The sequence below is a fragment of the Paenibacillus hunanensis genome, assembly GCF_034055775.1.
Lineage (GTDB): Bacteria > Bacillota > Bacilli > Paenibacillales > Paenibacillaceae > Saccharibacillus > Saccharibacillus hunanensis.
In genome coordinates, this window is the sequence record NZ_CP139194.1 from 711,714 (window position 1) to 769,384 (window position 57,671).

The 57,671-nt window shown below is 49.1% G+C and carries 48 protein-coding genes (1 of these 48 only partly in view); 38 read left to right on the top strand and 10 right to left on the bottom strand.

Annotated features, from left to right (window positions below; genetic code table 11):
- The 14 genes from SK066_RS02795 to SK066_RS02860 form a co-directional block, all read left to right on the top strand.
- Positions 1 to 38 carry the 3' end of a phage tail sheath family protein gene (locus SK066_RS02795; protein WP_320543564.1) on the top strand. 1,732 nt of this gene lie to the left of the window's left edge, so the window shows 38 of its 1,770 coding nt (coding positions 1,733-1,770); its start codon lies beyond the left edge, outside the window; it ends in the stop codon at positions 36 to 38.
- Between the two features lie 61 nt (positions 39 to 99).
- On the top strand, positions 100 to 531 hold the full coding sequence (locus tag SK066_RS02800) for a phage tail protein (RefSeq protein WP_250344477.1): 432 nt from the start codon (positions 100 to 102) through the stop codon (positions 529 to 531).
- 241 nt (positions 532 to 772) lie between these two features.
- Entirely contained in the window at positions 773 to 1,144 is a 372-nt protein-coding gene (locus SK066_RS02805) for a phage tail assembly protein (protein ID WP_250344478.1), read from the top strand.
- A gap of 14 nt (positions 1,145 to 1,158) precedes the next feature.
- Positions 1,159 to 1,347, top strand: coding sequence for a DUF6760 family protein (locus SK066_RS02810; RefSeq protein ID WP_250344479.1), 189 nt, complete (start codon positions 1,159 to 1,161; stop codon positions 1,345 to 1,347).
- Positions 1,344 to 1,826 carry a phage tail protein gene (locus tag SK066_RS02815; protein WP_250344480.1) on the top strand — a complete coding sequence of 161 codons (483 nt, stop codon included), beginning with the start codon at positions 1,344 to 1,346 and terminating at the stop codon, positions 1,824 to 1,826. Before SK066_RS02810 ends, SK066_RS02815 begins: the two co-directional genes overlap by 4 nt.
- Before the next feature lie 40 nt (positions 1,827 to 1,866).
- Complete coding sequence (locus SK066_RS02820) at positions 1,867 to 4,407, top strand: hypothetical protein (RefSeq protein ID WP_320543565.1); 2,541 nt, start codon at positions 1,867 to 1,869, stop codon at positions 4,405 to 4,407.
- Between the two features lie 42 nt (positions 4,408 to 4,449).
- Entirely contained in the window at positions 4,450 to 5,070 is a 621-nt protein-coding gene (locus tag SK066_RS02825) for a CIS tube protein (protein WP_250344482.1), read from the top strand.
- 7 nt (positions 5,071 to 5,077) lie between these two features.
- Positions 5,078 to 6,172: a phage late control D family protein gene (locus SK066_RS02830; protein ID WP_320543566.1), complete on the top strand. Its 1,095-nt coding sequence runs from the start codon at positions 5,078 to 5,080 to the stop codon at positions 6,170 to 6,172.
- Positions 6,169 to 6,888 carry a phage baseplate assembly protein V gene (locus tag SK066_RS02835; protein ID WP_320543567.1) on the top strand — a complete coding sequence of 240 codons (720 nt, stop codon included), beginning with the start codon at positions 6,169 to 6,171 and terminating at the stop codon, positions 6,886 to 6,888. Before SK066_RS02830 ends, SK066_RS02835 begins: the two co-directional genes overlap by 4 nt.
- A 162-nt stretch (positions 6,889 to 7,050) precedes the next feature.
- A complete protein-coding gene (locus SK066_RS02840; protein WP_320543568.1) occupies positions 7,051 to 7,449 on the top strand; it encodes a GPW/gp25 family protein in 399 nt (132 codons plus the stop codon).
- 43 nt (positions 7,450 to 7,492) lie between these two features.
- The gene (locus SK066_RS02845; protein ID WP_320543569.1) at positions 7,493 to 10,795 is read left to right on the top strand and encodes a putative baseplate assembly protein; all 3,303 of its coding nucleotides are present in this window, start codon (positions 7,493 to 7,495) and stop codon (positions 10,793 to 10,795) included.
- Positions 10,796 to 10,840: 45 nt separating this feature from the next.
- On the top strand, positions 10,841 to 13,051 hold the full coding sequence (locus SK066_RS02850) for a putative baseplate assembly protein (protein WP_320543570.1): 2,211 nt from the start codon (positions 10,841 to 10,843) through the stop codon (positions 13,049 to 13,051).
- Positions 13,052 to 13,141: 90 nt separating this feature from the next.
- Entirely contained in the window at positions 13,142 to 15,250 is a 2,109-nt protein-coding gene (locus tag SK066_RS02855; RefSeq protein WP_320543571.1) for a phage tail protein, read from the top strand.
- A gap of 60 nt (positions 15,251 to 15,310) precedes the next feature.
- Positions 15,311 to 16,852: a hypothetical protein gene (locus tag SK066_RS02860; protein ID WP_320543572.1), complete on the top strand. Its 1,542-nt coding sequence runs from the start codon at positions 15,311 to 15,313 to the stop codon at positions 16,850 to 16,852.
- Between the two features lie 75 nt (positions 16,853 to 16,927).
- On the opposite strand, the gene SK066_RS02865 is transcribed toward SK066_RS02860, so the two are convergent.
- Positions 16,928 to 18,577 (bottom strand): MORN repeat-containing protein, encoded by a 1,650-nt coding sequence (locus SK066_RS02865; protein ID WP_320543573.1) that lies wholly within the window; start codon positions 18,575 to 18,577, stop codon positions 16,928 to 16,930.
- A gap of 15 nt (positions 18,578 to 18,592) precedes the next feature.
- Positions 18,593 to 18,982, bottom strand: coding sequence for a DUF4280 domain-containing protein (locus SK066_RS02870; protein WP_250344491.1), 390 nt, complete (start codon positions 18,980 to 18,982; stop codon positions 18,593 to 18,595).
- Between the two features lie 218 nt (positions 18,983 to 19,200).
- Here SK066_RS02870 and SK066_RS02875 point away from each other — a divergent pair, with 218 nt between their 5' ends.
- The 11 genes from SK066_RS02875 to SK066_RS02925 all read left to right on the top strand — a co-directional run bounded on the left by SK066_RS02875 (position 19,201) and on the right by SK066_RS02925 (position 33,471).
- A complete protein-coding gene (locus SK066_RS02875; protein ID WP_320543574.1) occupies positions 19,201 to 22,023 on the top strand; it encodes a HAMP domain-containing protein in 2,823 nt (940 codons plus the stop codon).
- A gap of 106 nt (positions 22,024 to 22,129) precedes the next feature.
- The gene (locus SK066_RS02880) at positions 22,130 to 23,434 is read left to right on the top strand and encodes an eCIS core domain-containing protein (protein WP_320543575.1); all 1,305 of its coding nucleotides are present in this window, start codon (positions 22,130 to 22,132) and stop codon (positions 23,432 to 23,434) included.
- Positions 23,435 to 23,449: 15 nt separating this feature from the next.
- Positions 23,450 to 23,707, top strand: a complete 258-nt coding sequence (locus tag SK066_RS02885) for a hypothetical protein (RefSeq protein WP_320543576.1) — start codon at positions 23,450 to 23,452, stop codon at positions 23,705 to 23,707.
- A gap of 220 nt (positions 23,708 to 23,927) precedes the next feature.
- Positions 23,928 to 24,260 carry a hypothetical protein gene (locus tag SK066_RS02890; protein WP_250344495.1) on the top strand — a complete coding sequence of 111 codons (333 nt, stop codon included), beginning with the start codon at positions 23,928 to 23,930 and terminating at the stop codon, positions 24,258 to 24,260.
- Between the two features lie 534 nt (positions 24,261 to 24,794).
- Positions 24,795 to 25,457, top strand: coding sequence for a ThuA domain-containing protein (locus SK066_RS02895; RefSeq protein WP_320543577.1), 663 nt, complete (start codon positions 24,795 to 24,797; stop codon positions 25,455 to 25,457).
- A gap of 364 nt (positions 25,458 to 25,821) precedes the next feature.
- Positions 25,822 to 26,151, top strand: coding sequence for a phasin family protein (locus SK066_RS02900; protein ID WP_320543578.1), 330 nt, complete (start codon positions 25,822 to 25,824; stop codon positions 26,149 to 26,151).
- Position 26,152: 1 nt separating this feature from the next.
- Entirely contained in the window at positions 26,153 to 27,823 is a 1,671-nt protein-coding gene (locus tag SK066_RS02905) for an ABC1 kinase family protein (RefSeq protein WP_250344497.1), read from the top strand.
- A gap of 825 nt (positions 27,824 to 28,648) precedes the next feature.
- Positions 28,649 to 30,100, top strand: a complete 1,452-nt coding sequence (locus SK066_RS02910; RefSeq protein ID WP_320543579.1) for a SulP family inorganic anion transporter — start codon at positions 28,649 to 28,651, stop codon at positions 30,098 to 30,100.
- 288 nt (positions 30,101 to 30,388) lie between these two features.
- A complete protein-coding gene (locus tag SK066_RS02915; RefSeq protein WP_320543580.1) occupies positions 30,389 to 32,104 on the top strand; it encodes a DEAD/DEAH box helicase in 1,716 nt (571 codons plus the stop codon).
- A gap of 434 nt (positions 32,105 to 32,538) precedes the next feature.
- Entirely contained in the window at positions 32,539 to 32,964 is a 426-nt protein-coding gene (locus SK066_RS02920; protein ID WP_250344560.1) for a DMT family transporter, read from the top strand.
- A gap of 12 nt (positions 32,965 to 32,976) precedes the next feature.
- Positions 32,977 to 33,471: a DMT family transporter gene (locus SK066_RS02925; RefSeq protein ID WP_320543581.1), complete on the top strand. Its 495-nt coding sequence runs from the start codon at positions 32,977 to 32,979 to the stop codon at positions 33,469 to 33,471.
- A gap of 332 nt (positions 33,472 to 33,803) precedes the next feature.
- Here the strand turns inward: SK066_RS02925 and SK066_RS02930 are convergent, their stop codons facing one another.
- The gene (locus tag SK066_RS02930; protein ID WP_320543582.1) at positions 33,804 to 34,304 is read right to left on the bottom strand and encodes a hypothetical protein; all 501 of its coding nucleotides are present in this window, start codon (positions 34,302 to 34,304) and stop codon (positions 33,804 to 33,806) included.
- Between the two features lie 428 nt (positions 34,305 to 34,732).
- Between SK066_RS02930 and glsA the strand changes: the two genes are divergently transcribed.
- From glsA to SK066_RS02955, 5 genes are all read left to right on the top strand, one after another.
- Positions 34,733 to 35,674 (top strand): glutaminase A, encoded by a 942-nt coding sequence (glsA, locus tag SK066_RS02935; protein ID WP_320543583.1) that lies wholly within the window; start codon positions 34,733 to 34,735, stop codon positions 35,672 to 35,674.
- 332 nt (positions 35,675 to 36,006) lie between these two features.
- Positions 36,007 to 37,062 carry a FecCD family ABC transporter permease gene (locus SK066_RS02940; RefSeq protein ID WP_320543584.1) on the top strand — a complete coding sequence of 352 codons (1,056 nt, stop codon included), beginning with the start codon at positions 36,007 to 36,009 and terminating at the stop codon, positions 37,060 to 37,062.
- Positions 37,059 to 38,084, top strand: coding sequence for a FecCD family ABC transporter permease (locus SK066_RS02945; RefSeq protein ID WP_188774213.1), 1,026 nt, complete (start codon positions 37,059 to 37,061; stop codon positions 38,082 to 38,084). The genes SK066_RS02940 and SK066_RS02945 overlap by 4 nt, the downstream gene beginning before the upstream one ends.
- A 222-nt stretch (positions 38,085 to 38,306) precedes the next feature.
- Positions 38,307 to 39,173 carry an ABC transporter ATP-binding protein gene (locus SK066_RS02950; protein WP_320543585.1) on the top strand — a complete coding sequence of 289 codons (867 nt, stop codon included), beginning with the start codon at positions 38,307 to 38,309 and terminating at the stop codon, positions 39,171 to 39,173.
- An 834-nt stretch (positions 39,174 to 40,007) separates the two neighbouring features.
- The gene (locus tag SK066_RS02955) at positions 40,008 to 41,369 is read left to right on the top strand and encodes an FAD-dependent oxidoreductase (RefSeq protein ID WP_320543586.1); all 1,362 of its coding nucleotides are present in this window, start codon (positions 40,008 to 40,010) and stop codon (positions 41,367 to 41,369) included.
- A 310-nt stretch (positions 41,370 to 41,679) separates the two neighbouring features.
- On the opposite strand, the gene SK066_RS02960 is transcribed toward SK066_RS02955, so the two are convergent.
- Positions 41,680 to 42,009 (bottom strand): hypothetical protein, encoded by a 330-nt coding sequence (locus tag SK066_RS02960; protein ID WP_320543587.1) that lies wholly within the window; start codon positions 42,007 to 42,009, stop codon positions 41,680 to 41,682.
- 384 nt (positions 42,010 to 42,393) lie between these two features.
- Between SK066_RS02960 and SK066_RS02965 the strand changes: the two genes are divergently transcribed.
- The 4 genes from SK066_RS02965 to SK066_RS02980 all read left to right on the top strand — a co-directional run bounded on the left by SK066_RS02965 (position 42,394) and on the right by SK066_RS02980 (position 47,824).
- Complete coding sequence (locus SK066_RS02965; protein WP_320543588.1) at positions 42,394 to 43,293, top strand: formate/nitrite transporter family protein; 900 nt, start codon at positions 42,394 to 42,396, stop codon at positions 43,291 to 43,293.
- 502 nt (positions 43,294 to 43,795) lie between these two features.
- On the top strand, positions 43,796 to 45,019 hold the full coding sequence (locus SK066_RS02970) for an ATP-binding response regulator (RefSeq protein ID WP_320543589.1): 1,224 nt from the start codon (positions 43,796 to 43,798) through the stop codon (positions 45,017 to 45,019).
- A 746-nt stretch (positions 45,020 to 45,765) separates the two neighbouring features.
- Entirely contained in the window at positions 45,766 to 46,992 is a 1,227-nt protein-coding gene (locus tag SK066_RS02975) for an MFS transporter (RefSeq protein ID WP_320543590.1), read from the top strand.
- A 334-nt stretch (positions 46,993 to 47,326) separates the two neighbouring features.
- Entirely contained in the window at positions 47,327 to 47,824 is a 498-nt protein-coding gene (locus SK066_RS02980) for a GNAT family N-acetyltransferase (protein ID WP_188774206.1), read from the top strand.
- A 1-nt stretch (position 47,825) separates the two neighbouring features.
- Here SK066_RS02980 and SK066_RS02985 read toward each other — a convergent pair whose 3' ends face one another.
- The 3 genes from SK066_RS02985 to SK066_RS02995 all read right to left on the bottom strand — a co-directional run bounded on the left by SK066_RS02985 (position 47,826) and on the right by SK066_RS02995 (position 50,025).
- Positions 47,826 to 48,254, bottom strand: coding sequence for a hypothetical protein (locus SK066_RS02985; protein ID WP_320543591.1), 429 nt, complete (start codon positions 48,252 to 48,254; stop codon positions 47,826 to 47,828).
- A 174-nt stretch (positions 48,255 to 48,428) separates the two neighbouring features.
- Complete coding sequence (locus tag SK066_RS02990) at positions 48,429 to 48,812, bottom strand: MerR family transcriptional regulator (RefSeq protein ID WP_320543592.1); 384 nt, start codon at positions 48,810 to 48,812, stop codon at positions 48,429 to 48,431.
- Between the two features lie 379 nt (positions 48,813 to 49,191).
- Positions 49,192 to 50,025, bottom strand: coding sequence for an oxidoreductase (locus SK066_RS02995; protein WP_320543593.1), 834 nt, complete (start codon positions 50,023 to 50,025; stop codon positions 49,192 to 49,194).
- 239 nt (positions 50,026 to 50,264) lie between these two features.
- On the opposite strand from SK066_RS02995, the gene SK066_RS03000 reads away from it, so the two are divergent.
- Positions 50,265 to 50,978 (top strand): hypothetical protein, encoded by a 714-nt coding sequence (locus tag SK066_RS03000; protein WP_320543594.1) that lies wholly within the window; start codon positions 50,265 to 50,267, stop codon positions 50,976 to 50,978.
- A gap of 191 nt (positions 50,979 to 51,169) precedes the next feature.
- Here SK066_RS03000 and SK066_RS03005 read toward each other — a convergent pair whose 3' ends face one another.
- Together SK066_RS03005 and SK066_RS03010 are read right to left on the bottom strand one after the other, a co-directional pair.
- Entirely contained in the window at positions 51,170 to 51,718 is a 549-nt protein-coding gene (locus SK066_RS03005) for a GNAT family N-acetyltransferase (RefSeq protein WP_320543595.1), read from the bottom strand.
- Positions 51,719 to 51,808: 90 nt separating this feature from the next.
- Complete coding sequence (locus tag SK066_RS03010) at positions 51,809 to 52,066, bottom strand: DUF2164 domain-containing protein (protein WP_320543596.1); 258 nt, start codon at positions 52,064 to 52,066, stop codon at positions 51,809 to 51,811.
- A 199-nt stretch (positions 52,067 to 52,265) separates the two neighbouring features.
- Here SK066_RS03010 and SK066_RS03015 point away from each other — a divergent pair, with 199 nt between their 5' ends.
- Positions 52,266 to 53,975, top strand: coding sequence for a glutamine--tRNA ligase/YqeY domain fusion protein (locus SK066_RS03015; protein ID WP_320543597.1), 1,710 nt, complete (start codon positions 52,266 to 52,268; stop codon positions 53,973 to 53,975).
- 111 nt (positions 53,976 to 54,086) lie between these two features.
- Here the strand turns inward: SK066_RS03015 and SK066_RS03020 are convergent, their stop codons facing one another.
- Entirely contained in the window at positions 54,087 to 55,217 is a 1,131-nt protein-coding gene (locus SK066_RS03020) for an MFS transporter (protein WP_407673808.1), read from the bottom strand.
- Between the two features lie 407 nt (positions 55,218 to 55,624).
- Here SK066_RS03020 and mobA point away from each other — a divergent pair, with 407 nt between their 5' ends.
- Both mobA and SK066_RS03030 read left to right on the top strand, forming a co-directional pair.
- On the top strand, positions 55,625 to 56,293 hold the full coding sequence (gene mobA, locus SK066_RS03025; RefSeq protein WP_320543599.1) for a molybdenum cofactor guanylyltransferase: 669 nt from the start codon (positions 55,625 to 55,627) through the stop codon (positions 56,291 to 56,293).
- 213 nt (positions 56,294 to 56,506) lie between these two features.
- A complete protein-coding gene (locus tag SK066_RS03030) occupies positions 56,507 to 57,175 on the top strand; it encodes a TorD/DmsD family molecular chaperone (protein ID WP_320543600.1) in 669 nt (222 codons plus the stop codon).
- Positions 57,176 to 57,671 lie beyond the last annotated feature (496 nt).

A 57,671-nucleotide genomic window follows, 5' to 3' on the forward strand; every position in this document is an offset into this window, starting at 1 on the left:
TCATCTTCCGCATCACGCAGAAGACGGCAACCGAGTAACCGGAATCGTAAGTAGCATGGACGGCGAATATGATTTCATTTCGGGAGAGGGGATACATGTATGAGTGACCGTAAGGACCCATACCGTAATTTTAGGTTCAAGATGGAGGTCGGCAATATTACGCAAGCCGGTTTTACCGAGGTGTCCGGCTATGATGCAACCGTAGAGGTCGTAGAGTATCGCGAAGGCAATGAGGCGACCACACCCCGCAAGCTACCGGGACTGACCAAATACGGAAACATTACGCTCAAGTGGGGCGTAACCGACTCGACGGATCTGTACAAATGGCTGGAGGATTGCACGAACGGTACGATTACTCGCCAGAATGTAACGATCACTGCTATCGATGAGACGGGAGCAGACAAGGCGGCGTGGCAGATTATGCAGGCATGGCCGACCAAGTATACTGCGCCAAGCTTTAACGGCTCGGGTAAAGAGGTTGCTATTGAGACGATTGAGCTGGCACATGAGGGCATGAAGCGGACGAAGTAAGGATAAGATGGCAAGGGATGCTCTGCTCATCAGTAGAAACGGATAAAAGTGAGACGGGATGGATACTCGATTTCTCTATCCGCTTACGAACATACGGGAACGACATCGTCTATTTTCAAATACACAGTTTAACTACACATCGGCTTGATGTCAGCCGGATGAACGGACAGGCCTGGTATTAGTATTACAGCGCGCCTATCTGTTTATCCGGCGGCAACGTGCCGGAACGGGGGAACAGCAGATGTTAACAACAGAACACGCATTTGAATTGCCGCGAGGTTATATCGATCGAGAGGGGAATCTGCATCGCCGTGGTGTGATGCGTCTGGCAACAGCGAGCGATGAGATTTTGCCGATGCGTGATCCACGTGTGCAGCAGAATCCGAGCTATTTGACGATTATTTTGCTCGCTCGTGTGATTACGAAGCTGGGCGATCTGCCGATGATCGATACGCATACGATTGAAGGGCTATTTACAGCGGATCTAGCGTATTTGCAGGAATTTTACCGCAGCATTAACGAGATGCAGCTCACAACGATTCCGACCGTATGTCCACGCTGCGGACATGAGCATGAGGTGACGATGAATTTTTTGGATCAGAGTCTGGTCTGAGTCTGCAATATCCGGTGGACAAGCTGTACGAGGAAATGGGCTTTATCGCGTACTATTTCCACTGGTCGCATGAGGCGCTGATGCAGATGGAGCATCGGGAGCGTCAGCGCTGGTGCGAGGAGATCAATCGAATCAATCGGCGTCTCAATGACGATGGCTCAGAGCAGCCTGAGAATCTGTTTGATGTATTTGGAAAGGGGTGAGCAGGCTGGCAGCTTCTTCAAGCAACAAAAATATCAACAGTATCGATCCGCTCGGAGGGTTCCGTTTTCTCGTGCAGATCGATCAGCTTCAAGTCGGCGGCTTCTCCGAGATTAGTGGTTTACAGGCAGAAACCAAGTACGAGACGTACGAGGAAGGCGGGCAAAATGGCTTTGTGCACCGTTTTCCAACGCGGCGTGAATATCCGCCGCTCGTGCTCAAGCGTGGTGTACTGCTGTCGCTGGGACTGTGGGACTGGTACAACAGCTTTACAGTGGGCAAAATGACGCCGCGAGACGGCTCCATTATGATGGCGAGCGATGATTATAGTCAGCTGCTCATCTGGAACTTCATTCAGGCATACCCGGTCAAATGGATCGGGCCGCAGCTGAATGCTGGACAGGGCAGTCTGGCGGTGGAGTCGCTAGAGCTGGTGCATCAAGGGCTGTCACTTAGCCGTCGTAGCAATACGAGCCGCTAACAACAGGAAGGACAAGCATGAGTAAAGGGGCGATTCAACAATGAAATACTGGCTTTTGCGTCGTCCGTTTACTCCGGTTGCCGCCATTCCAGCGGCGACAGCATTTGCTCGTCAGTTAGCGGACAGGCATCAGCCGCGGGGAGCGATATCGGGGATCTCTGCTGCATCGCTAATCCACCGCCGTCCTGCTGCACGAGAAGCAGTGCCTCAGCAGGAGATTCATCATCACCATCATCAGCGGATCGAATGGAAGCCACTGACGAGCGTATCGATTACGCAGCCTTTACTCATTCGGAATTATTACTTCTGGCGGCTGCTTACGATGGAAGGGCGAGGTCAGCCACCTACACTACCGTGGAGTGAGTCGGAGCACAGCTTGCCGAGCATGGCGAATGGTGATACTTATCCTGCTATAAGTGGCAATGCTGGCCATCCACATCCAGCATTGCTACGAATGCTGATGTCGGGCGACACGGGGCGTTTGCCACCATCGATCTGGCTGGAAGCGCATGTGGAGCAGGAGGGTGCAGGCGAGCAGGTCGTACCGCTATCCCTACGAATGCTGGGAAGTCTGCCGCAGCTTATTTTCCGGCAGCTGTCTGGTAGTCTGGGTGGGATGCTAACGAGTGGACAAGCTAGAGATACTGCGATGATCCAGCCGTATGAATGGACGCTGGATACAAGTGCGCTTGAGCAGGGAGCTGCCTCCAGCTCATGGAGCAGTCGCAAGGTGCGAGAGCTGTCCCGCCTTGTTCCGCTGATCGAACGAAGTGGCTCGCATGGTGCGTCCATCCGTTCCGGCATGTTGTCAGAAAGGGCTGGTATTCACGCCCCCCAATTGCGATGGTTGCCCCCTGTACGACTAACGATTCCGGTACGTCGACTATCCAGTGATTCGCGTCCGGACGGTGAGCGTAATATTCGTCGGCTGTCTGATTTGTTCCACGTGTCACGCTTGAGTGAACTGGATCGCGTGCTGGGTGGCACCTATACCGTGCAGCTGATGAACGTGTTGCCGTCACCGGAGCAGACAGCAGCTGCACTGCCCTATCCGTCCTGGCAACCGCTACGGCAAGAGCCGACTCGTGATCCCGAAGACTGGCTGTATCATATTGTACGATTGTTTAACCCGCATGAGCGGCGGGCGGTTATTGAGCATAATATTCGTCGTCTGTATCAGCGTGCGGCAGAGCGATCTTTTCACCAGCAGGCAGGTCGATGGAGCCGGATGGTAATGACGGCTGTACGTCAGGAATGGCGACGGCAAAGTCCAGCTGGAGCGCCAGTAGCGGGGATGCCAGAGCAGTTGATTCGTCGGCAGGGCAATCGCTGGCTGTGGAATCAGTCTGCACTGGCAGGCGGAATGCAGTGGAGACAGGCAAGTCAGCGACTTCGAGAGTGGTGGCCGTGGCTTAACTTGCCCTGGCTACAGCCGGATAGCGGTGATGATGCGTTACGCAGGGAGTTGTATCATCCGCTGCTACTTCGTCGCTATTTGAACGAGGACGAAGCAGCTGGATCAGGCGCGGATATCGATTCGCGCTGGCTACAGGGCAATATTTATGAGACGCTTGGTCGCTACATTGAGCGCGAGACGCTACGATTATCACCTGAGCGCTTCATGATGCTGTTGCCACTGGCAGCTGCTTTACCCGGTCAGTCCCAAAGAACATCGTTACGTCAGTTCGCTCGTGAACGTACAGCGCAGCAGCTAGTATGGGGCAACGCTACAATGCCACCGCTGTTGTCGATCCCAGCGACGATGTCAGGAATATCTCGCCATAGCAGTAGTGGTGGTGCAGGCTCCATCATCAGCACACTGGTGCAGCGTATGACGGGACGCGAGCTATCGAGAGAGCTGCTGCGCACACGCTCCTTTGGCAGTGAGCTAACTACACGTCTGATCCAACAGACCCCGATGACAACGGAACGACGTAACGAAGCAGGCGATGCACAGCTTGAAGCAAGTCGCTGGCTGATGAGAGCAGTTCAAGCTGATCCGCTCAGCAGTGCAATGCCGCCTCAAGTAGAGAGCGGACGCTTACCCGAGCGTCTACTGCTCGCCTTCCGACGCAGTAATTCCCATGCAGGCACAGAATCCAGTTTAGACAATGCTTCTGCCTATGCCATCGACAATAGAGGCACGAGTACAATAGGAACGCCGTTAATGGCAGGAATGGGGCTACCGCTAAATGCGCCAGCCGAGCCTGCCATGCTGGAGTTACTACGCCGCCGCATCCAACAGTTACCACAGCAGATGCTGACAGGGGAGCAGGGGCATACGGAGCTGGCTGCTGCTACCAATGGCTCGCAGCAGGAGCCCTTTGTTCCAGAATGGCGACGCACTCGACCTGCTGTGGCACCCGCATCGATTGAAGCAGAGACGAACGGCAACGCTGGCATTAGCTCGGCTGGAACGATGACAGGTAGCCTGAACACGGTGCCGTCTGATCCGAATGCATCGCCGTCCGCAAGACAGCCGGTTCGTCTCGGACCAAACGAGATGGAGCAGATCGTGCAGCGCGTGTATCGCGAGCTACAGCGACGCTTGAAGTCCGATTATCAGCGACGTGGCATGTAAGAAGGAACGCAAGGCTGTACTGGCGTAAAGGGGGAATAACGATTGACAACGAGCAAGGCATTGATCATTCCGCAGGGGAAAACGAAAAGCAATACTGGCGATATTTTTACCGTGATGTTCAATCCATCCGAATATACGGTCGTGCAGCAGGGCAACTGGAATGCAGGTAGCAACGAGTCCAAGCCGCTTCAAACGGCTGGCAATGTATCGGGGAGTCTCAGTCTAAGCTTATTTTTCGATACATCAATGCAGGGGACTGATGTGCGTGAATACGCGGGCAAGCTACTGTCGATGGTGCAGGAGGATATGAGCAGCGCCAAGCCGCGCACGTATACCTTTGCCTGGGGAACGTTTGAGTATGAAGGACGCATGGAGATCAAGGAGCAGAAGTACACGCTCTTTATGGAAAATGGCGTGCCCCTGCGACTGCGCATGAATATTACACTATATCGCGAAAAGTCACTGGATCAGACCGTAACGGCGCAAACATTAAGCGATAGCGATCGCCAGGTGACTTCGCAGCAGGGCGAATCCTTACCCGAAACGGCGCAAAAGTTCTATGGCGATGCTTCCAAATGGCGACAAATTGCCGATGCCAGTGGCATTGATGATCCGCTCAATCCGGGGCCTGTATCGATGCTGACCGTACCGGGGAAGGGCTGAGGCAGCGATGGCAGATATTTCATTACCAACCTCCAGCGTGGACTATACGAGTCTGAGCAGCACGTACAATGATTTTGCCGCTCCGGTATTCAAAATTAGCTGTAGTGGTCAATCCTATACCCCGGCTACGCTGTCACTTCGGCAATTGACTGTCCATACCACAGTTGAGCCACTGGCGGAATATGCTTCGTTTCAGATTCAGGAGGCATTCGATCCGCAGACGAAGGAGTTTATCGTACCGGATGGCATGACGCTTGGCGGCACCATTGATATCGAGCTGGGCTATGGAACCGAGCTGAAGGCAGTATTTACCGGTTATATCACATCGATTGGCTATGAGGCTCGTGAGGATGAAGCCGCCTATGTGACAATTGGCTGTATGGATATGACCGTGCTCATGATGAAAACATATGGCGAGAAGGCATGGCAGAAAAAGAAATATAGCGATGTTGCTCGCGAAATTGCTTCCTCCTATGCAGGTAGCCTGACTGTCGATGCGACAAGCGAGACGATCGAAAATATCGCGCAGTATCGGCAGGATGATTATCACTTTTTGCAGGAGCTGGCGTTTCGCAGTAATCGAGAGCTGCTGGTCGTTGGCAAATCGGTCTATTTTCGTAAGGTAGCCGCTTCGACAACGCCCTATCTCAAGCTAGGCTGGGGCGCAGGGTTGATCGCCTTACGACTGGAGCATAATATCGCTTCGCAGTGGAGCGGGATTAAGGTGCAGAGCTGGGACCCGCTCAATCGCGAGCTGTTATCGTCCTCTACACCTACCGTGGTCAAAATCGGTGATGGCACGCAGACAGGCAGCGCGCTTATCGGAGCGCTCGGCACGTATGAGGCCTATCACGATCTGGATGGAGAAACCGTACAGGATGTGCAAAATGCTGCTGATTCGCTTATGCAGGCGCGCTCGATGGAGCTGGTTACTGGTAGTGGCGAATGTGTGGGCATACCGGGGCTTCGTGCAGGCGTGTATGTTGCGTTTACCGGGCTGGGTACACCGGTTGGGCGCACATGCTATTTGACCGGAGCGATCCATGTGCTGGATGAACAAGGCTACACGATCCAATTTGAAGTAAAGGGGAATGCAATATGATGCTGCCGGATTCGTATTATGATGCACGCCGACGTCCTGACACACGCATCTCAGGTGTAGCGATTGGTAAGGTGACGAGTAATCAGGACCCGGATAATCTGGCGCGTGTAAAGCTGATGCTGCAAATGCAGCAGGGGGAGTATGAGACCGATTGGGTGCGAGTCGCTTCATCGATGGCAGGTAGCGCGCGTGGGAGCCTGTTCGTGCCAGAGGTGGATGATGAGGTGCTGGTCGCCTTTCATCTGGGCGATATTACGCGTCCGTATGTGATCGGTCTGCTGTGGAGTAATGGAGCGAAGCCCGAGCCACCTACGGAAAAAAATACGCTCAAAAAGATGAAAACGACCGCAGGGCACCAGATTATTTTTGATGAGACGGATAATGCAGCCAAAATGACCTTTCAAAGCGCCAAGGGGCACTCACTCACGATGGATGATGGCGGTGACAAGGTGGAATTTAAGGACTCCGGCGGCACGCATAGTGTACTGCTGACAGGAGGCGGCTCCGGCTCGGTCACGATAACGAGTGGCGATACGAAGATCGTATTGAATGATCAAGGCGATATCACGCTGACGAGCAACAAATCCGTCTCCATCGAATCCACGCAAATCGCGCTCAAAGCGCAGGGAACACTCGATCTTAAATCAAGCGGCCCATTGTCTATCCAATCGGATGCAATTGTCACGCTCAAGGGAACGATGGTCAAAATCAATTAATGTGCAGAGCAGAAGCGACTCGCGTCTGCCGTTTGTGCCAGCAGGGGGAAGCAGGCAGAGACGACAGCAGGCAAGAAGGTGGACTGCACTGTATTCCATATATGAGCAGACCAGAATGTAAGCTGATCCTGGATAGCTACATCATGAAGGAGGACGAGCACAATGGCGCAGCGTTCATTTCTAGGTAGAGGCTGGAGCTTTCCGGTACAGGTTGATCCTGCAACAGGACGTATCGGCATGTCAGAGTATGGAGAAGATATTCGCGAAGCGATTCGGATTCTGATCGGCACGATGCCTGGTGAGCGTGTGATGAATCCAGAATTCGGTTGCCGGATTCGGCAGTACCAATTCGATACGCTGGATGTGACAACGATGAATCTGATGGCCAAAAGTGTACGTGAGGCGATCGCACGCTGGGAGCCGCGAGTGACCGAGGTGGAGGTGCGTGTGCATCAGGATGACCCGGAGCAGGGCACGGTACGCATTGAGGTACAGTATCGGGAGCGCGCAACGAATCATGTATCGAATCAGGTGTATCCGTTCTATCTGTATGGCGGCTAAGCAAGCAGGTACAGGGATGAGGAAGCAGAGAGGAGAATGAACGATGACCCCGCTGAATTGGGAGCAGATTGCCCGCCTTGCTTCTCCACCGCTGGATACGCGTCAGCTAGGGGACATGGTGCAGGAAATGTCAGCGCTCGTGCCCTATTACACGCCAGAATGGCGCTTCACCCCGGAGGACCCGGATGCAGGAACGGCTTTATTTTATATCGTGGCAGATATGCTACTGGAAAATTGGCGTCGGCTCAATCAAGCCCCCCTTAACAACTATTTATCATTTCTCAATCTGATCGGTGTTGAGCCAATGCCTGCGCGTGCGGCGACAACGGCGCTCACTTTTCGACTGAGTGAAGGTGCGATACGTTCGGTGCTCATTCCAGCAGGTACACCGGTGTCAGCAGCGACAGAAACTGGCGAGGTAGTGTTCGAAACGACAAGCGCGCTGCTCGTCACACCTGCCCGAATGATCGATATGTATATCGCGGATGGACGCACCGATCGCTTGATTCGGCTGGTTGATGGTCATTCCAGTGAACTGAATACGACGAGTGCCGCTATGTTAGACGCGGAGCAGGCGACTGTTGGGATCGATTCATCGTCTATAGCAGATGTTCGTCCCTCCCAGCATAATCGCTTATTCGATACAGGGCAGCGAGCCTCATTTCAACAGCATGTGCTGTATACGAACTGCCCGGAGCTGGCATATCTGAAGGGTGAGGTGCGGCTGGAATGGATACCTGAGCTGGAGCCTACCCAACTCGCTCAGGCGTGGATTCGTCTGCTAAGCCATCCACAATATGCCCGCTGGTCGTATCAGGTCGATGGCAAATGGCTGGAGTTCGACTATGTTCGTGCAGGAACGCGGCGCTTATATTTGTTCAAGGGAGCGGGCTTGATACCGGAATCTTCCATCGTGAATGGACAGGAAGGAATATGGCTGCGATGTGTGCTGTCGCTTCCGTTGACGTCAGACGAATCGGATCATGATCAAAAAAAGCTAATGGAGACGCTATCTACAGTACGATTAAGTCATGTAGCGATTTTGCCTGCGATCTCGGCGCCACCGAGTGATCATGCGGCAATCGATGCTACCTCATCGGTATTAAAGATTTTGAAAACAGGTGCAGGCATGGCGCCAGACCGTATGCTACAGGATGATCTGGAGCTGGAATCGGGGCGACAGTATCCGTTTGGAACGGTTTTTTATACGTATGGCTGCTTTTATGTGAACTCGTCGGAGGTATTCAGTCGCAAGGGAAGTGTGATTACGCTGAGCTGTCAAATGGGCTATAGTGAGCATCAGCTCGTGGCCGGCCCTGAAAATGAACCGCGCTGGCGTCCGGTAATGCGTGCGTCTGAATTTGATCCGAAGCGTCAGGATTATGCCTATATCCGTCAGGTGAGCTGGGAATACTGGAATGGACAGGCATGGGTTAGACTCGTTTCCGTTGATCCCGGTACGATGCAGTTTGTACCTTCGCCTACAGAGCTGGCAGCGATGAATCGTTCGGCGACAGTGGTGAATGGGACAATGAGTGAGACGCGCCTAACCGAGACGGAGGGACAGACGCAGACGTGGAGCTTTTACTGTCCGGAGGATCTGGAGGCTTATCCAGTCAACGGGATGGACGGGCACTGGATTCGGGCGCGTATTATCGAGCTGGATAATGCGTATGCACCGTATGTGATCTATCGCTCGCCATGGCTGGAGGATGTAACACTGGCATACGAATATCGACAGCCTATCGCTACCAGTGGCTGGATAGCACTGAATAATGGCGAATATAGCGGCTACGGCTCCAGGTATGGACGACAAGCACAATCGCCATTTATTCCACTGGAGGATGGAGGGACCGCCTGTTATCTGGCATTTGATCAGCCGCCGATCGGTGGGCCGCTATACATGTATGCAGAGCTGGAACATCAGCCGCTGAGTGGGCTTGCCGATCCTGCACGCATTGATTGGGAATACTGGCGTGATGATCATAATGGGGGCAGCTGGACGGCGCTGGAGGTGTACGATTTTACGGAAAGTATGACGGTGAGTGGTCATGTGCAGTGGGCAGGGCCACCTGACTTTGGACGAGTAAGCCGATTCGGGCGGGAGGCGTACTGGATTCGTCTGGTGGATCGCCATCGGCGCTTTGGCAGGGACGGCTTGCCATATCCACTCGTACGCAAGCTGCATTGGAATACGGTGCCTGCTGTACAGCAGCAAAGCGTACGGGAGGAAAAGCCCGATGTATTGCGTGATCGGCAGGGATTATATTTTCGGCTACTGCGTACCCCTGTTCAGGAGGAGCAGGTCTGGGTGGACGAAACGGATAACGCTGATCCGGTCAAATGGTTAACCGAGCAGCAGCAGAACCCGGATCGTCTACGCCGTGAGACATTACCGACTGGTGTAGAGCGATTATGGAGAAGATGGGAGCCGATTACCAATCTGGATCATGCTGATCCCGATGATTACTATTATCAGATTGATCGTCAGCAGGGAATCGTTCGTTTCGGCGATGGTCGTCATGGACGTATTCCTTCAGCGACCGGAATCGGGCGTGTACGGGTCGATTACCGCTTGTCCGAGGGCGAGCAGGGCAATGTGGATGAATATAGCATTACGCAGCCACGCTATGCACGGGCATTTATTCAGGAGGTATTCAATCCGGTGCCTGCAGTTGGTGGGCATGATCGGGAGACGGAAGCCGAGGCTGCGGTGCGTGGTCCAAGACAGCTTCGTCACCGTGAGCGAGCTGTAACGGCTGAGGATTATGAGCATTTAGCGCGTGCTGCGGATGCGCATGTTGCTCGCGTGCGCTGCTTCTCTGGCTATAACGGTCAGATGGAGCGCGAAGCAGGCAGTGTGACGCTGGTTGTGATGGCGCGAGATGAGGGGGCAGGCAAGCGATATTTTCCAGAGCTATCGCTACGTATCCGTCAGTACTTGCATCCACGGATGTCCGGTATGATTTTCCCGGAGCAGCTATATGTGATTGAGCCAGTACGGCTGGAGGTGGATATTGCAGCTACGATTATCGTTCGGGCACTGGAAGATCTGGTGCTAGTAGAGGAGCAATGTCAGGCGCGGTTAAGCCGTTTTCTCGATCCCGTGACGGGTAAGGCAGACGGTCAGGGCTGGCAGATTGGGGAGCAGCCATTAGCAGAAATGTTTTATCCTCTGCTGCAATCTGTACCCGGTGTGCGTTATATCCAGAAGCTTACGATGGAGATTTTTCAAATCGAACAAAGTGGGCGACGTGAACTCACACCAGAGCAAGCAGCCCGTCTTCCGCATGGTATGGTGAGCGAGGGAAAGCAGTCGCTTCAGGTACGCACGGATTGGGATTAAGCCCAATACTTGATGACATTGACTTCATGAAAGGAGAGAACAGCCATGCTGCCTAATCTGAATCTGGATGATCGTACGTATGCGCAGATTATGGAGCGCGCCAGACAGGCGATTCACCGACATAGCCCGGAATGGACAGATGAAAATGCACATGATCCCGGCATGACCTTGCTGGAAATGTTCTCCTGGCTTACCGAAGCCCAGCAATATTACATCAACCGTGTGACCGCGCGCAATGAATTAAAATTTTTACAACTGCTAGGGATGGAGCCACAGGAAGCCGTATCGGCGAAAACGGAGGTGCAGTTTACCGGGGTGAAGGAGGAGCGCCTCCTTCCTGCTGGAACAAGGCTACGCGCAGATACGATTGTATTTGAAACGGAGTCTCCGCTGTGGCTGCTGCCTCATCATATCGAGCGTATCGTTGTACAGCATAATGATACAGCGGTCATGCATGCGTGGGAGGGATTGCGTTCACCAGAATTTGCGCTGTTTGGTACAGAGGGCAAGTCAGGTAGTAGCTTTTGCATCGGACTGGATGCGCCGCTTCCGGTGAATCAGCCGCTACATCTGACATTTGATCTGGCTAGCAATCGCCGTGTCCCACGGAATCCGATCGACACGACGATCCAGCCTTCTCCGCTTGCTGTACTGCGGTGGGAATTTTATGGAGACGGACAATGGCAGCCAATTGAGCTAAGAGACGATACAACGTTTGAACTGACATTTGACGGTGATCTACATATGACCTTACCGGGTATGATGACGCCCTATGCGCTGTATCCGGCAACGGATCGTCCGCGCTATTGGCTTCGCTGCACGCTGATGAAATCAGGCTACGAAACGCCGCCTGTGCTGCGACATGTACTCATTAATACAGTGCATGCGCGTGAAGGTAGAGGTACTATCGTCTGCCAGCAAACGGGCTGGGATGGTAGCGGTCGTCCAGTGCTGGTTTGGTCACATCAGCTAGCTCGTCCCGGTAATGTGGAGGTACGTGTGCATGAGCATGATGGCTGGCATATATGGCAAACGGTTGATGATCTGCAATTATGCGGGTCGGAGGATCGCTGCTGTGTACTAACTGAGGATGCGGACAGCTCACGCCTATATGTGTACTTTGGCGATGGAACGCATGGCCGCCGTCTACCTGCTGGTCACGGCAATATTGTACTTATCGCATGGGAGGATAGCTGGAAGCATCGCCGTTATGCAGGGACGGGCACAGGGATGCCAGATCAGCGCTATTCAGTCGCTTCACCGGAGGAATCGCTCTGTCTGCTACGTATTCAGACCGCTAGCTCGGATACAAAGGGGAAGCTGCTCCACTGGCATGAATGGACACGCGTAGCTAATTTTGATAGCTCCGGGCCAGAGGATCGCCATTTTCGCTATGACGAGCGTACAGGTGAGATTGTGTTTGGCGATAATCGTCATGGCCGCGCGCCAGAGCGTGCAGCTTATCCGAATATCGTGATGATCGCACGTACACTGGGTGGTGGAGAACGAGGTAATATACGTAGCGGTGTACTTCAATTGGATGATACACAGTCATATGACTCCACTCATCTGTTACGCGCATCGAATTATACTCATGGTCATGGTGGTCAGGGCGCAGAGACGCTATTGTCCGCCAAACGCAGATTAGCAGATAGTCTGCATGAGGTCGAGCGTGCCATCACAGTGGATGATTATGAAACGATTGCTATGCGTACTCCGGGATTACGTGTCGGACGGGTCAAGGCACTTCCGTTATATGTGAGCGGATTAGCAGGATACCCGCAACGTAAAGCGCCTGGACAGATGACGCTGGTCGTTGTGCCATACACCGAGCATCGCAAGCCAGAGCCATCTCCACTCTTCTTGCAGGCTGTACGGCGTTACGTGGATCGCTATCGAATGCTGGGCACTGAGCTGCATGTAATCGGCCCACAATATATACAAGCGAATGTACAGGCACATATTGTGGTCGAGCCTCATCTAAAGGGAAGAGAATCGGTCTTTCTGAACGCGCTGGACGAATACTTTGATCCACTTGGTCGGGAGCGCGAATTCGGTAAAACGATTCGTAGTGGCAACCTGCATAACTGGCTGGCACGCATTCCGGGTGTACTGTATGTATCCGATCTGTGGATTACAGCCGAGGGCAGTGGAGCTGTACGCGATGAGAGCGGTAATATTCGCATTCCACCTCATGCGCTAACCTATGCTGGGAATCACGAGGTTCAATTATTTACAGTATCCGAGGTACGCTGATCGTTTATCAAAATGACATATAAGCAATTGCCCGGTACCCCACCGAGTGCCCAGCTGTGTATCCATCTGATCGGAAAGGAGAAGCGTACAATGAGAATCCCCGGCATTGCCTTTAACAAGCCTTCGGATTGGGCAGCAGGACGTGCGATCAATCTGGATATTAGCGAGCAAGGCGTCACGCTGCGACGCGAGCTTAAATACAGTGCTTCCGGTCGTTTCCCGATCATTGCACCAGGTGCACCGATTAGCGCTATAGCGACGGATCAGACGGGCAAGCTCTATGTGCTGGATATGAACGGAGCGGTATATCTACTCGATCCGTCCTACCCAGCACCGGAGCTGCTGCTGTCTGCATCCTACCATCACGATGCGTCCGATTCGCTATTGCTTGGCACGGCAGGACGCTTTGCTATCCTTCCATACCAACCGACGCTGGCGACGATTAGTGTGTATGCAGCGGTGAACGGGCAATGTCTCTGGCAGCATAACCTGATTACAACGGACGCTGAGCAGGTGGAGACGCTCGCTGCCGAGCATGCTGGAGAACAGCTACATATCTTACAACGCAGGAAGTCCATTTTAACAGTAGACGATAGCGAGCCAGCGCATGAGCCACAGACCGTATGGAGCTATGAGCTACACAGCTATGACTGGAGCGGGCGCTTCATTCGTGCTCACTCATTACCCGATGTAATCGCTGGTGATCGGGAGAATATCGCGCATTCCCTTCACGATCATGATCGCTGGAAAATGACGGTTTCTGGCAGCGACTTTTACATCGCGGCGCCACACAGCAGCACGGTCTGGTGCTGGAAGGAGACGGGAGAGCTAAGCGGCTTCTCCTTGCCTGGATGTCGGCTGGAAGGCGATATGATCGGGGCAGCAGACGGGGCGATCTATGCAGGTGTATACGATCTGCGTAATGATAGCGAAGCGGCTGCCTATCTGATTGCGATTCGGTCGGATCGAGAGTGGGAGCGTGTGCCAGGCTACACTGGACGTGTGGATGAGCTGCTGCGTAGTGGAGAGCAATTACTTGTACATGATGCGTCCGCTGCTGCCATGACTATTTTCCGGCGTAACCGTATGATTCGCTCACCGCTGGAAACGGACAGCTTGCCGCGTGGTCATTTATTATTGCCATCAGCAGATAGTGGCACAGAGGGCAATATGTGGCACAACTTGCGAATTGATGCGGAGGTGCCACCGGAAACAAGGCTGATTGTGCATTATTATGCTGCTGATCATACGCAGATTCAGTGGCGTAATCGAGTGTATACGCTGGATGAGTGGGTACATGCACCGGAGATCGGTGACAGGCAGCGACTCCAGTATATTCATGAGCACTGGCAGTCGCTCCCGCTCAATCCGCTGAATGCTCTTTTTCCTGAAGCACATGGACGCTATCTGTGGATTGCGATAGAGCTGTCGGGAAGCTGGACACAGGCGCCGATTGTACGTGAGCTAGAGCTATTTTATCCGCGTACCTCACTGCTGCATTATTTGCCAGAGCTGTATCAGGAGCAGGGGGAGCAATCTTTTCTAGGACGATTTTTGGCGCTATTTGGACACTTTTTCCGTGAATTGCATCAGCAGATTGATGAGATGCCATATCGACTTGATCCGGAGCTGAATGAAGGGGAGTTTTTGCGCTGGCTGGCAGGCTGGGTCGGTATCGCTGCTGATGAAAGCTGGGATGATGCCTTACTGCGACGCTATCTGCATATGATGCCGCGACTGTATCGAATTCGCGGTACACGTGAGGCGATGGTGCTGACGATGGAGCTGATCACAGGCAAAAGGCCGTATGTGCTGGAGCATTTTCAATACAAGCATCTGCTGTATGATCCCGATTGGAGCGAGGCGCTCAAGCCGCTGTACAACGATATGCCGTATAGCTTTCTCGTGCTTGTGCCGCCGGATACCGTCTATTCTGAGCGCCAGAAGGAGATGCTTCAGCGCATACTGCATGAGGAGAAGCCGGTCATGACGGAGGCAGAGCTTGTAGTGCTAGAGCCGCGTATGCGTCTTGGCGGACATACGTATCTGGAGATTAATTCAGTGCTGTCGCGTCCGTCGCGTATGTCGATCGATGAGCAATCCGTCGTCTCCTACGATACGGTGCTCACAGATGGCGGTGAGACGGCAGCAGCTACGTTCCCCTTCCGTCTGGATGAAGCGATCAAGCTGGAGCATTAGAGCATGGGAAATGCAATATAACGCAGGCACTGATATGACCATATAAAAGGAGTCCAGGGTATGAGCAATTCTCGCTATTATCCGTTTGAGCGTAACCGTTATTTTTACGGCAAGCTGTTAACGGTCAGAGATTTTGAAGCTGAACAGCAATATACGGTAAATAAGAGACGGCTGTTAAATCGACTCCTATTCGGGCCCGGTATTATTACCGGTCTGACCGTCGTAATGGTCGATGATAAGACACTGTCGATTCAGTCAGGTGCAGCACTGGATAGTCTGGGACGTGAGATTATCGTGCCCTCCCCGATCACAACCAAGCTATCGCTGATCGAAGGCTTTGGCACCAATGAATATATTCGTGATCTGTATCTGTGTATCGTGTATAACGAGCGCGGACGCGAGCCTGTACATGCGCTGGAGCGTGGGCAGGAGCAGGCGTCTACAGATGACCTGAGCGAGCATAATCGGGTGCAGGAGACGTATAAGCTGGTACTGCGCGAATATTCGGATGAACTGGATCAATACGGCATTATGAGTCTCAAGGAGCGCACTGTATCTTTTTACAAGGACGATTCGGTCCGACTGTTGATCAAAGGGCCACGTTATGTAGCACCGGGCGAAGAATTTGCTCTGCATATGCATGTGGTCAAGGCAAGGCGGGAAGCACAGGTCATTCTGGACTGTACACTGGAAAGTGAGGCCGTGGAGCTGAGCGGGGGTGAGCATCGTGTAACGTATAACGATTCCGGCGAAGAAGCGCTCTCGGAATATCGGATCGATAGTCATTTTGTGGCAGGAGACAAGGATGGCAAAGCGGTCATTCGCATCGTTACAGCAACCGTGCGTGTGGATGGGCGAACCATTCCGGTACGAGAGGAGATCGTCTTCCCACTGGAAATTACGGCTGATCCGCAGGAACGTATCTGGCAGGATTATGTAGAACGTCCGCTGGATGAGGCATTATCGGAACGTCCGTCCTCCGTCTGTCTGGCACGCATCAGCCTGACGAGGATTCGCTCCACCTATGCGATCGAAGAGGTACAGCGCGTACCATTCGGAGACTATGTACGCAATCTGTCCGAGCTACAGCGTCTGGGACTGTTTAACGGCACGATGACCGGACAGCAGCAGCTCCGCACAGTCGAGGCGCAAGCGGCTCCACTGGAATCGGACTGGATGCTAGGCTTACTGGAAAAGGAAGAGCAGACAGAGGAGGTCGCACCTGCACCACAGCCTGTCAGCGGTGTGCGTACAGGTACGATTGCATTATCGCTATCGGGTGGACGCGGACACAATGGTTTGTTTGCCAAAGGGGAAAATATCGTCTCCGAGGAAATTCAGCATGGGTTTGGTGAGGGTACCGTGCATCTAACGCTTGGATTGTGCGAGCAGGAAGATTCACGCATTTTCGGTGGCAATCAGGATGTATTTGACCATACGCCATATGAATCGAGCTTGCCACAGGTGAAGCTGGGCACGGTGCAATATCCAGACAAGGGCACATTCCGTATCGGTGCACGAGTATTTTCTTCGTCCGGGCCTTCGACTCTGCATGTACGCTGGTGGGCAACACGTGCAGACAATGAAGGCGCAGACGAATAAAAGAAAAAGCCTGAGACGAGCATGGATCATGCTCCCTTCAGGCTTCTCTACAAACGTGCTTCTATTTGCTTCACTTTATGGCTGCTTCATCTGATCTGCCACATCGATCACGTCAACGGATTGCAGACCGGTTTGCTCCTTTTCCTTACGTCCAAATTCGAAGCCGTAGATCACATCATTGTCGATGAAGAAATATTTATTTTTACCCGGATTGGCAGTGCGTTCTTCATCGGTCTTCTTCTGATTCTCATCACTGACCTGGGCATCGTAGAGCTCTCCAGCCAGTCCAGCATCCGTCACCGTCACACGCGAGACGAGTGCATTCGTTCCTTTGATCGTAATCTCGAAAATAAGATGCAGGTCGGGATAATCCAGATAAGCAGGCTGCAAGCCCTCCGGTACGGTCGGTTGAGCTGGGGCTGTCGTTAAAGGTACTGCTGTTCCAGTTGCTCCACTCGTAGCTGGCGTACCGCTGGCTGCGGCACCTGTAGAAGCGCTACTACCGCCTGCACTTGCTCCACCTGTGGCGGCACTTGTGCCTGTCGTCGCTGTGCTGCTTGCTGAACTACCTGTCGCTGAGACAGCCGCTACACCTGCTGAACTTGCAGTCGAAGTCGTACTTGCTCCTGCCGTTGCTCCTGCTGTACCAGCGGCGGCTGTCATCGGACGTACAGTTGCAGGATCACCGAGTATATTTTGTACTTCCTTACGGGATAAACCGAGGAAGCGGGCTGGATCAATCGTTCCTTTGCTAAAAAAGCCTTTATACCGGATTAGCTTATCTGCACCGTATAGCATACCGATCCCATCGTACGCGCCGCTGCGAAGCTGTCCTTCGTACAGCGCATTACCGCTGGTATCGTATACCTTGCCCTGACCATCGTATTTGCCAGCGAGGAATTCACCCTCATATTGCTTGATACCGCTGGCGGTGCTAAGCACACCCTGTCCCTGACGCTGTCCAGCGACAAAGCTACCGACATACAGCGGCTGTCCCTGAGGATCAAACGTCGTTCCCTGTCCGCTGAATAAACCATTTTGAAAGCTGCCCTTATAGCGAAGTGTACCGTCATCACGATATAGCGTGCCTTCGCCATCATATTTATCCAGTGCGAAGCCGCCTTCATACAGGAGCTGGGAACGAGCGTTGTAGAGCTTGCCTGTTCCGCTACGAAGCCCACTGGCAAAGCTACCCTGATACTGGATCGTACCATCTGACTGATATTGCGTGCCTTCGCCATTGTACGTACCGTCTGCGAACTGGCCGCTATACACGCGCTGTCCGGTCGCATTGTAGGCTGTTCCGTCACCCTGCATGCGTCCTCCAGCAAAGCCACCTTCATAGCGCAGACCTCCTTCTCCGTAGAGCTGGCCGCTACCGTCATACTGACCATCCTTAAAGTCGCCTTTATAGACGAGCTGCTTGCTCTGCGGAGAATCATACAGCATCGCTTGTCCGGTATACGTTTGCGCTTTACTCGTCCCCTCGTACAGGGTCGTCCAGCGTCCAAACCAGTGATACGGGAAAAAGATAGCGAGCACAATAAGCAGCACCAGCACGATCGAAATGATCCATAACCACTTTTTACTGACAAAATAATTGCCGATTCGTACGTATTGCTTCAGGCTACGCGGCTGGGCAGTGAGGGATTCCTTGAGCCATTCACTCGTTTTGCCTGCTGCTTGCTTGGAGAGCTTTTTGAGCGGTTTCCATGCGCTTTCCAACGGAGTTCCTCCTGTTCACGGAATCATAGTATTCATTTGTCCGGGTTGAATGATTGAGATGACACCGCCCCAGTTGCATAAGCATTTGGAGTCGTTGTTTAAGGCAGGCATGTTGGCAACGAGTACAGTAGGTGTACCGGGTATCCAGGGAGAAGCCGTGACCGGTATGCAGGGCTGAGGTGTAAGTACCCCAAGTGCCGCAGCTGTAGCAGCAGCAACGAGTGGATTAGCGAGTGATATGCAGGTGCCGAATGGTGCGACATTCACAAAAGGCTGGTGATCCATAATGTTGGCGGCAGGAACGCCTCCAACCAGTACACGATTGACGGGGAGTACATTCAAAACAGAGGGAGCAGCGCCGAAGCTGCATTGCAATCCGGCTCCCTGACATACTTGAAAGCCCAAGTGTCGTATCCTCCTTACGGATAGTGGATTCCAGCGCCAGAATAGAAGGCGGAAGGTGAAGTTGAAATGAAGTTCATCTATACAGGTTGAGTATTGTTAATTGTGTAAATTTTACCTTTTTCTATGGTACTATATGCCGCTTGGAAACGGCAATGATAAGTTGCTTGCTATCTAAGCTAGATGCTCAATTTGGATGCAGATAGGGGGAGTACACCGATATGAAAATGATCCGCGGCTGGGGGATACTGGCGCTTCTGATCTTTATTCTTTGCGTAAGCATCGGATTCAGCTACCGCAACATTCATCTGCTGGAGGAATCGCTCACCGCAAGACATGTGAAGCTCTCTGATGTGAACAGTGCAGCCACAGATGGGGAAGGCAATACGTATGTGCTGGATAAGCAGCAGCGCGTGATCAAGCTGAATCGTAGCGGGAAGGTCACTCTGATCGTGGATGCCGATGTGAACTGGCTCGAACGTAATATTTTACCACGGAATACCGAGCAATTCGTTCAATTGAGCAAAATCAAAGTCGATGATACAGGCAATATGTACATCGCACGCAGCTATTATTCCCGTGATCGAACCGAGCTACGCAAAGAGGAAATCGTACGCTATTCGCCCGACGGAGTACCTGATCGCGAGCCATTATACAGCTATACGTACGAACAGCCACTCGCTAATGCATCTGGTCGTGTCACCTCGCTAATGATCACCGATGAACAGTTGCTATTTTTTACAATCACAGATGACGGCATGGTGATGCATGAGGTCAATTTAGCTAATCGCCAGCATCGTGAAGTATTGCATGTTACCGTGCCGCCTACCATTGGCGTACAAAATATTACAGGCTGGCAAAGTGGAGATATCTTTTTCACCGGGAAAAATGGCTTGCTGTATCGTGCCGGGGTAAAAGGGGACAAAGCAACGGAAACCGATCATTTGGAGGAGCTTCCGCTACTGACCGTACCGGGAGACATTAACTATAGCTATCGTGTCTTTCTGTCGCCGGATGATAGCCTTTATGTTGCGGATATTGGCAGTCAGCGTATCGTACGCTATAAAGGAGCATCCAGTGGAGCAGCCGATGAGCTCAAGCCAGACATCTGGCTAGATCCTCAGCGTTTGCAGCAGCGAGGCTATACGCTAGCACTGGACGATATTAGCGCAATGGCGATTGGTTCGGATCATCGCATTACGATAGGTGCTGCGGATACGATTGTTCAAGCCGGGCCCAATCTGGAATCATTATTCGTATTAAGCGCTCCAAGCATGTCTCCGTGGCTTACCTTCAAGCTATGGATGGTCTGGGCATGTACGATTCTGATCTGGGTAATCTTCATTCTGGCTCTTCGTTATGTGTACGTGTATGTCATGCGGCGCCGTGTCTCGATTATGATCAAGCAGCTGGTCGCCTTTTTGCTGGTGCTGACCTGTTTGCTGACGATTTTCGCGCAGATTATTATGCATCAATCGGTCACACAGCTGAAACGTCAGATTGAAGAACGGCTACAGAGTGCGGTGTATGTAAGTATGGGACGTATTTCAGGGGATTTGCTTACTGCGGTCAAGTCCCCGGAGGATTATCAGCAAAGCGCCTTTCGTCGACTGGCCGAAATGAACCGCAAGCTATTGCCCAGTGATGAAAGTATGGGCATGAAGGCGATGTATAGCGAGATTTATATATACAAGGATAATCGATTGTACGTATTAACGGATTATGGTAGCCCGGTAGGGCCTTATTTTCCGCAGCCACTGAATGACAGCTTACGCAGAGCACTCCAGGGGGAGACGGTTCGCAATGATAACACTGACTCCCAGGGCTCATGGCTTGCTTCAGTTGGACCCATCTATGATAGTGCCGGACGTGTGATTGGCTTGCACGAGGTGGGCATGTCGGAGGAATACCTGAATAAGGAAAAGGATCTGTTATACAATCGTATGTTTCTCATTATTGCGACCAGCGCCCCGGTTACGGCAATTCTATTCTCCGTGCTAACGTTCTTGATCCTTTCGTCGATTCGCAAGCTGCGCGATGGTGCGATCGAGATGGCGTCTGGCAACTGGGGAACACGCGTGCATATCGGCGGGATTCGCGACGAGGTGAGCGAGCTGGGCGAGCAATTTAACACGATGGCAGCGCAGATTGAACAGCATATTAGTAGTATGCAGCTGCTTAGCCAGTCGTATTATCGCTTTGTACCACGATCCTTTCTAGACTTTCTCGATAAAAAGGATCTGACCGAGGTGCATCTGGGCAATCAGGTACAAAAGGAAATGAGTATGATGATCTGTAGTATTCGTTCCTTTTATCGCTATACCAAAGGAATGGATCCTTCGCAAATTTTCAATCTGATCAATCTGTTTCTTGGTAGCGCAGGGCCACGCATCCGACATGCTGGTGGTATCGTCAACGATTATGCGGATGCGAGCCTGTTCAGCCTGTTTCCACGCTGGACAGAGGATGCGCTGGAGGCAGCGCTATCGATTCGTCAGCGAGTGAATGAGGTCAATATCGACTATGCGGAGCGCGGGCAGCGCCTACTCGATGTGGGCGTCGTTATTCATCGCGGCAGTCTGCTGCTCGGTGTGGTCGGGGAAGAAGAGCGAATGTCCAATGCCGTGATCTCAGAGGATGTAAATGTCGTATTCGAGCTGGAGCATATTAGCGAGCAGCTAGGGATCAATATTTTGCTAACGGCTGAGGTGTATCGTGCCTTAGAGCATCCTGAGCAGCACGGCATCCGCGATCTGGGGCATATTCAGTCTGGGCCAGACGATGATCATGTGATGCATTTGTATGAGCTGTACGATGGTGACCCGGAGCAACAGCGAATGTTGAAGCAACGCACGACAGCTACATTTGAGCAGGGCATTCAATTATTCCGAGACGGACGCTTTTTGGAGGCAAGAGGGCTGTTTTTACAGATCGTCCGGCAAAATGGTAGCGATCAGGCGGCACGGATGTATTTTTACCTCAGCGATGAGTATTATACGCGTGGTGCGGATGAGGATTGGAAGGGGCAGTTGAAGATTTCGTGATGGGACGCTGGGTATACAGTGTCATGGATGCTGTGGAGCAGGTGCAAGTGGATATGGATGAAGCACAAGTCGATACAGTTCACACAGAGGAATAGGAGGAAGTCGTATGTATCAATCCGAACCACCCCGGAAGAACAATGCTTCACCCCAACATGTGCCTGTCCAACGAGAAGAAGCCATACGATCACCGCAGACAGAATCGTTTAGCCCGGATAAAGAAATGTTTGCCAGTGGGACAGGAACTGCTCAGTTAATGGCACTGCAAAAGGTATTCGGAAATAGAGGTACAATGCAGCGAGTACGCGCAGAGCAACAGGCCAATGCGTTAATCCAATGTGCCGCTGAAGAGGAAGCTGGCGAAATGGACGAGCTGAAAGCGATGATGCAGTCGCAGGAAATGGAGGGAGCAGCAGAAGCGCCGTCCGGTGCAATACCTGTACAACGGATGGAAGCTGAAGATGCGCCAGAAGCAGACGAGCTGGAAGCATTGTTGCAAGCTCAGGAAGTGGAGGAAGGAACAACATCGGATGATATGCCTGTGCAGCGAGCCGTTGAAGCCGCTCCTTCATCTGCTGAATCACATGGTAGCGCAGCAGCCTTGAATCAGACGGGCATGCCTGATGCGCTCAAGAGTGGGATCGAGAGCATGTCCGGGATGGATATGTCCGATGTGCGTGTGCATTACAATTCACGCGAGCCGGATAAAGTGAATGCTCATGCGTACGCACAGGGAAGCGATATTCATCTCGCCCCAGGTCAGGATCAGCATTTGCCGCATGAAGCCTGGCATGTAGTACAACAACGTCAGGGACGTGTACAGCCGACAATGCAGCTGGAAAGTGGCGTGTCAATTAATGATGATGCGGGGTTGGAGCAGGAAGCGACGGATATGGGGGCGCGTGCACTGAGTGAAGGGGTGACGCAGCGGCAGGTAGATTTGGCTGCAAGCAAGTATAAGCAAAAAGGTGGTAAAATAATTCAAGCAAAGTTAAATGGAAAAACGGGAGTTATACAATTAAATAAATTTTTGAAGTATGTAAGTCCTTTTATACGTAGCTTATATACTAATAGCTTTAGAACATATTCAAATTCAGCGGGTGCAGCTAAAGATTACTCGAAAAAGAAACATATACATCTTAATGTTAATGAAAATAAGGCAATGGATTATGTTGAGAAATTTCTTGGGCCAGGAGAACAAACCTCTATAAATCCATTTACTCTTAAGGAGGACCATGATCGAATTTTTGTCAGACAACATGATGGTACAGTACGTTCGTGGCGGATGGGTGACCATGAAACTAAATCGCCAAACAATCAGCATTATCATTTAGAGACATGGAGTAAAGATGGGGAATTTATCAAACCAGATCAATCGGTAAAAATTAATCCAACAAAAAAAAATAAAAAATAAAAGGAGTGATTTTCTATGATCAAAGAAATTGATGGAGCGAAAGTGATAAAATACACCCCAATAGATAATTTTGGATATGTTGAATGGCAAGATGGTATTGAAAAAGAAATAACTATTTTAGCTATATGTCATTACGAAAATAAAGAGGAATGCTATTTATTTGCATGTGATGAAAAATATAATGTACTTGGCGATACTGTTCATGATTCATTAGAAGATGCAATGCAAGCTGCATTAGAACTATACGAAAAACATGAAATTAGTTGGTTATGAATATTAAAGTAATCATCAAATAAATCTTATTATTATAGTCAATCCCCATTCTATGCTATACTTAACATACAAACTTTAAGAAAATGCAGTGGACTCGTTAACATCAATTCTGATCTTTAACAGGGTTTACTGCATTTTTTGTTAGTGGACAAAGACATACTAGAACCGACAATACGATGGTTTATACGCCCAATCGGCGCTAACAGCCACAGGAGGTCAAATGATGAACTTAACTAACGAACAGGTCATTCACGAAACATTTGGTGTAGGACAAGTAGTGGAAAATGACAACGAGCGTATTACCGTCATGTTTGATCAAAATGTAGGCCGCAAAAGCTTCGTTTTTCCAGATGTGTTCAGTAGCCATTTGAAAATAAGCAAAGCGGATATTCAGGATACACTAAACAAAGCATACGAAGCGAAGCTCAAACAGCAAGCTGAGCAACAGGTGATTGAAAAGCGCGAAGCTGAAGAAGAAGCAGTTCGTCTCGCAGAAGAGCAAGCTCAGGCGAAGAAGAGCACCCGTAAAAAGGCAGTCAAAAAAAGCAGTTAACATCCGCACGATGAACAGCATGATGCTTTCAGGGCAACGAAAGCAATTATGCTGTTTTAATTTTATAAAGCCTGATCGCTACATAATTAGTATTCCTGTAGATGGACAGCATCCAGAAACATATAAACAAAAGCAGAGAACGACCAGTACCAGCACAGCAGCAACAAACATAGAATGAACGTCAATAAACCTCCAATCAACGACGCCCATACCCAAGTGTCGACTACCCAATGCTTGCTAGCTTGCTTCGTAGCCTATCTCTATCTCTCCGCCCGAACATATAAAATTTGAATTATATGTCAAATAAAACTGAAATACGGGTAAGGACATAATGAAGCCTGTAGAGCAAAGGATCATCCTCAGCAAGCCTGCGTTATTTTGCATGCTGATCAGGCTATCTATCTTTCTTTGAAAATGCAAAAACCAAAATCGTGCTGAGTCAGAGTTGAAGTCAGATAAACGCTACCAGCGCGCCTTTCCTATGCAAGTGAAGTAAGCTAACTTTCCCAATTCAGAAAGGAGAATCGATGATATATGAGTACAACCTCCAATTCCAAACCACATATTAAGCAGGCATTGTTGATTGGAGATTACGGAGATGACGCACCGTACCATCCGCTAGACCAGATTCAGGGTCATATTGATAAGCTCATGCCAGAGGACTGGGAGCTGCATGTGAGTGAAGATTACGACATGTTTGAAATGGAGCGCCTGGAGGCCTATGATCTGTGCATCGTGTACACCGACGCATTCAACAAGAAGATCAGTTCAAGACACGCCGCCGGTATTATTACATATGTTGCTAATGGAGGCGGCTTGCTGATCCTTCATTGCGGCGTCTCATTACAGGAAACACGCTACGAGTTAAAGCAACTGATGGGAGCACAGTACCGCGGACATACCGATTACCGCGCACTCGAGATGCACGTATCCTCTCATGTACATCCAATCATGCAAGGCATATCCAGTTTTGTGATGGAGGAGGAGCCCTATGAGTTCACTCTATTACCCGGCGCAGAGCGAACGATTTTGATGGAATATGTGATGGATGACGAAATGTGGCCTGCGGCGTGGTGCTCGGAATATGCGCTGGGACGTACGGTGTATGTGATGCCGGGTCATCATGCGCCTTCTTTTGAACAACCGGAGCTGCTTCGTCTGATCGCACAAAGCATGATCTGGGCAGCAGGGGAGTAAAGAGAAGGAATGATATACGAATGGTACCAACAGCAGACGCAAGCATGTTGCTATCCCATTCCTGTCAAAGGTATAGGTGTGCAACGATGATCGATTCTGTCGAGCGTATCTCCTATGAGGTTGTACGCTCGCTTCACCGCACTTAATAACGGGTAATTGATGCTTTATTCAAATGAAAGCTGGCATGCAGGCAGGATTAGGCATATGGACGGAGAACCGTTATACTAAGAACAGATAGATGACGCATGGTCATATTGGCATGAACCGATCATATTGCAATAAGATGGATCGGAGTATGCCAATATGCAAAATGGAAGTAGACGAAACACATGACTGTACTCAAATGATGTCAGGAGGAACGGAAATGAGCGATTTGTTCAAAAAAGCATTGTCTCTTGGACTTGGCGTAACGGTAGTGAGTAAGGAAAAGGTGGAAAAAGCAGTCAACGATATGGTGAAGCGCGGTGAACTGGCTCCATCTGAATCCCGTGCACTGGTGGATCGTCTGATGGATCGTGGTGCAGAGGAGCAAGGCCAGATTAAAGATTGGGTTCGTCAACAAGTGCAAAAGGCCCTGACCGAGCTGGATGTGCCGACACGAGCGACCATCGACCAATTGCAGCAACGGATTACAGTTCTGGAACAGCGACTGGCTGAAAAGGAACAAGATCAGCCGCAGCCGCCACTAGCCTGAGATGTCTCTTCATATCCGGCATGCCGGGAGGTATAGAGAAATCGCCATGGCGCTGATGCGTCATGGCTTTGGTTATATGGTCGAAGAAATGGGTTTGAACCGCATGCTGTCAATCCCGCTCAAGCTCGCACGTCGAGATGTGCACGGCATTCGTACAGTAGGCGAGCGAATCCGGCTCGTACTGGAGGAGCTGGGTCCGACGTTTATTAAGCTTGGTCAGCTCGCGAGTACGCGCTCGGATCTGTTACCGGAAAATATTATCGAGGAGCTGGTGAAGCTACAGGATCAGGTGCCGCCATTTGCCGGTGAGGAAGCACGGCAGATCATCGAGCTGGAGCTAGGCTTGTCGATTGAGGATATGCTGGAAAGCTTTCAGGAGGAGCCTGTGGCGGCGGCTTCGATCGGTCAGGTGCATCTGGGCAAGCTGCATTCGGGCGAGCTGGTAGCGATCAAGGTACAGCGTCCGGGTGTGGCGCGCATCGTACAGCGTGATTTGGAGATTTTGCAGGATCTGATCGGTATTGCCAAGCGTCATATGGATTGGGTTTCGCAGTACAATATTAGTGAGATTATTGATGAGTTTTCCAAATCGATGCGTGCGGAGCTGGACTATAACGTGGAAGGGCGCAATATGGAGCGATTGGGGCAGAATTTTGCCAATGATCGGCGTATCCATATTCCGAAAACGTTCTGGAATTACACCTCCGCACGGGTGCTGACGATGGAGTTTGTCGATGGGATTCATATGGGTAAGCCGGACGAGATCGTGCAGCAGGGGCTGCAATTGCCTGATGTAGCACAGCGTCTGGTCGATTCGATGCTCCAGCAGATTTTTATCGATGGCTTTTTCCATGCTGATCCACATCCAGGTAATCTGTTGGCGCTGCGTGACGGACGCGTAGCGTATCTCGATTTTGGGATGATGGGTCGGCTGAATAGCGATACGAAAAATGGTCTGGCAAGCTTTGTGATCGCCATGCTGCGTAAAAATACCGACAGTATGGTACGTGCTATTCTCAGACTGGGCTTTGTGCCGGATGATATCGATATCGCTGCGATGCGCGGTGAGCTGGAACGGCTGCGTGATCAATATTATGAAGTGCCTTTCTCCCAGATCAATCTGGGCGAAGCACTCAATGAAATGTTCGCCATCATCCGTACGTTCCGTATCGATATCCCGTCCGATCTCGCCCTGCTAGGCAAAGCACTGATCACACTTGAAGGCGTGATTGGAAGATTGGACCCGAATCTGAGCATTGTGAAAATGGCAGAGCCCTTCGGTCGCCGCCTGCTCGGTGAACGCTACAGCCCCAAACGTCTGCGCGAACGCATCACCGATGGCGCACTACAGGCTATCGAGGTACTCACCGACCTGCCACGTCAGACATCGGAGCTGTCACGCGTAATCCGCTCAGGCAAGCTAAAGGTCGAAGTCAACGTCCCCGAGCTGGGCGAGCTACTCCACAAAATGGATCAGATCGTCAACCGCCTGGCATTCAGTATCGTATTGCTCGCCTTCTGCATCATCATGGTCGGCTTAATCATCGGCTCATCGCTACGCGATCAGAGTCCCATCCTATGGGGACTTCCTGTCGTCGAGATCGGCTTCAGCATCGCAACGCTGATGGTGCTCTGGCTGCTGTTTGCGATCTTTAAGTCGGGACGGTTTTGAGCTGGTGTGTACCGATATCTCAATCAGTTAGATATCAGTCTAAGTGTATGTATAATACTGATTAATTGCGTTCAGTATACGGAATATATGTTGAAAGATAATAATATAATTTTATTAAAGGACGGGCTTCCTGCCCGTTCTTTTTTGTATCCTGGTTAAGGTATGCGTACATAACTTCTAAGATAGACAGAGGAGATATTCTCAATATAGACTTAAAGTTTTGATTGTCTTTAAAGTAATGCAATTCTACTCTGAAATAAACTTTTAATTATAGTTTTCGATTAAAGTATAGAAATATGTATTGATGTAAAAACTTGATGATAAACCCAAAATTCAGCTGTTTGTAAATGCACCTATCTTGATGCGACAAGCACAGAACGGAGGCAAGGAAATAAGGGAAAAGGACGACTTACAGTGTTAGTGATTTTCTAACACGAGGTTCAATAAAAAGTGATTTTTGCGAAGCAAAATATCTTACAGCTTTGGATCGGGAGAATCTACATTCTCTCCTAAATCAGTAGATTCTCTCGATCCACCTGAGGACGTTCCCTTATTCCTTGCCGGAAGTGATTGATGCATCAACATCGAAATCAGCCATAGAAGAAATTCCTTTACGATAACGCTTACATCCACAAAACATCTAGCCGTACATAATCAAATTGAGTATAATGAAGTCCTATGTTCATCCACGGCCCCGGTTGTCCTGCGAGAGGACACCCATTTATTTTGCAAACAAGCATGGCATAATGCTTCATTCGATCAGTCCTGTCCGGCAACTACACCTATGCAATCGGATCGCTGCGTTATGCCCGAAAGAGGAGGATTATGACCTATAAACAACAATGGTTTGGTAATATCCGTGCTGATGTACTGGCAGGGATAACGGTAGCGCTTGCCCTGATCCCGGAAGCGATCGGGTTTTCGATTATTGCAGGAGTAGATCCGATGGTTGGTCTGTACGCTTCGATCTGTATCGCGATTGTGATCTCATTGGCAGGTGGACGTCCAGGGATGATCTCGGCAGCAACAGGTGCGATTGCTGTGCTGGTCGGCACATTGGTTGCGCAGCATGGCGTAGAGTATCTGTTTGCAGCGACGATTCTGGCAGGTGTGTTTCAGATTATACTGGGCTGGCTACGAATTGGACGCTTTATTACATTTATTCCGCAATCGGTTTTGACCGGATTTGTGAATGCGCTGGCGATCGTTATCTTTTCCGCGCAATTGCCGCAGTTTGTAGGCGCGAGCTGGTTGATGTACGCGCTGGTGGGTCTGACGCTTCTTATTATCTATGTGTTACCGCTGTTTACAAAGGCAGTACCTGCCCCACTGGTAGCGATTATTATTGTGTCGCTACTGACGTTCTTCCTGCATCTGGATGTGAAGACGGTAGGCGATATGGGAGATTTGAGTAATAAACTGCCGTTTTTCCATTTGCCTGTTGTGCCGATCGGCTGGGATCTGTTCGTGACGATTTTGCCGTATTCGATCTCGATCGCATTTGTTGGTCTGCTGGAATCGTTGCTCACCGCGACGATTGTGGATGAGATGACCGATACGAAAAGTGATAAAAACCGTGAAGCCAAAGGACAGGGACTTGCGAACATCGTGAGCGGTCTGTTCGGCGGTATGGCTGGGTGCGCGATGATCGGGCAGTCGGTCATTAACGTGAAATCAGGTGGGCGCGGACGCCTGTCTACATTTATCGCAGGCGCATTCCTGCTCGTGCTGCTTGTCGTACTCGGTACAGTGGTACGCGAAGTGCCGATGGCGGCGCTCGTCGGCGTCATGATTATGGTATCGATCGGAACATTTAGCTGGAATTCGCTACGCACGATTCATAAAGTGCCGCTGGCAGAAGCCGTGATTATGGTAACGGTCGTAGTGATCGTCGTGCTGACAGACAATCTATCGATTGGTGTGGGCGTTGGTGTGGTCATGAGTGCACTGCGCTTTGGCTGGAAAATGTCGCAGCTTCATATTACAGAAGCACAGGATTCGTCCAGCGAGCATCGTGTCTATCAGGTGCGCGGACAGATGTTTTTCGGAACGATGAGTCAGTTTATCGATTATTTCAAGCCACAGGATGATTCGGATGAGGTGACAATTGATTTTGCTCGTTCGCATATCTGGGATCATTCGGCAGTGATTGGGATTAGCAAGCTGCGTGATAAATATACCGCAGCTGGCAAAACGATTCATATTCGCGGTCTAAACGAGGAAAGCCGTGAGCTGTATGACCGACTGAATCATGGAACGATTTCATCCGGGCATTGACGGGAAGCCGAATACACGTTATATTGACCCTAGGAGATTATGCCATTTGCACAGTCTTCGCTTGTTCTGGCATTGTGCTATAACGAGCAAAATGGAACCGCAATAGCATGTTTTATTTTCGAATGAGCATAGTGTATCTGACGATATAGACGCTGAAGCATCGGGATGAACCGATGCTTCTTTTTACGAGCAGCGATTGCGCTCCAACTGGCCTGAGTCGTACCCTTGTACGGCTGCACAGCAATGTGCGGACGGGCTGCCCAAATTTTATGAGAATAGGTGAATTCATTGACAACCAACTTTAATTCCTTTGACATTTCGTCTGCTGCGGTAGAACTGCTGGCAGCGAACGGCATTGCCCAGCCGACTGAAGTGCAGCAAGCCTCGATCCCTGTATTGCTAAAGGGTGACGATGCGATCGTACAGGCGAAGACCGGTACAGGTAAGACGCTGGCGTTTTTGCTCCCGATTTTTGAAAAGTTAAACCTGAATGTAACGGGTGCTCCACAGGCACTGATCGTCGCTCCAACGCGCGAGTTGGCACTACAGATCGCTACTGAAGCACGCAAGCTTGCGGATGCATATGAAGGTGTACGCATTCTGGCAGCCTATGGCGGTCAGGACGTTGAGCGTCAGCTGCGTAAGCTAGAAGGCGGCTGTCACCTCGTTGTAGGTACACCGGGACGCCTGCTTGACCATATGGGTCGTGGCACGCTCGATATGACGAAGATCCGTACGCTCGTACTGGATGAAGCGGATCAGATGCTGCATATGGGCTTCCTGAAGGAAGTAGAGCAGATCATTCTGGCAACGTCACCTTCCCGTCAAACGATGCTGTTCTCCGCAACGATTCCTGATGGGATTCGCCGTCTGTCGGCTCAATACATGCGTAAGCCGCATGATATTCGTGTCGGTACAGAAGAAACCGTTCCGCTGAATCTGATCCGTCAGCTTGTTGTAGAATGTACACCACGCGGCAAGCTGGCTGCGTTAAACGAATATATTGAACGTGAACGTCCGTATCTGGCTGTTATTTTCTGCCGTACGAAGCGCCGTGCAGCGAAGCTGAATGAAGAGCTACAGGAAATGGGCTATGCATCGGATGAGCTGCATGGTGATCTGTCTCAGAACAAGCGCGAGCAGGTCATGAAGGCATTTCGTGATGCGAAGCTGCAATTACTCGTTGCTACCGATGTGGCAGCACGCGGTATCGACGTTGAAGGTGTAACTCATGTATTTAACTATGATATCCCGCAGGATGTTGAATATTATATCCACCGTATCGGTCGTACCGGTCGTGCAGGCGGTAAAGGTCGTGCGATCACATTCGTTACGCCACATGATCGTCGTGAGTTAGAGCAGATCGAGCGTGAAACCGGGCAAAATCTGCCGCGTGAAATTTCGAATACGTCGGCACAATCCGAGGATTCTGGCGAGCTGTTATCCAATGTTCGTTCGCCTAAGCCACGTACAGGTTCCAAAACTAGCAACGGTAGCAGCAGAGGCAAACGCAGCGAATCCGGTCGTTCCGAGCGCGCACAGAGCAGCGGCGGTCGCTCCGGCGGTAGACGTTCAGCACGTGGTGCTGGCGGCGAGCGTGGAGGCGCATCAGCATACGGCTCCGATGCTCCAAAGCGTACAGGTAAAAACAAACGCCCAGCCAAATCTGCACGTGCAAGCGAGCAAAATGCAGTATCCAGCTACGATGCAGATGCACCGAAGCGTACAGGCTCCGGTCAATCGCGTACAGGTTCTAGCCAGCGTACAGGCTCTGATCAGCGCAGCGGCAAGCCAGCGCGTTCTGGTGGTAACGGTACAGCGATGTCTCGCCGTACAGATGAGCAGGGCAACTTCCGTCGTGATTCGTCCAAAGGAAACGGAAGCAAATCCGGTAATGGTAGTGGCAATGGACGTAGCCGCGAATACGGACCAGGCAGTCGCCAGAGCAGCAGCCGTTCCACACGCGGTGGCTCCGATGGTGGCAATCGCCGCGGACGTCGTTAATCTATTGTAGGGTGCCTGTAGATGAAAGCAAGCCTACCGTTGCTCGGTAAAAGTAAAAGCATGGTGTAGGATTCAATAGCATGAGTAACTTGCCAGAACAAAATGACGGCACACCAGTATCAGGCTTATCATGTAAATTGAGCGATTAGATCGCAGAATAGCTAGAAAAGGGTGCTCCTATGGAGCATCCTTTTTGTCTGTAGTGCGGTTGGAGTGTGGCTTTGGATGTATCGTCCAATTGTATGTAGACGCTGTAGCTGGGTACTCAAGCTATCTTTTTTGTTAACGATAAAAGAGACAGACGCTAGCTCAAAGTACAGAACTAGCCCGCCATATTGACCACCAATGGGACATATGTCCTTTTCGCGGATGGTAATATACTTTTTAATGGAAACAACAGGAACACAGATAGGAAAAGGGAGGAACACGAAGTGCTGAAAGGAATTCTGTTCGCACTGCTGGGCGGTGCCTGTATTACACTGCAAGGCGTAGCGAACAATCGCATCAGCTATGATATCGGTACATGGCAGGCGGCAACGATTACCCAGCTCACCGGCTTTATTTTAGCAGCTCTGGTGCTGGTGTTTGTAAGGGATGGTAGCTGGAAGGATATGCGTCAGGTGCCGGCACTGTACTGGTTTGGCGGAGCCTTTGCTTCGGTCATTATTTTCAGTGAAGTGACGGCGATTCAATATATTGGCGTTACCTTTACAATTGCGATGCTGCTCATTGCGCAGCTCTGTATGACGTTTGTGATTGATAGTCGAGGCTGGTTTGGTGTACTGCGTCGAAAAGTTACAGTGCCACAATGTATCGGTGTGATGCTGATGATTGCGGGCGTACTGATTTTGAAGCTGTAGGAGGAACGAGATATGGTTATGGGCATATTGCTCGCTATTGTAGCTGGCGCATTGGTCAGCTTGCAGACGATTTTTAACAATCAGGTGAATGCGAGAGCCGGTTCATGGGCGACCACAACACTGGTGCTCGGGATGGGCTTTATTGCTTCATTTATCGCCAGCCTGATCTTTGAGGGTAGCGCGACATTTTCACTGCAAAATATGAAGCCGTGGTATTGGATTAGCGGTGCGATCGGCGTAGGCGTGGTTTTTTGTCTGGTGCAGGGGATTAAGCGTCTGGGTCCGACTTTTGCTACATCGATCGTGCTTATTGCACAGCTCAGTACAGCGCTATTATTTGATACAACAGGCTGGCTGGTTGCGCAGAAGATCCCGCTCACACCGGGGAAAATTATCGGCGTACTCGTCATTATTGCCGGTATTATCGTCTACAAATTCGGTGATCGCTGGGTTGGTAAAGCTGCACGCAGCAAAAAGCCTTCCACGTCACACACGCTAGGACAATAATCGTCGGCAGGCGTCAGGCATAGAATGCTTTAGACTTATAGCTTCAGATCATACTATATAAAGAAAAGGCAGACGGTCGATATGAGCCGTCTGCCTTTTTCGTATTGTAAGTTATTTAAAGCTATTTTTAGAAAGCAAGCGGATCATCTCAGTGTGATGCCATTACACAGGCTGACATTCCTGTGGTCATGCTAGGAAGCAGCAAGATGGCATCCCCATACTTTATCACATGTATCGTATTACATCAGACTGTCATTATAAAAGTAAAGAATCAGACACCCTGACCATAAGGCAATCCGAACCAGCTGCCATCTACCTGAGCACTGAGCAGCTTAGCTTGAGATTCCATTCATAATTGTCTGTAGACTGGCACGCGTATTCTCGTAATTCAGAAACGCTCCCCCAATCTTCGTCAGCATCCATTGCTCATCATGCTTATGATAATGGATCGTGACCGCATTCGGCAGCAGATACACCAGTTCATCCGTCAGATCAAACGGCTCCAGCTTCACGCCAGCGCCAGTCGCATGCAGAAATAATCCTTCAGGTGTGCGAATCCCAATCTCACCGCAGTCGGAGCAATCTGCCCATACATCCACACTATCAAACAGATACGTACCATCCAAGCATCGGAACGTCATATTGACCGCATGTCCGGCATAATGGAAGGTTAACACCTCGTGTTGCCCGTCGCCCCATACTTCATCCGCCTGCGGCTTGAGTGCATCGAGCGCAGGAATTGCGCTACCAGCCAGACAGAGGGGGAGCTGTCCCTGAAATGCATACTGTTCAATCGGAACCGTCGCGATTGCTGCTCTGAATTTGCCGTTCATCGGATCACCACTTTCTGTTAAATGGAGTACGGGTACAAAACCAATGCCTGAAGCGTGTACGCCGTTATGGACATTATACCGTGTTTTACGCAAAAAGCTCATTTTACGCTCAAGTTATACATTCGACATACCAACCGAATTGCCTTCTCTGCTATAGTAGAACATAGTTATAGCTACAAAAGAATAGCATATGACGTTAGCGTAAGCTCAGATACGATCAGGGTCTTTTACGTGAAGCGGTGAGGTTTACGATGTATGGCTCGCTATCCATGTATGTTATCGATATGTGTAGTTAGCACGCTATCTATTCCGAACAACATTGTCCAGATAGCAGGTTCACCGTACTTCCCTCTCCAGCGTAATGCCTTGTCATATAGGACCAAATAGATCAAGCATAACAAACTAGATAAAATAGGAGTGGTGCATACATGAGTATGGAACAAATGCAAAAGCTAAAAAAGAAGCTGCCGGAATGGCTGGAAACGAGCCGTCTGCGTACAGGTCAAGGCGATGTAGCCGCCTATATTCCAGAGCTGGCGAAAGCATCACGTGATACGCTGGGCATTCATATTGCTGATTCACAGGGACAGACGGTATCGGCTGGAGATTGCGGTATGCCGTTTACGATGCAGAGCATTTCCAAAGTGTTCACGCTGATTCTGGCGCTCATGGATCATGGCGAGGAAGCGGTCTTTTATAATGTAGGCAAGGAGCCAACGGGCGATGATTTTAATTCGATGATCAAGCTGGAGCTGGTGGAGCCGGGGATTCCATTTAATCCGTTAATTAATGCAGGGGCGATTACCGTATCGTCGCTCATTGCTGGCGATAGCCCGGAGGAGAAGTCGGAGCGGATTTTGCAATTTTTCCGTAAGCTCGCTGGTAATGATCGACTTGATTACAATATGGATGTGTATCATTCTGAGCTGGAGACAGGTGATCTGAATCGCTCACTGGCTTATTTTCTCAAGCAAAATGGTGTGCTAAAAGACCCGGTGGAGGATGTGCTGTCTGTTTATTTCCGCCATTGCTCGATTGAGGTGGATTGCTCCGATCTGTCGCGTATGGCGCTTGTGCTTGCCTTTGATGGGGTCGATCCGCAGAGTGGAGAGAAGCTGATTCCGCGCCGCTATATCCAGATCGCCAAGACTTTTATGGTTACCTGTGGTATGTATAATGCATCCGGTGAATTTGCGATTGATGTAGGTCTACCTGCGAAAAGTGGTGTGTCCGGCGGTATTATGGCACTTGTACCGGGACAGTATGGAATCGGTATCGTTGGTCCTTCGCTGAATAGTAAAGGTAACAGCATCGCCGGTGTTCATTTACTGGAGCGTCTGTCGAAGGAGTTTGACTGGAGTCTGTTTTAGACGATGTAGTCTCGCTGCCTGAATCACAATTCAAGAGCACCGAATAGCATATGACATCAAATTATCAAACAAAGCCATCAGAGTAGGGACAAATTCCTTACATTCTGATGGCTTTTTTGTGATTACGGTTGACAAGTGATAATGATTATCAGTATCTTAAATGATATGCAACAAATATGAAGTTATGATGAATATCGTAAATCAAGATAATGTTCTCGATACAGCAGTATAGATCAGTATTCGATTCATCAGCGTAAGACAGGCTCAACTGCGCTACGCTGTGAGATTCATATAGGGATGACTGATCAACCCATGTGGAAAGAGGCTTGGTTATGACTCGCAAGACGTTTGTGAAAGGTCGACAGACCTCACCCAAAGAAGAAATCTGGTCACGGCCTTACGCAGCGCTTCTCATTATTATTGGCGGATTGGTTTTACTTGCATTTGGACTGGCATTTTCAGTAGCAAAAGGTAGTCGTGAGATTCCACTGCATGTCGTCTGGCAGGCACTAACGCATTTTGATGCGAACAATCAACTGCATCAGATTATCTGGGAGCTGCGCCTGCCGCGTGCAATTGCAGGGGCGCTTGTCGGTGCTTCGTTCGCTGTCGCCGGGGCGCTGATGCAAGGGATGACGCGTAATCCGCTGGCTGATCCGGGTCTACTCGGGATCAATGCTGGTGCAGGCTTTGTGCTCGCGCTGTGCTTTGCCTTTTTTCCAGGGCTAGCCTTTAACCAGCTGATTTTATTTTCCTTTATCGGCGCTGCGATTAGTGTTGCGCTGGTATATGGGATTGGCTCACTCGCACGTGGAGGTCTAACTCCGGTCAGATTGGCATTAGCTGGTGCGGCTGTAGCTGCGATGCTGGTCGCGCTGTCGGAAGGTATAGCGCTGTACTTCCGCATTTCACAGGATCTCGCATTCTGGTATGCAGGTGGTGTAGCAGGTGTGACGTGGAATCAGGTGGATATTTTATGGCCATGGATTGTTGCAGCTCTAATCGGGGCATTATTGTTATCTCGATCGATAACGATTCTCAGTCTGGGCGATGATGTAGCTGCTGGATTAGGACAGCGTACCGCGCTTATCCGACTTGGCGCTGTGCTTGTCGTGATGGTGCTGGCAGGTGCCTCGGTGTCTACAGTAGGAGCGATTGGCTTTGTTGGCTTGATGGTTCCACATGCGGCGCGTGCACTGGTCGGTGTCGATTATAAATGGATTATTCCGACATCGGCGATTCTTGGTGCGCTGCTGCTCGTCTTTGCCGATACATTTGGCAGATTGCTGAATCCACCGCATGAGCAGCCGGTTAGTGCGCTCATTGCCCTGATCGGGGTTCCTTACTTCTTCTACGTCATTCGGAAGAAAGTGGGGGATAATCTGTGAATGAAGCTGTATTTCACCGTAAACGGACACTGCGCACGCTGATTACATTGATCATACTGGTATTGACCGCCTTTGCAGTGCTGCTGATCAGTATGAATACAGGCTTTACGAAAATGTCGCCACTTGAGGTCTTACGTACATTATTTGGCGGCGGAACACCTCGCGACGAGCTGGTGCTATTCCAGTTCCGCTTGCCGCGTATTGTGATTGCACTGCTGGTCGGTATGGGCTTAGCGGTAGCAGGGGCAATCCTGCAAGGTGTATCGCGTAATGCACTGGCAGATCCCGGTATTCTCGGTATTAACTCTGGTGCTGGCCTTGCGGTCGTATTGTTCGTAGTAACGAATCCGATGCGCGAGTCCGCATCCCCGATGCTGCTACCCGTACTAGCCTTGGTCGGTGCCTTTGCTGCTGCCGCAGGCATTTACCTGATGGCTTATAAAAAGAACAAGGGCATCTCGTCCTCACGTTTGGTGCTATCCGGTATTGCGATGGCAACCGGGATCAATGCACTGATGATTGTGCTCACGCTACAGCTGGACCCCAATGAATTCAACTTCATTGCAACCTGGCAGGCAGGAAGCATCTGGGGAAGTAACTGGAAGTTTGTCGTTGCCTTACTGCCGTGGATCATCGTATTGCTACCCGCGGCACTATGGAAGGCAAGGCAAATGAACGTCTTCTCCCTTGGAGATGATACAGCGACTGGACTTGGTTCGTATCTGAATCGTCAGCGCCTACTGCTGCTGGTGATTGCGGTAGCACTAAGTGCAGCCTGTGTTGCAGTCAGTGGAGGCATCGGCTTTGTTGGACTGCTGGGGCCGCATATCGCTCGGCGACTGGTTGGACCACGATATGAGCATGTGATTCCGGTCAGTGCATTGATCGGCGGCGTACTGTTGCTGGTAGCCGATCTGATCGGGCGTACGTTGATGGACAACTCGGAAATTCCAGCAGGCGTTATGGTTGCGATCATCGGTGGGCCGTACTTCCTGTACCTGCTCGCTCGTTCGCGCACCTAGTCGGCTGGTACACATGATGGAACGATATTTACGTTGAAAATAACTACCGTAGCTAACGCTACGGAATGAACTCATACAATTCATGCTACACATCGCAAGCTAAACTCGAAACACGTCGTAAGCAAAACAATAACAATGATGGTGAGTCTGGCGAATCACGCCGCTAATTATGATATGCAGCTATACCGATACGGATGGGCTGCCTGAAAGGGATGGGTAAATATGGTGCGTTTGATGACTTCCAAACTGGATATTGCTTATGAGGATCGTTTGATTGTAGAGGATCTGAACATTCAGATTCCACAGGGACGTATTACAGCACTTGTGGGTGCGAATGGCTCTGGTAAATCAACGATTTTGAAAACGATGGCACGTATTATGCAGCCGAAAAATGGTTCTGTGCTGCTGGACGGTAAATCGATTCACAAGCAATCGACACGCGAGGTTGCCAAACAGCTCGCTATTTTACCGCAAACGCCAACCGCACCGGAAGGCTTGACCGTAACCGAGCTCGTATCGTATGGTCGTTTCCCATATCAGAAGGGCTTTGGCTCGATGAAGGCAGAGGATAAGGAAAAGATCGCCTGGGCGATGGAAGCAACAGGCATGATCGATTTCCATGATCGTCCGATCGATCAACTATCTGGTGGTCAGCGCCAGCGTGCATGGATTGCCATGTCACTGGCACAGGATACAGATATTCTGTTCCTGGATGAGCCAACAACGTATCTGGATATGGCGCATCAGCTGGAAGTATTGCAATTGCTAGAGAAGCTGAATGCAACGTCCGGTCGTACGATCATCATGGTTGTACATGATCTGAACCATGCGTCTCGCTACGCGCATCATATGATCGCGATCAAGAAGGGCAAAGCAATCGCAGAAGGCTCACCAACTGAAGTTATGACATGTGATGTGCTACGTGATGTATTCGGCATCGAAGCAGATATTATCGTCGATCCACGTAGTGGCGTACCATTGTGCCTACCATATGCGCTCGAAGGTCATACACATGAAGCCGTACAGGCAGAGCAGAAGGTACAGCAGGTTCGCCAGCAAGCACCGATTCTGCAAGCCGTTCGTAACTGATCGCAAGCAGAACAGCAAGGATCAGTTGATTGCAAAAGCATCAATACGGAAGTATCAATACTCAAGTAGCAAGGCGAAGTCTATTGCTGAATATTTATTACTATTGTATGTTTCGCTTCTATTAGAACGATATATAAATACAACGTTATGTAAAGAGCCACAGTCGATACGATTGTGGCTCTTTTGCTATGTTTTTTGTTTGAGGTGAGAGCTATATATAGAACAATAGCAGCAACAAAGGTGTATTTTAATGGCGGATAGATCAGATTCCACGCATCCTCATTTCAGGCTATGCACTTTCTCATATTACAGTTGTGAAAATATGAACAAAGTATGAACATCCATATAACCTATTGCATTGTGACAAAAATCACAATATAATAATCACATAAGGTGAAAACATTCACAAACCAATCGTTTCCACCATACCCCAATCGGTAACGCTTATCGTCATCCAGCAGAATCATCCTCATATGCTTCGATGTAGATGACGTAGCCATTGCCAATCATACAGACAGAATCGTTCTTGCTAATGAGCCGAACGATAAGGTAGCAAACGACAGCATTGAAGGATGCTCAAGTAGAAGCAGCAGTAAGAAGGGATCAACTGGCTCCAGGTAAATGTAGACCCTGTAGACCAGATCCGATTCACAGAAGTAGACGAGTCGCTTCAAGCATCAACCGTAGTCGTTTCGCATTATTACGAATGTGAATGTATTCACTAAGTTGTCTGCCCATTCCGCAACGATGCGTGATGGAGCAATGAACTGCTGCACATGTCGGAATGGATAACAGGCTTTACACAAATATAGAACCACACAGGAGGAAGAAATCATGAAAGTAGCTGTTATTGGATGTACACACGCAGGAACCGCCGCCATCGTCAACACCGCTAAGCTGTACCCGGATGCTGAGATTACCGTTTACGAGCGTAACGATAATATTTCGTTCTTATCTTGCGGTATTGCACTGTATGTAGGTGGAGTCGTCGAGGATGCACAGGGACTGTTCTATTCGTCGCCACAGCAACTGGCCGAGCTAGGTGTAACGACCAAAATGCTGCATGAAGTGACCTCCGTCGATACCGATGCCAAAACATTAACCGCACGCAATCTGAACACAGGTGAAGTGCTGACCGATACATTTGACAAATTAATCGTAACGACTGGATCGTGGCCAATCATTCCGAAGTTCGAAGGCATCGAGCTAAACAATATCGTCCTGTCGAAAAACTTCAATCACTCCAATACGATCATCGAAAAAGCGAAAACCGCACGCAACATCGTCGTTGTCGGCGCAGGCTATATCGGTGTCGAGCTGGTCGAAGCGTTCCAGATGAATGGTAAACAGGTGACTCTGATCGACGCAGAGGATCGCATTTTGAGCAAATATCTCGATCCAGAATTCACTGCACGTACCGAGCAAACATTGACCGAGCAAGGAATTCAACTGGCGCTGAACGAGAAGGTTGTACGCTTTGAAGGTGAGAATGGCAATGTGACGACCGTTGTTACCGACCGTGGTGAGCATACTGCGGATATGGTTATTCTGTGCATCGGCTTCCGTCCACAAACCGAGCTGCTTGCCGGACAGGTCGACATGCTGCCGAACGGTGCGATCATCGTCGATAAATACATGCAAACAAGCAAGAAGGACGTATACGCTGCGGGCGATAGCTGCGCGATCTACTACAACCCAACAGGTCAGCACGCCTATATCCCACTCGCAACGAATGCAGTTCGTATGGGTACACTGGTCGCACGCAATCTGGTGCAGCCAACTACTGAATATATGGGCACACAGGGCACATCCGGTATCAAAATCTACGAAGACAATATCGCGGCAACCGGTATGACCGAAACTGCTGCGCGTCTGGCTGGACTGGATGTAGAAGCATCGACAATCGAGGATAACTATCGTCCAGAGTTTATGCCTACGCATGAGAAAGTAACCTTGAAGGTCGTCTACGAGAAAACAAGCCGCCGCATTCTGGGAGCCCAGATCATGTCGCACGCTGACCTGACCCAGTCGATCAATACGATCTCGGTATTCATTCAAGCTGGCATGACCGTCGATCAGCTCGCCTTTGTCGACTTCTTCTTCCAGCCGCACTATAACAAACCGTGGAACTACCTGAATAGCGTAGGTCTGCAAGCATTGCCTCCAGTGGCTGTGAAGGAGCCTGTGAACGCGTAAGGGACGTAACGTTCGGGTGTAGATGAGTTTTGAGGTAGATGAATTGGAGTTTTAAAGATGGCAATTGCTGTACAGGAAATAGAAGTGAAAGAACTAGATCAGGTTGCGATGACGAAGTTGCTGTACTTGAATCCACGTTACACATGCTGGATGAAGATAGACATATGTGTTCAGAATGTTTGATATAAACGAAAGCCTACTTGCGGTTTGGATGCAAGTAGGCTTTTTATTTTTTTGGAGCTCATGTGTCTTTTTTGGTGAAATAAAGAAATGTGTCCTACTATACTTTATTAGCTGAGCAGAAAGGAAGTTAACCAATAAATACAATAGCATCTTCGCGTTGAAATGCCTTTGGTAGATTGGTTTGTAGAAGATGGATTCTCGATAGCATTTGTTCTCGTACATCATCTTTTATATGTTCATCCACCCAGCTTAGTAATACATCTAACTCATGGATGAAGCAATCAGCCTCTGTTTTTGTCAGATCAATTCCGTATTGAATGTTAATAATCCACTCTGTATGTATAGATTCAATAGCAGGAAGCCAATACGTTTCGAATGAACGCTGTCCAGCGACTGGAATCGTGAACAGTTGTTCAAATTCATTCTGTGGATCTAAAATAATTGCTGAAACAGCCATAGGATAGTACCTCCATTATTCGAATTTTTGATGTCTATCATCAGAAGTTGAGCATTAAATGATCATATTTTTTGCAAAGTTAGTCTTTAATTTCTAGAAATATAATAATTTCATTTTCCCACAGCTATAACCACACTTCACATCCGAATATTAAAAATGAAAATTCAAATATTTAAAATAATTCCCTCCTTCACCCTCTCAACGTGATATTTGTTACTTTTTTCACAAAGTCAATCTATTAAAATTGAAATATGCAAATAACCGCTGATTACAGGCGAAAATAAAGTGAATTCCTGCTGTATCGATAGATATCGAAGACAAGCATGCTTCTGTCTAGGTCTCCTTCATCCAGCAATGAATTCCTCAAAGGAGAGAACCTTCATTATGGCTTATTACAAACCGCAGCAGATCGCGCTCAACACCATTGATACAGGTGTGACCAAGGCGCGCTCTAGCTGGACGCAGATGCTGGTGCTGGGTTTTTTGGCAGGTGCATTTATTGCGCTTGGTTTCTTGCTGGATATTCGGGTGATTGCTAGTATGCCGGAGGAATGGGGGAGCTTTGCTAATTTTGTGGGCGCTTCGTTATTCCCGGTAGGTCTGATTCTCGTGCTTGTTGCTGGGGGAGAGCTACTAACGGGCAATATGATGGCAGTGCCGCTGGCGCGCATGGCGGGGCGTATTCGTACGCTGGAGGTGGTACGTAATCTGTTTGCGATCACGATCGCGAACCTACTGGGCGCGTTATTCGTTGCTTATTTCTTTGGACATGTGGTTGGAATGACAGAGACGGGGCCTTATCTTGCGAAGACGGTCGAGATGGCAGGGCATAAGCTGGAGGGAAGCTTTCTGCAAATGTTTATATCCGGTATTGGCTGTAACTGGCTTGTAGCGCTGGCAGTCTGGTTATCCTACAGTGCGGACAATATTAGCGGCAAAGTGCTAGGCATCTGGTTCCCAACGATGGCGTTCGTCGCTATCGGATTCCAGCACGTTGTAGCGAATATGTTCCTGATCCCGGCTGCGATCTTCGCTGGATACTATTCATGGGGACAGTACGCGATGAACTTTGTTCCGGTATGGCTTGGTAATCTGACAGGTGGTGCATTGTTCGTCGCCTGTGCTTATTTTACAGCGTATATTCGTCCTATGAGAGCAGGAACGGCTCCAGCTTCACCAGCAGATCACACGAATCATACAACGCAGCCAGAACCTGCTGTACAGCCAGGAACAGGCGCTGCTGTAGCACTGCCGCTTCAGCATAGCGAGCAGGCGCATGTGTGAGCGAAAACTATAGTTCCTCTTCCATAACTCCTCTTTCATAAATGGAAGGGAGCATGTGCAGGACTAGGGAAGGTGCTGTAGGTTGGAATCGTATCATCTACATGTTGAATGTACTGAGTACCACATAGTAAACACTGAACACTAAATGCTGGGTACCAAATGCTGAATACTAAATACTAAATACCAAAGCACCTTCTACTGAGATATTAGACGACTCACATCTACTAATATTCAGCGCAAGGTGCTTTTTTTGTAGCTAAATTGGGGAATACTAGTTGTAGCACGGATTACATATCATAAGCATTGCTATGTGATCATATCTAAATCTACACTTAGAAGCAGAAGCAGAAGCAGAAGCAGAAGCAGAAGCAGAAGCAGAAGCAATAGCTTGTAAAATAGACGAAACCAGACAGCCACCTCCCAGTATTCAGTCTCGTTTCAAAATATGATGATCGGGTAATAAATGGATTGATGTGTCGCAGAACGAATCAAGAGGTGCAGTATGGAAAAGTTGAATGAATATAAGTGGAATGAAATGATCCAAAAACAAAACGAGATGGAGCAGGAGCTACGGCAGCTTCAGCAGCAGCTTGCCAGCGAACAGCAGGCACGCCAGCAGGCGGAGCAGTCTGCTGAGAATAAGTCGCGCTTCATCGCCATGCTGAGCCATGAGATTCGTACACCGATGAATGGAATTTTGTCCATGAGCGAGCTGCTACGCAATACGAGTCTGGATGAGGAGCAGCAGGGCTATCTTCATGTGCTGCATACGAGCAGTGAATCGCTGATGGCACTTGTGAACAATTTGCTCGATATTGGCAAGATTGAAGCAGGGAAAATGAAGCTTGCACGCGACCCGTTTGATCTGATCAACACGATGGAGGATTTGACGTATGCGCTGGCACCACGCGCCTTTGAAAAAGGTGTGCAGGTGCATTTGAATGTACATTCAGATATTCCGCTATTCGTGATCGGCGATGCGCTCAAGGTGCGTCAGATCATTATGAATCTGCTGCAAAATGCGATCAAATTTACGGAAAAAGGCGATATTAGTGTATCGCTATTTATGTTGCCGAATGATGATCTCGACCGATTAACGGTAAAGGTATCTGTAGAAGATACAGGCATCGGTATTCCACCGGAGCGTCTGAACGATATTTTCAAAATGTATGAGCAAATGCATGAGCAGAGCGAGCATATGCACCAGGGCACCGGGCTTGGACTGGCGATCTGTAAGCAGCTCACTGAGCTGATGGGTGGCACGATTCAAGCGGAAAGTCTGGATGGTGTGGGTACCTCGGTTAGTATTACGCTGGAATTTGAACGGTATACCGATCTACCATCGATTCCATTTAAGGACAATGTGCTGCATGATTTGCGAATTTTGTTGCTGGAGCACAATGCGATCTGTCGTGGATTGATTCATGACATGCTGGTGGAATGGGGCGCGCATGTAACGATTGCAGATGATATGGATGAGCGTTTCTTTGATGAGCTGTATCATCATGATTATGATCTGGTGCTGGTCGATCTGGATATGCTGGATCGCGAGCGCTGGATACGCGAGCGGACGAAGATTCAGAAGCAGCAGCTATTCCTGCTTGCTCCGCTGGGTGAAAAGGTCGAGGGCGAATTCCGCGATACCTTCGAGACGGTGATCACGAAGCCAATCCGTAAAATTCATTTGCTCAATAGCATTCTGGCGCTACAGCAAGGACATCGTTAAAAGATATGGACATCTTATGATCCTAACGTACACGAATGATCCGAATATACACATGAGCTATTTGTACAAAATAGACTAAAAATGACCTGCCTGCTGGCGGGTCATTTGTTTATCTATATGATGGATTGAATTATGTATACGATAGCGACAGGAATTAAGCTGAAAATAGACAAAATGAAATCCGCCATGTCGCGGTTCGGGGGAACGAAACCGTGATATGGCGGATTCCGGGAGTGGTCCATGATATGACAGAGGGTGAGAATGAAGGGGACATCACTCTCGCCAAATGCCGTTACTTATTGTTAAACGGGCGCCGACCGATTGAAACATAACTGAATTTAAAATAACTAAAAAATTTGCAGTAGATTCTTCCATCTTCGATTCCAGCATAAACAGGTGCGTTTTTAATGGTGAAATAGGGCAACGGATCGCTTACTATTGTCTTCCACATTGTTATATGATTTCGCGATTTGGCAGGAGTCTGCACTTAACCACATACATCGTTATTCCAGCTCGAAAAAGGATACGGTGTACCTTGCCTATTCAGCTCCTTATCCGTGTAAAGCGGCAAAGGATATGCTTGCCCATTATAACTGCCATGAAGCATACTAGAAGCTATGTGTTTGATCGATCATTTTGAACATGAATACATATGTCTGCCGGGTTAATGGCAGCACTTGCAGTTGATTATACAGCATAGAGGCATGCTTGCGATTAGCAGGTCTACCTAGGGAAAGGAATTCATCATGCGCTGGCTCAAAACATATCCACGGGAAATTCAAGTCTTTCTACTCGCCAGTCTGCTCAACGCAGCAGGCGGGTCTTTGATGTGGCCACTCGTCACATTATTCGTTTATCAGGAGCTAGGGCGTCCGATGCAGGATGCCGGGCTGGTGGTGCTCTTACAATCACTTGGTGGTATTATTGGGCAGCTATTAGGTGGCGCGCTCTATCATCGATTGGGTGTACGGCGTCTGATCGTAGGCTCGCTGCTGTTAAATGGGGCATTCTTGTTCACATTACCAGCCGTTAGCAGCCATTTTCCATTATTCATGGGGGCAATGGTGTTTATCGGATTGTTCAACTCTATGTCGATGCCAGCGATTCAGGCGTTTATCGGCTTCCGGTTTGCGGATCGGCGGGGAGAGCTATTTAATATCGTGTATGTAGCGAATAATATCGGGGTTGCGCTGGGGACGGCATTGTGTGGCGTGCTGGCGGATATTTCGTATTATTTATCATTTGTCATTAATGGGATCAGCTGCGTTGGATTTGCGATCTTTTTCTTTGTGTACCTGGGTAAGATCGGGACAGCCGATCCGTCTCAAATCGATGATAATAATCCGGGACGCCCCAAGTCTGCGCCGGGCGAACGAACAGGCTGGCTGCTACGGCAGGTGCGTGTGTACTTGTTTATGGGGATTGCAACAATGTTTCTATGGCTGGGCAATTCGATCTGGAATACAGGCGTATCGCCGCATATCGTCAGCTCTGGTCTGCTGATTAGCTATTACAGTCTGCTCTGGACGCTAAATGGTGTACTGATCTTTGCCGGACAGCCATTTGTGAATCTGGTACGGCGACTATTTGCGCGCACCGCACAGGCGCAGATGACAGCAAGTGCTGTCTTTTATTTGCTCGGGTACATTGTCATTTTAACGTATCCGGGGTATCCAGCCTTTGTTATTGCGATGGTGCTGACAACGTTTGGTGAAATGCTCATCTCGCCAGCGATTCCGTCCTTTGTATCGGAACGCACAGGTGCGTATGCGCCATTTTATCTCGGTGTTGCAGGTGGGATTGGTGCAGTCGGTCGTGTCATCGGGCCATATGTAATGGGTGTGTTTTATGATCGGGGTGGATTGATGCCAGTGACATGGGTGGCAGTCGCGGCTGCCATTCTGTCGTTGCTGTTTTATATGGTACACAGTGCAGCGCAGCGGCATGGGGCGCAGCTACAGCAACGGCAGTAAGATTAATTAAGGGTAGAGGCAGCAGAGAAGTATGGCAGTAGGATAGTAGGTTGATAAATCGTTAAACTATAGCAGGGAACATAGGCTTACTGACGGTAGTGAAGCGAATAAGGGAGGATAGCCGGAGATTTTGTAAAACGGACGCGGTGCAGTGTAAAACTTTGACTCCTCGATGTTAAGTATGGAGTGAGCAGTGCTATAATAAGCCATACAGGCGAACAATAGCGCTAAGACGTTGGTGATGTACATTTCATGCCAGCGTCTATATGCTTGACCATTGCCTGATTGGATGGGCATAGCCCAGACCGCTGCTTTTTCCGAAAGGAGTCCTGTCATGTCGATCCCATTGACTTCTGAAACGATCATTCGCCCCTCTACAATGAAGGATGCTCGTCAGCTGATGCAGCTGGATCAGCTTGTGTGGAATCATTTGAATACACCGTCGGTCTTTTACTGCTCATCTCGCCGTCAATATTTGCAGGCTTGTCCGCCTGGCAGTCAGCTCCTGGCTGTGCATGGAGATCAGGTATGTGGATATGTTGGCTTTGGTTATCCGCAATCGTTTACCGTTAGCCAGCATGTGTATGATATTCATATCGCGGTGCATCCGGATTATCGTCGTCAGGGCATTGCCAGACGGCTGCTGGATGCATTATGTGAGCATGCGCGTACACGACATATTCGTAAGCTAACGCTACGGGTGCTGTCGACCAATACAGAAGCCGTCCACTTTTACGACAAATACGGATTCGTCGAAAATGGACGGCTTCAGGAACAATTTTATATTCATGGACGATATGTGGATGACATTTTAATGACGTACTGGCTGTAGCCTACAGGTTATAAGGATGCTGTCCGTATACGCTTTTGGTGATCAGCTCGGTCAGCTCTTCCTTTTGCGCCCGGTATGTATCAGGCGTGATACTTCCGTCAATCAGTCGCTGCGTAAGCAGCTCGTTCATTTGTGCAACCTGCAGGTCGATAACCGCCTGCGGGTTTTTGTTGTTGCGGCGGGCAGTGTCTGCCAGGCTACCACCCTCGTACAGGTCATCATAGACATCCTCATCTGAATCGGCGCCAACTGTACTCAAGAACGGGTCCTGCTGTTGCCGGACAACAGAAGAGCCAGTGGACGTTTTAACGGCTGCCTGTGCGTTGGCTTGCTCTCCGAGCAACAGACTGCTGATTGCGATGCCAAGCAGCAGTGTACTGATCATCCTTTTGCCCTTGCGAGCATGGTGATTAATGGTCGTGCGTTTCATATGGATACCTCTCTTTGCTATGCATTCATAATGAGTTGTTGCATAGCTATCATAACCGAGCTGGCTTAAATCAAACTTAAATTGACGTAAAGGGGAGATAAAAGTTTGGTGTTGTCAGTGTGAGAAGTAAAAGGAGAAAAAAGTATAAGATCCCTATCGTGAGCAGTGAAGTAATTAATCTAGATCAAGGTAATCCGTTTTGAGCATCACGGTATCATAGTAGGTGATTTTCTGAATGATACGCTGCATATGGGAGAGCGTTTCGGTCATTTGAAGTTCGATTCGCTTTTTGTGCTGTTCAAGGAAGTTACGGCGATCGAGTAAGGTTTCATCGCCTTGAAAGATCATATCTACATACGTTTTGATCTCATCTAGTGTCATGCCTGTGCTTTTGAGTGCAATAACGAATTTGAGCCAGTTCATTTGTTCATCTGAATACACGCGTCGTCCACTTTCATTACGAGAAACCGCAGGCAGCAAGCCTTCTTTTTCATAATACCGTAGCGTAGAAGCATTCAGTCCGACTATAGTTTCCACTTCGCTGATCGAGTACGTCAATATTCTCACCTCTTAAAGTTAACTTTAACTTCAGTGTTAGCGTTCTCCTAACACGATGTTTAATGAAAAGTGATTTTTGCGAAGCAAAATATCTTACAGCTTCAGTGTATGCGATTGGGTGCTGAGTGTATAGCAATGATTAATCATGTAACTGGCTTTTATTGAATACTATAAATAATAAGTCTCACGCCAGCTTGAAGATATGAATACATTATGCGTATCTAATAGGTAAACAGAGCTATCTATACAAGATAGCTCTGCGTAGAAATAATGCTAGCATAGATCGCCCGTTCGATTCGCTAGATTGCGGATGTCTAGTATGTTAATAACAGACTACTTTAGGTCAGCTAGGAGAATAGATAGAACATCGCTGTTTATATTATTCCTTGAAATCAGCGTTTTGCGTAACTTCCTTCCATTCTTCAATGGATTGAAGCAAGGTATTCAACTTATGTGTAGCAGCGGCATAGGCAGCGTTGCCCAGCAGTAGACGCAGTGGAGGCTTGTCGCTTTCGACGATCTGTAGCACCGCTTCGGCTGCCTTTTGCGGATCACCGGGCTCTTTTCCAGCCGCATCCGGCGTAACGATCATGTCCATAAATGATTGATATTCTGCAATGGACGAGGACGTTTTAACCGATGATCGACCTGCCCAATCGGTACGGAAGCTGCTAGGCTCGATTAAGGATACATGGATGTTAAACGGTGCCACCTCTTGAGCCAGACTCTCGGAAATGCCTTCTACAGCATATTTAGTTGCATGATAGTATCCAAGCGTCGGGAACGATGCCAGACCACCAATCGAGGAAAAATTGATGATATGTCCAGAACGCTGGTTGCGCATATGTGGTAAGACCGCATTGGTCATATGCATCAAGCCCCAGAAGTTGATCTCAAACATTTTACGTGTTTCTTCCTCCACGCTTTCCTCTACCGAACTAAAATAGCCGATACCTGCATTGTTGACAAGTACATCGATCGAGCCAAAGTGAGTCAATGTATGCTGTACAGCAGCTTGAATTTGCTCTGGTTGAGTGACATCCAGAGGTAAAGCGAGTACACGATCCTCTCGATCTTTCGCCAGGTCAGCAATAGCCTCCAACTGGCGTGCAGTCACTACGACCCGATAACCTGCCTGAATAGCTTGCTCTGCAAGCACACGACCAAACCCGGTAGAACAGCCTGTGATCAACCATACTTTATTTTGTGACATTGAAAAGCTCCTTTGCGTTAGGGTGGGTTACACTCCTTACGCTACTACTTGAAGTTAACTTGAAGTCAAGCCAAGTATTCCAGACATGCAAAAATGTCGTTTATTACATATACTATAGAAGCATTCCATCTTTGAGCTGGCAGTACTCCATTTTTATGCTAAAAGATACAAGATCAGCTGAGGCTATACTGCAAAAGAGGGTGCACAACATATCGTACATAATTGAGAGGAGAAACATCATGAATAAGATAGGATTAGCCTGTGCGGTTCTCTCTATAATCGCGCTCTGTGCCGCCTGCTCCAATACGGAACCTGTAGACAAGTCGAACATAAATACATCGGCAGCAGAATCGGTTACAGCAGACAGCGCTGATACAAACAGCAATACTCCAGAGAATGGTGAAGAGTCGAGCTCTGATCTGGCAGAGGAGATGTCAAATACGCCAGACATGGCTACCTCTGATAAAGCAGCGTCAACAGCACCCACGGAATCTACCGATTCTACCTCAACCAAAAAGGAAGCAGTTCCAGCGACAGATGGTCAGGAATCAGCCGTTTATCATTATGTAAATAGTCGTTATGGCTATTCCATTGCTTATCCTGCGACATGGACAGCCGGCGAGGAGGCAGACAATGGGGATGGGAAGATACTGTATGTTGGCAATCCGGACATCGATATTCGCGTCTATGCTTCCAACTATATGGAGGACGTGTCCGATCCATATCATAATGACGATAACCATGTGCAGCGACAACGCGTTGCTTTTAATAATGGCAAAGAGGGTACACTTGTGATCGGTAAAGAAGATAACAAGATTTTATATGATATGGTATATGTGTCCAAAGACGACGTAGAGTATCATTTTTACGCTAACGTACCACAAAGCTTTTTTGATCAGAATGAGAAAGTTCTCTTAAAAGTCGCTAAAAGTCTGGATATTCCTAACGAATAATTAGTATTTATTTTAATCATATTCAGTTCTAAAGCTTTGCTAGTGCAAAAACACCACGTTCCAGCGACTCATCGCCTGAACGTGGTGTTTTCATTATAGATAGAATGAAGAAGTATAGATAGAATGAAGAAGCACGAGTAAATAAAGCGAAAGCACATAAGCTACAAACAGCAATATGAAGCACAACCTACCTACCGCTTCAGCTTCCATTCCTGTTGCAGCATGCCATACACCGCATGATCCACATAACCTGCTGGCAGCAGCTCGGCCTCCCGAATAATCCCTTCCAAAATAAAACCAAGTCGCTCTGGCACCGCCCGACTGCGCTTGTTGCCTGTCGCACAGCGAATCTCTACCCGATGCAAATTCAGCTCAATGAGCGCATAATCTAGCATCGCACGCAGGGCAGACGTAATCAATCCATTGCCCTGAAATCGCTCGCCCAGCCAGTAGCCAACGCCGACTGAGCGATGGTTCCAATTAATCTCGTGAAAGCCGATAATTCCGGCAAATTGTCCTTTGTACCAGATGCCCGCATTCCATCCGCCATTTTCCATCGCCTGCGTCAGGCTGGCACGTACAAAGTCTTCACTTGCATTCAGTGAGGTGGTCGAGTCGACCCAGGGCAGCCACTGGCGCAGATGGGCACGCGATTGATCAATCAGCTGGTAAATATGTCGTGCATGCGCTGGCTCCAGCGGGCGCAGCTCGGTTTCTTCATCCAATATGTAGGTGAACATGCAGCATGTCCTCTCTTTCTGTGAAGGTATATGTCTGTGCCGACATGATGATAGCGAGGAGCGCTCCACATCCGTATGCACAGGCGAGCATTAACGAGGTCGCATAGGAGGACGCTGCTCCAATGCATAAATATCTTCTTCCATTCCTGCCATTCGTTCATTCACCAGCGTACGGCAATCTGCCAGTGCCTGATTGTATACATGTGGCCCAATCGTCGTCATCATAAAGTCCAGCACCTGATCGGCAGCCAGCTCGCCAATCGTCTCGCCACGCTCCATTTCAAAAAACTGCTGAATGTTCGCAATCATTGTTTCACGTGTCTCACGCGATAGCTTCATCGGCTTCATCGAGCACGCTCCTTCCTGCATAGATTTGCATTTTATTGTCTATGCTATCGTATTCGAGATCAGTCGTCAAAAGTCGCAAGTCCCGTCCTGATCGGCTTGTATACGGTATCATATCGGGTGGAAGAGGCGAACTGCCTTGCCTATGCCTGTATAACCGTTATAATAGATATATTCGCAACAGAAACTGAACGATGAAAGGTTGATAGGTGTGGAGAACTCGAATTTGACTCCTTCTAATTTTATTAAAACAATCATTACCGACGACCTGAAGTCCGGTAAGGTCAACAAAGTGGTGACCCGTTTCCCACCGGAGCCGAACGGCTATCTTCATATCGGTCATGCCAAAGCAATCTGGGTGAACTTCGCGCTGGCAGACGAGTTTGGCGGTAAGACGCATCTGCGTTTTGACGATACGAACCCAGCGAAGGAAGACGATGAATATGTACGTGCCATTGAAGAAGATGTGAAATGGCTCGGTTATGAGTGGGAAGGCAAATATTTTGCATCCGACTATTTTGATTTTATGTACGAAAAAGCAGAGCTGCTGATCAACAAAGGTCTTGCCTATGTAGATGACCAAACCGCGGATCAAATCCGTGAAACACGCGGTACACTGACGGAGCCGGGCACAAACAGCCCGTATCGTGATCGCAGTGTTGAGGAAAATATGGAGCTGTTCCGCCAGATGCGTGACGGCAAATTCGGTAACGGAGAAAAGGTACTGCGTGCCAAGGTGGATATGGGCTCGCCGAACATCAATATGCGTGATCCGGTTATTTATCGTATTGCTCATCTGGAGCATCACAATACAGGTGATAAATGGTGCATCTATCCGATGTATACGTACGCTCATCCATTGGAGGATGCGTATGAGAAGATTACACACTCTCTCTGTACCGTGGAATTCGAGGATCAACGTCCATTTTATGACTGGGTGATCCGTGAGTGTGAAGTCGATGCGGAGCCGCATCAATATGAATACGGTCGCCTGAATGTCGCACAGACACTTACAAGTAAACGTAAGCTCAAGTTGCTCGTGGATGAAAATATCGTTGATGGCTGGGATGATCCACGCATGCCAACGATCTCCGGTCTAAGACGTCGCGGCTATACACCAGAAGCCCTGCGCTCCTTTGTATATGAGACAGGTATTTCGAAAAGTCAGGGTATTATCGATCTGCAAATGCTGGATCACTTCGTTCGTGAGGATCTGAAGCTGAAGGTTCCACGTACGATGGGTGTATTGCGTCCGCTGAAAGTTGTCATTACCAACTATCCAGAAGGACAGGTGGAAATGCTGGATGCTGAGAACAACCCGGAGAATGAAGAAATGGGCGTTCGCCAAATTCCGTTCTCACGTGAAATCTACATCGAGCAGGACGACTTTATGGAAGTGCCACCACCGAAGTATCATCGTCTGTATCCAGGCAATGAGGTTCGCCTCAAGCATGCGTACTTCATTAAATGTAATGACTTTATCAAGGATGAAGACGGTAATATCGTCGAAATTCATTGCACATATGATATCGAAACGAAGAGTGGTAGTGACTTTAACGCTCGTAAAGTAAAAGGCACGATTCACTGGGTTGAAGCTTCTCAAGCCGTTCCAGCTGAATTCCGTCTGTATGAGCCACTGATCAAAGCAGAAGACGAAGAGCTAGTTGAAGAAACCGCTGGCGGTACAGATGAGATTCCAGAAAAAACATTCCTAGATTCGATCAATCCCAACTCGCTCGAAATCGTACACGGCTTCGTCGAGCCAGGATTGAAGGATACCGCTGCATTTGATCGTTACCAATTTTTCCGCCACGGCTATTTCAGTGCTGATCCAAAATATACCATGCCAGGAGACCCTGTCTTCAATCTGGTTGTATCGATGAAGAGCTCGTTCAAATTGCCGAAGGCATAAAGTATCCAACATTAATCGCTATGCATAACGGAGTGAGCATGATGTTTTCACGCTCATGATGATAAACAAAAAGGCGTTATCCTCTGAGGGGATAGCGCCTTTTATTTACATTTATTCTTCTTCATCAGGCAGCTGATACCCCGTTCGTCGTACATTCAGCCACATCAATGCAAAACCAATCGACCCTACCAGCGACAACGCCACGCCAGCCAGATACATCTGCTCTGACCCAAAGTTCTGGAACAGCCATCCACCGAGAAAGCCAGCGATGACGCCTGATACGCCGCTCCATGTCATCGTATACAGCGCCTGACCCGTACTGCGGAACGCGTTCGGCACGAACATCATCGTTAGCTGTGTTCCGACATAGAAATAGCCGCCAAACGTAACGGCATGCAGCAATTGGATAAAAATAACCTGCATCGGACTCACTGCTTCTGCCATTAGCAGCCAGCGGAACGTGAACAATAGGCTCACAATCGCCAGCCAGCCGATCATAAACGATACCTTTTTACGTAGAAAGCGATCGAATAGCAGGAATAGTACGGCTTCAAAAATAGACGAAGCGAATACCGCCCATCCGACCATACTTTTCGACCCACCCAGCTCGATTACATACAGCGATAGGAAGGTGCTGTTCATCATATTGGGAATTGCGACCAGCACGCCCAGTATAATAAAGCCGATAAAATACAGATTGCTACCGATCTGCTTTAACGTTTTCCAGTTGATCGGAGCAGCACCACCGGATAAACGCTCCTGCGGTGGTAATACGAGCATGAGCAGAATGGCCACCAGCAGGAGCGCGGTAAACACAATCCCGATGCGAGGCACGCCCAGCTGATCAATGACAGGCCCGGCAACGACGGCTGTCAGCGCCCATCCGAGCGAGCCATACAATCGGAAGCCGCCGAATTTATACGGCGTTCCATCGATATAGTTCAGAATCAATGTACTCGATTGCGCGAACATCGGTGTTTGAAAAAAGAAAAAGCAGGTCATCACAATATAAATAAGCGTATAATTTTCCACATTAAAGACGATCTGTACAAGCACAAGTGTACCGATCATCATCGTAAGCAGCACAAAGCGTACATTTTGCATCCGGTCACCGAGATAGCCCCAGAATGGATTCGCAAATAGCGATACAAAAGGTCCAATCGCCATCAATGCACCAATCTCACTCTGGCTCATGCCGATATCTTGCAAATAAAGCTGAAAGAAGCTGGTGAAGATCACCATCGTTCCATAAATGAAGAACGTATACCAGCGAAGGGTGAGAAAAGGCGATTTAGAAGGTATAGAGCTCAAGAGACGACAATCCTTTCAAGGCGACATTTAGTTCACTTTATCATTTGTTGAAAGGGGATACAAACCATTTCCAGCCAATTTCACCTAACTATGGATTGGAGAAGTGACAAAAGAAATAGCAACTGTGAGCGTGTGCATTTTCGTCCTTCATTTTTGGACTATAGGATTGCGCTGTATGTATAATGAACAGGTGAGGGGCTAGAAGTAGAAACAGACATACCAATGCATACAGGGAATGTATTCAAGATCAAAGTATTAGATAAAGTATGAGATAGATAAGTATACATACAACATAACCGAGATGATGGAAGCATCCTATCTCGATAGGAGGAAGGCATATGAAGCAGAAGGTAGCAGGCATTCTACTGGCTGGTGGGCAATCTAGCCGCATGGGCAGGGATAAGGCGATGCTAGATATCGGGGGCAAGCCGGTCATTCAGCGTGTAGCAGATACATTACTGCAATGCACACCTGATGTCTGTCTGGCGGTAGCGAATGAAGGCGATTATCGATTTTTGAATTTGCCAGTAGCCGCTGATGAGTACCCAGGATATGGACCTTTAGCAGGCATCTATGCCGGAATGAAGCATATCAAAGCAGAGTGGTATCTCGTCGCAGCTTGTGATATGCCATTTAGCAGTGTGGATTTAATGCACAATATGTTGGAAATAGCGATTGACATGCATGGAGATAGAGAGGGTATTCCGATCAGTCAGGCTGTAGTACCTACGTATCAGGATCGTATGCATCCGTTATATGCGGTCTATCATCGCACCGTAATGCCAGCACTCAAGAAGGCATTGGAGCACAAACAGCTTAAAGTGATGGATTGGGTGGAGCAGCATAATCTGGGAGAAATACCACTAGAAGGGCAATTGCCTGATAGTCAGGATGGATTCCTAGAATCCTGCGATATAACGCCATGGTGCCTCTACAATATGAATGATCCAGAAGCCTATGAGCAAGCAAGACGGATGCATATTTTAAAAGAAATGCCCGGCAATTAAGCGATCTGCCGGGCATTATGACCATTTTATGAACGTATAAGCAAAATGCCCATATCGCTTGTGATATCGGTTACAATATAAGTAAGCCAAAACATAACTACGCAATACAGTTGGATATGGCAGTATGATAAGTATTATTTATCAAGCTGATTACTATCATAACGCACATCCATCATTATGGTAGTGAATAAAATCACAAGGAGTGTATTTCAGATGGCAGTGAATACGGAAGTGAAAATGAGCATCGATTGGTTGTACAGTCGGGTAATCACGTATCGTTTGTTAAGTGAAATGCTACAGCGCAAGCCAACCCTGTCCAAGCTGATCGAATGGCGCCGGGATGCCGGACGCATTCAGCAGCTGTCTGCTCGCTCGTATTCCCTGCTGTCTGAACTGGAACAGACACCACTCGCTACAATTATTCAGTCGGCGACAGAGCATGCGACAGCATATGAACGGCTGCTGAGCGCCGATCAGAGGGAAGAGCATCTGCGTGCTGCGCATTATGTATGTGGTGGGCAGGAACGCTGTGGATACGAGGCGATCTTGAACTCGGTCTATGCACGCGCAGGTATTGCCTTTAAAAAGATGGAGCATGAGTCGGATGACCATATTGGAATTGAGCTGGAATTCATGTCTCTGCTAGCAGAGCGTCTGGCAGAGAGTGAGAAGCGTCCATTAGAGCAGGCGGCGGTCATTCAGGCGCAGCTTGATTTTATCGAGCATTATCTGCTCGTCTGGACAGATAAGATGGGAGCATGGCTTGCTGAGACTGCACCGGGTTCACTATATGAGCAATGGGGCACGATGCTGTACGATTATTTGCGACAGGATATGAACGATCTGCGGCAGTATGCTGTTCAGCTGCATGAGCATGCGTGAGAGTAGGCTTCCAGCAGATATGGATGAGTACATGAATTTTCATATTCAATTATGATCCTGGCACGTACAAGAGCACCAATCGATCCTGTTCGTGCCTTCGATTTTCCAACCAATATAAACAAGCTATACGATGATAAAGAAGCGCTCGATCATGAAGATAGTCATCGAGCGCTTCTTATGTATGAGCAACTTGGTTAGCCAGCGAATAAGAGGACTTCATGCGTCTCCTCGTTTTAAGCTTATAATGATCTCAAACATAACAATTTACGGTATGAATATAAATAATTCTGCAAATCGTCACAAAATTATTTGTAAGCGGATTCAAATAAGCATAAATAGTCTAATGGAGTAATAAAGGAGGTTTGCACCTTGAGCCACTACAGGGAGATACTGCCAAAGATCATCGTCAGATCATGTGATCGGACGAGGGAATTCCCTTCGCTCGATTGGGCAAGACAGTATGCGCTAAAGGAACTGGTCCCGCAAGAGATTAATT

Bases quoted from the DNA above. Each gene is read 5' to 3' on its own strand.
- SK066_RS03000 (WP_320543594.1), top strand. From the start codon at position 50,265: ATGAATAAGATAGGATTAGCCTGTGCGGTTCTCTCTATAATCGCGCTC.
- SK066_RS02905 (WP_250344497.1), top strand. From the start codon at position 26,153: ATGTCTCTTCATATCCGGCATGCCGGGAGGTATAGAGAAATCGCCATG.
- SK066_RS02805 (WP_250344478.1), top strand. From the start codon at position 773: ATGTTAACAACAGAACACGCATTTGAATTGCCGCGAGGTTATATCGAT.
- SK066_RS02960 (WP_320543587.1), bottom strand. From the start codon at position 42,009: ATGGCTGTTTCAGCAATTATTTTAGATCCACAGAATGAATTTGAACAA.
- SK066_RS03030 (WP_320543600.1), top strand. From the start codon at position 56,507: ATGGCAGTGAATACGGAAGTGAAAATGAGCATCGATTGGTTGTACAGT.
- SK066_RS02965 (WP_320543588.1), top strand. From the start codon at position 42,394: ATGGCTTATTACAAACCGCAGCAGATCGCGCTCAACACCATTGATACA.
- SK066_RS02890 (WP_250344495.1), top strand. From the start codon at position 23,928: ATGATGAACTTAACTAACGAACAGGTCATTCACGAAACATTTGGTGTA.
- SK066_RS02955 (WP_320543586.1), top strand. From the start codon at position 40,008: ATGAAAGTAGCTGTTATTGGATGTACACACGCAGGAACCGCCGCCATC.
- SK066_RS02900 (WP_320543578.1), top strand. From the start codon at position 25,822: ATGAGCGATTTGTTCAAAAAAGCATTGTCTCTTGGACTTGGCGTAACG.
- SK066_RS02840 (WP_320543568.1), top strand. From the start codon at position 7,051: ATGGCGCAGCGTTCATTTCTAGGTAGAGGCTGGAGCTTTCCGGTACAG.
- SK066_RS02925 (WP_320543581.1), top strand. From the start codon at position 32,977: ATGGTTATGGGCATATTGCTCGCTATTGTAGCTGGCGCATTGGTCAGC.
- SK066_RS02875 (WP_320543574.1), top strand. From the start codon at position 19,201: ATGAAAATGATCCGCGGCTGGGGGATACTGGCGCTTCTGATCTTTATT.
- SK066_RS02855 (WP_320543571.1), top strand. From the start codon at position 13,142: ATGAGAATCCCCGGCATTGCCTTTAACAAGCCTTCGGATTGGGCAGCA.
- SK066_RS02985 (WP_320543591.1), bottom strand. From the start codon at position 48,254: ATGAAACGCACGACCATTAATCACCATGCTCGCAAGGGCAAAAGGATG.
- SK066_RS02885 (WP_320543576.1), top strand. From the start codon at position 23,450: ATGATCAAAGAAATTGATGGAGCGAAAGTGATAAAATACACCCCAATA.
- SK066_RS02845 (WP_320543569.1), top strand. From the start codon at position 7,493: ATGACCCCGCTGAATTGGGAGCAGATTGCCCGCCTTGCTTCTCCACCG.
- SK066_RS02970 (WP_320543589.1), top strand. From the start codon at position 43,796: ATGGAAAAGTTGAATGAATATAAGTGGAATGAAATGATCCAAAAACAA.
- mobA (WP_320543599.1), top strand. From the start codon at position 55,625: ATGAAGCAGAAGGTAGCAGGCATTCTACTGGCTGGTGGGCAATCTAGC.
- SK066_RS02980 (WP_188774206.1), top strand. From the start codon at position 47,327: ATGTCGATCCCATTGACTTCTGAAACGATCATTCGCCCCTCTACAATG.
- SK066_RS02895 (WP_320543577.1), top strand. From the start codon at position 24,795: ATGAGTACAACCTCCAATTCCAAACCACATATTAAGCAGGCATTGTTG.
- SK066_RS02880 (WP_320543575.1), top strand. From the start codon at position 22,130: ATGTATCAATCCGAACCACCCCGGAAGAACAATGCTTCACCCCAACAT.
- SK066_RS03020 (WP_407673808.1), bottom strand. From the start codon at position 55,217: ATGGTGATCTTCACCAGCTTCTTTCAGCTTTATTTGCAAGATATCGGC.
- SK066_RS03010 (WP_320543596.1), bottom strand. From the start codon at position 52,066: ATGAAGCCGATGAAGCTATCGCGTGAGACACGTGAAACAATGATTGCG.
- glsA (WP_320543583.1), top strand. From the start codon at position 34,733: ATGAGTATGGAACAAATGCAAAAGCTAAAAAAGAAGCTGCCGGAATGG.
- SK066_RS03005 (WP_320543595.1), bottom strand. From the start codon at position 51,718: ATGTTCACCTACATATTGGATGAAGAAACCGAGCTGCGCCCGCTGGAG.
- SK066_RS02995 (WP_320543593.1), bottom strand. From the start codon at position 50,025: ATGTCACAAAATAAAGTATGGTTGATCACAGGCTGTTCTACCGGGTTT.
- SK066_RS02860 (WP_320543572.1), top strand. From the start codon at position 15,311: ATGAGCAATTCTCGCTATTATCCGTTTGAGCGTAACCGTTATTTTTAC.
- SK066_RS02850 (WP_320543570.1), top strand. From the start codon at position 10,841: ATGCTGCCTAATCTGAATCTGGATGATCGTACGTATGCGCAGATTATG.
- SK066_RS02800 (WP_250344477.1), top strand. From the start codon at position 100: ATGAGTGACCGTAAGGACCCATACCGTAATTTTAGGTTCAAGATGGAG.
- SK066_RS02835 (WP_320543567.1), top strand. From the start codon at position 6,169: ATGATGCTGCCGGATTCGTATTATGATGCACGCCGACGTCCTGACACA.
- SK066_RS02930 (WP_320543582.1), bottom strand. From the start codon at position 34,304: ATGAACGGCAAATTCAGAGCAGCAATCGCGACGGTTCCGATTGAACAG.
- SK066_RS02975 (WP_320543590.1), top strand. From the start codon at position 45,766: ATGCGCTGGCTCAAAACATATCCACGGGAAATTCAAGTCTTTCTACTC.
- SK066_RS02950 (WP_320543585.1), top strand. From the start codon at position 38,307: ATGGTGCGTTTGATGACTTCCAAACTGGATATTGCTTATGAGGATCGT.
- SK066_RS02820 (WP_320543565.1), top strand. From the start codon at position 1,867: ATGAAATACTGGCTTTTGCGTCGTCCGTTTACTCCGGTTGCCGCCATT.
- SK066_RS02940 (WP_320543584.1), top strand. From the start codon at position 36,007: ATGACTCGCAAGACGTTTGTGAAAGGTCGACAGACCTCACCCAAAGAA.
- SK066_RS02910 (WP_320543579.1), top strand. From the start codon at position 28,649: ATGACCTATAAACAACAATGGTTTGGTAATATCCGTGCTGATGTACTG.
- SK066_RS02830 (WP_320543566.1), top strand. From the start codon at position 5,078: ATGGCAGATATTTCATTACCAACCTCCAGCGTGGACTATACGAGTCTG.